At 70.3% G+C, this 54036-nt stretch carries 56 protein-coding genes and 1 riboswitch; of the genes, 30 read left to right on the top strand and 26 right to left on the bottom strand.

Annotation, left to right across the window (positions count from 1 at the left end; genetic code table 11):
• Nucleotides 1-240: 240 nt before the first annotated feature.
• The 4 genes from P1P75_RS08520 to P1P75_RS08505 all read right to left on the bottom strand — a co-directional run bounded on the left by P1P75_RS08520 (nucleotide 241) and on the right by P1P75_RS08505 (nucleotide 3796).
• Nucleotides 241-564: a multidrug efflux SMR transporter gene (locus tag P1P75_RS08520; protein WP_150472677.1), complete on the bottom strand. Its 324-nt coding sequence runs from the start codon at nucleotides 562-564 to the stop codon at nucleotides 241-243.
• 75 nt (nucleotides 565-639) lie between these two features.
• Nucleotides 640-1650 (bottom strand): ribosome small subunit-dependent GTPase A, encoded by a 1011-nt coding sequence (rsgA, locus tag P1P75_RS08515; RefSeq protein ID WP_319253133.1) that lies wholly within the window; start codon nucleotides 1648-1650, stop codon nucleotides 640-642.
• An 11-nt stretch (nucleotides 1651-1661) separates the two neighbouring features.
• Nucleotides 1662-2987 carry a 3-phosphoshikimate 1-carboxyvinyltransferase gene (gene aroA, locus P1P75_RS08510; RefSeq protein WP_319253131.1) on the bottom strand — a complete coding sequence of 442 codons (1326 nt, stop codon included), beginning with the start codon at nucleotides 2985-2987 and terminating at the stop codon, nucleotides 1662-1664.
• 86 nt (nucleotides 2988-3073) lie between these two features.
• A complete protein-coding gene (locus P1P75_RS08505) occupies nucleotides 3074-3796 on the bottom strand; it encodes a M50 family metallopeptidase (RefSeq protein ID WP_319253129.1) in 723 nt (240 codons plus the stop codon).
• A gap of 50 nt (nucleotides 3797-3846) precedes the next feature.
• Here P1P75_RS08505 and P1P75_RS08500 point away from each other — a divergent pair, with 50 nt between their 5' ends.
• From P1P75_RS08500 to P1P75_RS08455, 10 genes are all read left to right on the top strand, one after another.
• Nucleotides 3847-4662, top strand: coding sequence for an SOS response-associated peptidase (locus P1P75_RS08500; protein WP_319253127.1), 816 nt, complete (start codon nucleotides 3847-3849; stop codon nucleotides 4660-4662).
• A 28-nt stretch (nucleotides 4663-4690) separates the two neighbouring features.
• Entirely contained in the window at nucleotides 4691-5356 is a 666-nt protein-coding gene (locus P1P75_RS08495) for an alpha/beta family hydrolase (RefSeq protein WP_319253143.1), read from the top strand.
• Nucleotides 5357-5604: 248 nt separating this feature from the next.
• A complete protein-coding gene (gene sigR / locus P1P75_RS08490; RefSeq protein ID WP_190047056.1) occupies nucleotides 5605-6300 on the top strand; it encodes an RNA polymerase sigma factor SigR in 696 nt (231 codons plus the stop codon).
• A complete protein-coding gene (rsrA, locus tag P1P75_RS08485; protein ID WP_319253125.1) occupies nucleotides 6297-6599 on the top strand; it encodes a mycothiol system anti-sigma-R factor in 303 nt (100 codons plus the stop codon). The genes sigR and rsrA overlap by 4 nt, the downstream gene beginning before the upstream one ends.
• Nucleotides 6600-6747: 148 nt before the next feature.
• On the top strand, nucleotides 6748-8055 hold the full coding sequence (locus P1P75_RS08480) for an HD-GYP domain-containing protein (protein WP_319253123.1): 1308 nt from the start codon (nucleotides 6748-6750) through the stop codon (nucleotides 8053-8055).
• Between the two features lie 86 nt (nucleotides 8056-8141).
• Nucleotides 8142-9353: an HD domain-containing protein gene (locus tag P1P75_RS08475; RefSeq protein ID WP_319253141.1), complete on the top strand. Its 1212-nt coding sequence runs from the start codon at nucleotides 8142-8144 to the stop codon at nucleotides 9351-9353.
• Between the two features lie 105 nt (nucleotides 9354-9458).
• A complete protein-coding gene (locus tag P1P75_RS08470) occupies nucleotides 9459-10439 on the top strand; it encodes a hypothetical protein (RefSeq protein WP_319253121.1) in 981 nt (326 codons plus the stop codon).
• 106 nt (nucleotides 10440-10545) lie between these two features.
• A complete protein-coding gene (gene def, locus P1P75_RS08465) occupies nucleotides 10546-11196 on the top strand; it encodes a peptide deformylase (RefSeq protein ID WP_319253118.1) in 651 nt (216 codons plus the stop codon).
• 328 nt (nucleotides 11197-11524) lie between these two features.
• A complete protein-coding gene (cyc1, locus tag P1P75_RS08460; protein ID WP_319253139.1) occupies nucleotides 11525-12577 on the top strand; it encodes an epi-isozizaene synthase in 1053 nt (350 codons plus the stop codon).
• Nucleotides 12574-13944 (top strand): cytochrome P450, encoded by a 1371-nt coding sequence (locus P1P75_RS08455; protein ID WP_319253116.1) that lies wholly within the window; start codon nucleotides 12574-12576, stop codon nucleotides 13942-13944. Before cyc1 ends, P1P75_RS08455 begins: the two co-directional genes overlap by 4 nt.
• 46 nt (nucleotides 13945-13990) lie before the next feature.
• Here P1P75_RS08455 and P1P75_RS08450 read toward each other — a convergent pair whose 3' ends face one another.
• Nucleotides 13991-14956, bottom strand: a complete 966-nt coding sequence (locus P1P75_RS08450) for a helix-turn-helix domain-containing protein (protein ID WP_319253114.1) — start codon at nucleotides 14954-14956, stop codon at nucleotides 13991-13993.
• A gap of 92 nt (nucleotides 14957-15048) precedes the next feature.
• On the opposite strand from P1P75_RS08450, the gene P1P75_RS08445 reads away from it, so the two are divergent.
• Nucleotides 15049-15285, top strand: a complete 237-nt coding sequence (locus P1P75_RS08445; protein ID WP_319253112.1) for a hypothetical protein — start codon at nucleotides 15049-15051, stop codon at nucleotides 15283-15285.
• Here the strand turns inward: P1P75_RS08445 and P1P75_RS08440 are convergent.
• The 5 genes from P1P75_RS08440 to P1P75_RS08420 all read right to left on the bottom strand — a co-directional run bounded on the left by P1P75_RS08440 (nucleotide 15198) and on the right by P1P75_RS08420 (nucleotide 21876).
• Nucleotides 15198-16211 carry a ribonucleotide-diphosphate reductase subunit beta gene (locus P1P75_RS08440; protein ID WP_319253110.1) on the bottom strand — a complete coding sequence of 338 codons (1014 nt, stop codon included), beginning with the start codon at nucleotides 16209-16211 and terminating at the stop codon, nucleotides 15198-15200. The genes P1P75_RS08445 and P1P75_RS08440 overlap by 88 nt on opposite strands.
• Entirely contained in the window at nucleotides 16211-18565 is a 2355-nt protein-coding gene (locus P1P75_RS08435; protein ID WP_319253108.1) for a ribonucleoside-diphosphate reductase subunit alpha, read from the bottom strand. The genes P1P75_RS08440 and P1P75_RS08435 overlap by 1 nt, the downstream gene beginning before the upstream one ends.
• Nucleotides 18566-18688: 123 nt before the next feature.
• Nucleotides 18689-18860: riboswitch (cobalamin riboswitch) on the bottom strand.
• A 135-nt stretch (nucleotides 18861-18995) separates the two neighbouring features.
• Complete coding sequence (mctP, locus tag P1P75_RS08430; protein ID WP_319253106.1) at nucleotides 18996-20624, bottom strand: monocarboxylate uptake permease MctP; 1629 nt, start codon at nucleotides 20622-20624, stop codon at nucleotides 18996-18998.
• Nucleotides 20621-20887 (bottom strand): DUF3311 domain-containing protein, encoded by a 267-nt coding sequence (locus P1P75_RS08425; protein ID WP_319253104.1) that lies wholly within the window; start codon nucleotides 20885-20887, stop codon nucleotides 20621-20623. The genes mctP and P1P75_RS08425 overlap by 4 nt, the downstream gene beginning before the upstream one ends.
• 224 nt (nucleotides 20888-21111) lie before the next feature.
• Nucleotides 21112-21876, bottom strand: coding sequence for a GntR family transcriptional regulator (locus P1P75_RS08420; RefSeq protein WP_319253103.1), 765 nt, complete (start codon nucleotides 21874-21876; stop codon nucleotides 21112-21114).
• Nucleotides 21877-22300: 424 nt separating this feature from the next.
• Between P1P75_RS08420 and P1P75_RS08415 the strand changes: the two genes are divergently transcribed.
• From P1P75_RS08415 to P1P75_RS08400, 4 genes are all read left to right on the top strand, one after another.
• A complete protein-coding gene (locus tag P1P75_RS08415) occupies nucleotides 22301-23584 on the top strand; it encodes an extracellular solute-binding protein (protein ID WP_319253101.1) in 1284 nt (427 codons plus the stop codon).
• Nucleotides 23585-23706: 122 nt separating this feature from the next.
• On the top strand, nucleotides 23707-24696 hold the full coding sequence (locus P1P75_RS08410) for a sugar ABC transporter permease (protein ID WP_319253099.1): 990 nt from the start codon (nucleotides 23707-23709) through the stop codon (nucleotides 24694-24696).
• On the top strand, nucleotides 24693-25595 hold the full coding sequence (locus P1P75_RS08405) for a carbohydrate ABC transporter permease (protein WP_319253097.1): 903 nt from the start codon (nucleotides 24693-24695) through the stop codon (nucleotides 25593-25595). The genes P1P75_RS08410 and P1P75_RS08405 overlap by 4 nt, the downstream gene beginning before the upstream one ends.
• A gap of 8 nt (nucleotides 25596-25603) precedes the next feature.
• Nucleotides 25604-27091, top strand: a complete 1488-nt coding sequence (locus P1P75_RS08400) for a glycoside hydrolase family 3 protein (RefSeq protein WP_319253095.1) — start codon at nucleotides 25604-25606, stop codon at nucleotides 27089-27091.
• Nucleotides 27092-27174: 83 nt separating this feature from the next.
• On the opposite strand, the gene nagB is transcribed toward P1P75_RS08400, so the two are convergent.
• The gene (gene nagB, locus P1P75_RS08395; RefSeq protein WP_319253093.1) at nucleotides 27175-27960 is read right to left on the bottom strand and encodes a glucosamine-6-phosphate deaminase; all 786 of its coding nucleotides are present in this window, start codon (nucleotides 27958-27960) and stop codon (nucleotides 27175-27177) included.
• Between the two features lie 137 nt (nucleotides 27961-28097).
• Complete coding sequence (locus tag P1P75_RS08390; RefSeq protein ID WP_319253091.1) at nucleotides 28098-28850, bottom strand: SDR family oxidoreductase; 753 nt, start codon at nucleotides 28848-28850, stop codon at nucleotides 28098-28100.
• A 96-nt stretch (nucleotides 28851-28946) separates the two neighbouring features.
• Here P1P75_RS08390 and P1P75_RS08385 point away from each other — a divergent pair, with 96 nt between their 5' ends.
• Nucleotides 28947-29594, top strand: a complete 648-nt coding sequence (locus tag P1P75_RS08385; protein WP_319253089.1) for a TetR/AcrR family transcriptional regulator — start codon at nucleotides 28947-28949, stop codon at nucleotides 29592-29594.
• Between the two features lie 356 nt (nucleotides 29595-29950).
• Entirely contained in the window at nucleotides 29951-31417 is a 1467-nt protein-coding gene (locus P1P75_RS08380; protein ID WP_266468637.1) for a sensor histidine kinase, read from the top strand.
• A 170-nt stretch (nucleotides 31418-31587) separates the two neighbouring features.
• Here P1P75_RS08380 and P1P75_RS08375 read toward each other — a convergent pair whose 3' ends face one another.
• A complete protein-coding gene (locus tag P1P75_RS08375; protein ID WP_006142322.1) occupies nucleotides 31588-31845 on the bottom strand; it encodes a WhiB family transcriptional regulator in 258 nt (85 codons plus the stop codon).
• Nucleotides 31846-32164: 319 nt separating this feature from the next.
• Nucleotides 32165-33133, bottom strand: coding sequence for a diacylglycerol kinase family protein (locus P1P75_RS08370; RefSeq protein ID WP_319253087.1), 969 nt, complete (start codon nucleotides 33131-33133; stop codon nucleotides 32165-32167).
• A 250-nt stretch (nucleotides 33134-33383) separates the two neighbouring features.
• Between P1P75_RS08370 and P1P75_RS08365 the strand changes: the two genes are divergently transcribed.
• Entirely contained in the window at nucleotides 33384-33788 is a 405-nt protein-coding gene (locus tag P1P75_RS08365) for a hypothetical protein (RefSeq protein ID WP_319253137.1), read from the top strand.
• Between the two features lie 30 nt (nucleotides 33789-33818).
• Here P1P75_RS08365 and P1P75_RS08360 read toward each other — a convergent pair whose 3' ends face one another.
• From P1P75_RS08360 to P1P75_RS08350, 3 genes are all read right to left on the bottom strand, one after another.
• Entirely contained in the window at nucleotides 33819-34979 is a 1161-nt protein-coding gene (locus P1P75_RS08360; RefSeq protein ID WP_319253085.1) for an RNA polymerase sigma factor SigF, read from the bottom strand.
• Entirely contained in the window at nucleotides 34976-35389 is a 414-nt protein-coding gene (locus tag P1P75_RS08355) for an anti-sigma regulatory factor (protein WP_019058277.1), read from the bottom strand. Before P1P75_RS08355 ends, P1P75_RS08360 begins: the two co-directional genes overlap by 4 nt.
• A gap of 271 nt (nucleotides 35390-35660) precedes the next feature.
• Entirely contained in the window at nucleotides 35661-35921 is a 261-nt protein-coding gene (locus P1P75_RS08350; RefSeq protein ID WP_073491348.1) for a UBP-type zinc finger domain-containing protein, read from the bottom strand.
• Between the two features lie 60 nt (nucleotides 35922-35981).
• Here P1P75_RS08350 and P1P75_RS08345 point away from each other — a divergent pair, with 60 nt between their 5' ends.
• Complete coding sequence (locus P1P75_RS08345) at nucleotides 35982-37580, top strand: Na+/H+ antiporter (RefSeq protein WP_319253083.1); 1599 nt, start codon at nucleotides 35982-35984, stop codon at nucleotides 37578-37580.
• Between the two features lie 59 nt (nucleotides 37581-37639).
• On the opposite strand, the gene P1P75_RS08340 is transcribed toward P1P75_RS08345, so the two are convergent.
• Entirely contained in the window at nucleotides 37640-38569 is a 930-nt protein-coding gene (locus P1P75_RS08340) for a pyridoxal-phosphate dependent enzyme (RefSeq protein ID WP_319253081.1), read from the bottom strand.
• Nucleotides 38570-38725: 156 nt separating this feature from the next.
• On the opposite strand from P1P75_RS08340, the gene P1P75_RS08335 reads away from it, so the two are divergent.
• The 5 genes from P1P75_RS08335 to P1P75_RS08315 all read left to right on the top strand — a co-directional run bounded on the left by P1P75_RS08335 (nucleotide 38726) and on the right by P1P75_RS08315 (nucleotide 42873).
• Nucleotides 38726-40132 carry a family 2B encapsulin nanocompartment shell protein gene (locus P1P75_RS08335; protein WP_319253079.1) on the top strand — a complete coding sequence of 469 codons (1407 nt, stop codon included), beginning with the start codon at nucleotides 38726-38728 and terminating at the stop codon, nucleotides 40130-40132.
• 112 nt (nucleotides 40133-40244) lie between these two features.
• Nucleotides 40245-41369: a family 2 encapsulin nanocompartment cargo protein polyprenyl transferase gene (locus P1P75_RS08330; RefSeq protein ID WP_319253077.1), complete on the top strand. Its 1125-nt coding sequence runs from the start codon at nucleotides 40245-40247 to the stop codon at nucleotides 41367-41369.
• A 304-nt stretch (nucleotides 41370-41673) separates the two neighbouring features.
• Nucleotides 41674-42258, top strand: coding sequence for a dihydrofolate reductase (locus tag P1P75_RS08325; protein WP_319253075.1), 585 nt, complete (start codon nucleotides 41674-41676; stop codon nucleotides 42256-42258).
• A gap of 18 nt (nucleotides 42259-42276) precedes the next feature.
• The gene (locus P1P75_RS08320; protein WP_319253073.1) at nucleotides 42277-42543 is read left to right on the top strand and encodes a hypothetical protein; all 267 of its coding nucleotides are present in this window, start codon (nucleotides 42277-42279) and stop codon (nucleotides 42541-42543) included.
• Nucleotides 42544-42600: 57 nt separating this feature from the next.
• Nucleotides 42601-42873 (top strand): hypothetical protein, encoded by a 273-nt coding sequence (locus P1P75_RS08315; protein ID WP_319253071.1) that lies wholly within the window; start codon nucleotides 42601-42603, stop codon nucleotides 42871-42873.
• A gap of 168 nt (nucleotides 42874-43041) precedes the next feature.
• Here P1P75_RS08315 and P1P75_RS08310 read toward each other — a convergent pair whose 3' ends face one another.
• The 4 genes from P1P75_RS08310 to sodN form a co-directional block, all read right to left on the bottom strand.
• Nucleotides 43042-43800, bottom strand: a complete 759-nt coding sequence (locus P1P75_RS08310; protein WP_319253069.1) for a VOC family protein — start codon at nucleotides 43798-43800, stop codon at nucleotides 43042-43044.
• Nucleotides 43801-43843: 43 nt separating this feature from the next.
• Complete coding sequence (locus P1P75_RS08305) at nucleotides 43844-44272, bottom strand: VOC family protein (RefSeq protein WP_319253067.1); 429 nt, start codon at nucleotides 44270-44272, stop codon at nucleotides 43844-43846.
• 10 nt (nucleotides 44273-44282) lie between these two features.
• Nucleotides 44283-44675 (bottom strand): helix-turn-helix transcriptional regulator, encoded by a 393-nt coding sequence (locus P1P75_RS08300; protein WP_319253065.1) that lies wholly within the window; start codon nucleotides 44673-44675, stop codon nucleotides 44283-44285.
• A 174-nt stretch (nucleotides 44676-44849) separates the two neighbouring features.
• The gene (gene sodN, locus P1P75_RS08295) at nucleotides 44850-45245 is read right to left on the bottom strand and encodes a superoxide dismutase, Ni (protein ID WP_086771226.1); all 396 of its coding nucleotides are present in this window, start codon (nucleotides 45243-45245) and stop codon (nucleotides 44850-44852) included.
• Nucleotides 45246-45391: 146 nt separating this feature from the next.
• On the opposite strand from sodN, the gene sodX reads away from it, so the two are divergent.
• Nucleotides 45392-45826, top strand: a complete 435-nt coding sequence (sodX, locus tag P1P75_RS08290) for a nickel-type superoxide dismutase maturation protease (RefSeq protein ID WP_319253063.1) — start codon at nucleotides 45392-45394, stop codon at nucleotides 45824-45826.
• On the opposite strand, the gene P1P75_RS08285 is transcribed toward sodX, so the two are convergent.
• Nucleotides 45730-46359, bottom strand: coding sequence for a CGNR zinc finger domain-containing protein (locus tag P1P75_RS08285; RefSeq protein WP_319253061.1), 630 nt, complete (start codon nucleotides 46357-46359; stop codon nucleotides 45730-45732). The genes sodX and P1P75_RS08285 overlap by 97 nt on opposite strands.
• A 100-nt stretch (nucleotides 46360-46459) precedes the next feature.
• On the opposite strand from P1P75_RS08285, the gene P1P75_RS08280 reads away from it, so the two are divergent.
• Entirely contained in the window at nucleotides 46460-47221 is a 762-nt protein-coding gene (locus P1P75_RS08280) for a class I SAM-dependent methyltransferase (RefSeq protein WP_319253059.1), read from the top strand.
• 56 nt (nucleotides 47222-47277) lie between these two features.
• On the opposite strand, the gene P1P75_RS08275 is transcribed toward P1P75_RS08280, so the two are convergent.
• The 3 genes from P1P75_RS08275 to P1P75_RS08265 are packed head-to-tail and all read right to left on the bottom strand — an operon-like array spanning nucleotide 47278 to nucleotide 49993.
• Nucleotides 47278-48030 carry an amino acid ABC transporter ATP-binding protein gene (locus P1P75_RS08275; RefSeq protein ID WP_319253135.1) on the bottom strand — a complete coding sequence of 251 codons (753 nt, stop codon included), beginning with the start codon at nucleotides 48028-48030 and terminating at the stop codon, nucleotides 47278-47280.
• Nucleotides 48031-48047: 17 nt separating this feature from the next.
• Nucleotides 48048-48986 (bottom strand): amino acid ABC transporter permease, encoded by a 939-nt coding sequence (locus tag P1P75_RS08270; RefSeq protein WP_319253057.1) that lies wholly within the window; start codon nucleotides 48984-48986, stop codon nucleotides 48048-48050.
• A gap of 38 nt (nucleotides 48987-49024) precedes the next feature.
• On the bottom strand, nucleotides 49025-49993 hold the full coding sequence (locus P1P75_RS08265) for an ABC transporter substrate-binding protein (protein ID WP_319253055.1): 969 nt from the start codon (nucleotides 49991-49993) through the stop codon (nucleotides 49025-49027).
• Nucleotides 49994-50598: 605 nt separating this feature from the next.
• Between P1P75_RS08265 and P1P75_RS08260 the strand changes: the two genes are divergently transcribed.
• The 4 genes from P1P75_RS08260 (at nucleotide 50599) to P1P75_RS08245 (ending at nucleotide 54011) form a co-directional block, all read left to right on the top strand.
• Entirely contained in the window at nucleotides 50599-51831 is a 1233-nt protein-coding gene (locus P1P75_RS08260) for an NADP-dependent malic enzyme (RefSeq protein ID WP_319253053.1), read from the top strand.
• A gap of 306 nt (nucleotides 51832-52137) precedes the next feature.
• A complete protein-coding gene (locus P1P75_RS08255) occupies nucleotides 52138-53103 on the top strand; it encodes a zinc-binding dehydrogenase (protein ID WP_319253051.1) in 966 nt (321 codons plus the stop codon).
• A gap of 132 nt (nucleotides 53104-53235) precedes the next feature.
• Nucleotides 53236-53445: a helix-turn-helix domain-containing protein gene (locus P1P75_RS08250; protein WP_086771218.1), complete on the top strand. Its 210-nt coding sequence runs from the start codon at nucleotides 53236-53238 to the stop codon at nucleotides 53443-53445.
• Nucleotides 53445-54011 (top strand): Clp protease N-terminal domain-containing protein, encoded by a 567-nt coding sequence (locus P1P75_RS08245; RefSeq protein WP_319253049.1) that lies wholly within the window; start codon nucleotides 53445-53447, stop codon nucleotides 54009-54011. Before P1P75_RS08250 ends, P1P75_RS08245 begins: the two co-directional genes overlap by 1 nt.
• Nucleotides 54012-54036 lie beyond the last annotated feature (25 nt).

The raw sequence follows: 54036 nt of genomic DNA, 5'->3' as shown, positions 1-54036 counted from the left end.
AGTTGGTGCGGGGGGTTCTGTACCGGCACGGGGTGGTGTGAGGGGGATGTTCTCTCCCCCCGCCGCCCCTTCCCGTCTTCCCGTCTTCCCGTCCCGAACCTCGGAGCTGCGTGCCCAGACCCCCGCATCGGCCCTGAACGGGCCTCGTCCTCGAACGCCGGACGGGCTGAAGCGACCCCAGAGGCGCCGGACGGGCTGAATCGGCCCGCGGGCCCGGAGGACCCGAATCGACCCGCGAAGCTACTGGGCCGAGCCTGACAGCTGCAGGCCGATCACTCCGATGATGACCAGGCTGATCGAGATGATCTTCAAGACGGAGACCAGGTCGCCCAGGAAGATCATTCCGTAGATCGCGGTGCCGGCCGCGCCGATGCCGGTCCAGACCGCGTACGCCGGACCCACGTCGAGTTTCTTGAGGGAGAGGGTCAGCAGGCCGAAGCTGCCGAGGGCGAACACACAGAACGCGATCGTCGGCCACAACCTGGTGAAACCGTGTGACAGCTTGAGGCAGACGGCGAAGCCGGTCTCGAGCATTCCCGCGACGATGACCAGCAGCCACGCCATGTGCTGTCCTCCCGTGTAAGCGGCTCGGTGCGATTATGCACTTACCGAACCCCGGCGCACCCAAACACGCGAAGGTCAGTCGCCTTCCGTCCGCTCCCTCGTCGAGAGCAGGCGCCGCAGCGAGTACAGCCGCGCCGGGTCCGCGTGTCCCTCGGCCACCCACGCGTCCAGCGCGCAGTCCCGCTCGTCGTGACTGCACGCGCGCGGACAGCCCTCCGTGCCGGGCACCAGATCGGGGAAGGCGAGGATCACCCGGGCCGGGTCGATGTGGGCCAGCCCGAAGGAACGCAGGCCCGGGGTGTCGATGACCCAGTCGTCGGTGCCGTTCAGGGGCAGGGCGAGGGCCGAGGTGGTGGTATGGCGGCCGCGGCCCGTCACCGCGTTGACGTGGCCCGTCACCCGGCGCCGTTCCTCGGGGACCAGCGCGTTCACCAGGGTCGTCTTGCCGACGCCCGAGTGGCCGACGAACGCCGTGATCCGCCCGGTCAGCTGCTCGCGCACCACGTCCGCCGCCTCGCCGCCGGCCAACTCCTCACGGTTGGTGACGACGTACGGGATGTCGAGGTGGCCGTACAGCTCCAGCAGCTTGTCCGGGGACGCCAGGTCCGACTTGGTCATGACCAGCAGGGGGGTCAGGCCGCCGTCGAACGCCGCGACCAGGCACCGGTCGATCAGCCGCGGGCGCGGCTCGGGGTCGGCCAGGGCGGTCACGATGGCCAGCTGGTCGGCGTTGGCGACCACCACCCGCTCGAACGGGTCGTCGTCGTCCGCGGTACGGCGCAGCACCGAGGTGCGCTCGGCGATGCGCACGATGCGCGCGAGGGTGTCCTTCTCGCCCGACAGGTCACCGACCAGGGCGACCCGGTCGCCGACCACCGCGGCCTTGCGGCCCAGTTCGCGGGCCTTCATCGCCATCACGATGCGGCCGTCGACTAGGCAGGTGAGCCGGCCGCGGTCGACCGTGAGGACCATGCCCTCGGCCGCGCCCTCGTGTTTGGGCCGGATGTGCGTACGCGGCCGGTTGCCCTTGCGGTTCGGGCGGCTGCGGATGTCGTCCTCGTCGGTGTGCTTGCCGTAGCGGCGCATGGTGAAAGTCCCTATACCCCGGACGTCCCGAGCATCGCGGTCCACAGGTCGGGGAAGTCGGGCAGTGTCTTCGCGGTCGTCGCCACGTTCTCGATCTGTACGCCCTCCACCGCCAGGCCGATGATCGCGCCGGCGGTGGCCATGCGGTGGTCGTCGTAGGTGTGGAAGATCCCGCCGTGCAGCCGGCGCGGGCGGATGTGCAGGCCGTCGGCGGTCTCGGTGACGTCGCCGCCCAGTTCGTTGATCTCCTTGGTGAGCGCGGCCAGCCGGTCCGTCTCGTGCAGGCGCAGGTGCGAGACGCCCCGCAGGGTGGAGGGGGAGTCGGCGAGGGCGGCGACCGCCGCGATGCCCGGGGTCAGCTCGCCGACGTCGCCGAGGTCGACGTCGATGCCGTGGATCGCACCCGATCCGGTGAAGACGAGGCCGTACTCGGTGAGTTCGCAGGAACCGCCCATCTCGGTGAAGACCTCCCGCAGCCGGTCCCCCGGTTGGGTGGTCCGGGCCGGCCAGTCGGGGACGACGAGCCGGCCGCCGGTGACCAGTGCCGCCGCCAGGAACGGCTGCGCATTGGACAGGTCCGGCTCGATGGTCAGGTCCCGGCCGAGCAGCGCGCCCGGCGTGACCCGCCACACGTTCGGCTCGCCGCCCGACTCGGGGGTGTCCACCTGGGCGCCCACCGCGCGCAGCATGTCCACGGTCATCCGGATGTGCGGCAGGGAGGGCAGGGTGGCGCCGGTGTGACGGACTTCGACGCCCTGGTTGAAGCGCGGGCCCGACAGCAGCAGGGCGCTCACGAACTGCGACGAGGAGGAGGCGTCGACCTCGACCGGGCCACCGTCCAACGCGCCGCCGCCGTGCACCGTCAGCGGGAGTGCACCCCGGCCGTCGTCGTCGATGCGGGCACCGAGCACGCGCAGGGCGTCGATGACACCGGTCAGGGGACGCTCGTACGAACGCGGGTCGCCGTCGAAGCGGACGGGACCGTCGGCGAGGGCGGCGACCGGTGGCAGGAAGCGCATCACCGTGCCCGCGTTGCCGACGTCGACGGTGGCCGGGCCGCGGAGCCCCGCGGGGAGCACACGCCAGGCCTCGCCGGTCCCGTCGGGCCCCACGCCCTCCTCGATGCCCACACCCATCTCGCGCAGGGCACCCGCCATCAGCAAGGTGTCGCGGGAGCGCAGGGGGCGGCGCAGCCAGCCGGGCTCGGAGGCCAGGGCGGCCAGGACGAGAGCGCGGTTCGTGACCGACTTGGACCCGGGTACGTGGACCGTCGCGTCGACGGCCTCGCTCGCGTGCGGGGCGGGCCAAAGGGCGGTGTGCGTGGGGTTCGGGGCCATAGGCCCACTGTATAAGCAGGGCATGGCCGAGGTGGTCCGGCGTCGGGGCCGGCCGGGGGCCGGCGGTCCGCCCCCGACGGACCCGTTCAGAGGCCCAGCAGCCAGCGCCCGCCGCCCAGCAGCGCGCACAGGCTCACCGCGTGGAAGAGGAACAGCCACAGGCCCGCCGGGACGTGCGTCAGGCGGGACAGCTGGTCCGCGTCCGAGTCGCCGGCGCCGCCACGGGAGCGCTTCGCCTGGAGCTCGAAGGCCGGGCGCACTCCGCCGAGCAGCAGGAACCACACCACCGCGTACGCGAACGCCGCCTGCACCTGCGGGCCGGCCAGCCAGGACACCAGCAGGAAGGCGCCGCCGGTGAGGACCACCGTCAGTACTCCGTACGCGTTGCGGATCATCACCAGCATCGCGACGAGCAGCACCGTCGCCAGCCACAGCAGCAGCGTGATGCGGCCGGCGCCGAGCAGTGCGGCCCCGCCCAGGCCCAGCAGCGGGGGCGCGGTGTAGCCGGAGGCAGCGGTGAGGATCATGCCGAGGCCGTGCGGTTTGCCCCGGCTGAGCGTCAGGCCGCTGGTGTCGGAGTGCAGGCGTATGCCGGTCAGCTGACGGCCGGTGAGCAGGGCGACCAGACCGTGGCCGCCCTCGTGGGCGATCGTGATGGCGTTGCGGGAGAGGCGCCAGAGAGTGTGCGGTACGACCACGGCGAGCGCGGCCGCCATGGTGGCGATCACCACCCACAGATCGGGGTCGGGCTGGGTGCCGACGAGCCGGTCCCAGAGGTCGGGCAGCGCGGTGGCGGCGGTGCTGTCCATGGTTTCCGGTGGCTCCCTCTTGTCCTAAGGAATCTGGCAGTGTGGCACGTATGTGCGGACGGTATGCGGCGAGTCGCCAGCCCGAGGATCTCGCAGGAGTCTTTGAAATCGAGAAGTGGGAGCCCGAGGAGACCCTCGAACCCGACTTCAACGTGGCCCCCACCAAGGAGGTCCATGTGGTCCTGGACCGTCCTTTGAAGGACGTGCCGGACCCGCGCCCGGTTCGCCAGCTGCGCAGACTCAGGTGGGGGCTGGTCCCGTCCTGGTCGAAGACCCCCGAGGGCGCGGCCCGGATGATCAACGCGCGCGCGGAGACCGTCCACGAGAAGCCGTCGTTCCGCCGCGCCTTCGCCACGCGCCGCTGTGTCATCCCCGCCGACGGCTACTACGAGTGGGTCACCGGACAGCAGGAGCGCGAACTGGAGGTCGAGGGGAGGAAGAAGCGGCCCCGCAAGCAGCCGTACTTCGTGCTCCCGGCCGACGGCTCGGTCTTCGCAATGGCCGGGCTGTACGAGTTCTGGCGCGACCGCACGCTGCCGGACGACCATCCGCAGGCCTGGTGGGCGACCTGCTCGGTGCTCACCACCGACGCCGAGACGAGCCCGCTGGCCGGGGCGCCCGCCGAGGGCCCGCGCACGCTGCACGACATCCACCCCCGGATGCCCCTGATGCTCACCCCCGACCGCTGGGACGCCTGGCTGGACCCGTCCCGCACGGAGGTCGAGGACCTGCGTCCGCTGCTCGACCCGCCTCCGCCCGGCCTGATGCGCGCCTACCCGGTGTCCACGGCCGTGAGCAACGTCCGCAACAACGGTCCGGAGCTGCTGAAGGAGCTGGAAGGGCCCGAGGAGGGCACACTCTTCTGATGTGAGCGACGGGACGAATGTGACAGACCTGACTGACAAGTCCGCCGGGACGGCCGGAGCCGTCAAGGCGGTCGAGACCGTCGACACCGACGCCGGACCCGCCCGCATCACCTGGCACCGGGCCGAGCGGCCCCGGCTCGTCCTCGCCGTGAGTCACGGCGCCGGCGGCGGCATCGAGGCGCGGGATCTGCGCGCGCTCGCCGGCGTGCTCCCCGGGCACGGCGTCAGCGTCGCCCTCGTCGAGCAGCCCTGGCGGGTCGCGGGCAGGAAGGTGGCGCCCGCGCCGAAGACACTGGACGTCGGCTGGCGCGGGATCTGGCCGGCCGTCGCGAGGGGCGGCCTCCCGGTGATCTCCGGCGGGCGCAGCGCGGGCGCGCGCGTGGCCTGCCGTACCGCCGGCGAACTCGGCGCGCACGCCGTTCTCGCGCTCAGCTTCCCGCTCCACCCGCCCGGCAGGCCCGAGAAGTCCCGGGCCGCCGAACTGCTGGGCGCCGGGGTGCCCACGCTCGTCGTCCAGGGCGGCAACGACCCCTTCGGGAGGCCCGAGGAGTTCCCCGACGGGTCGTACGACCTCGTCGAGGTGCCGTACGGCGATCACGGGTTCGCCGTGCCCAAGCGGGCCCCGGTCACCCAGGACCAGGCTCTGGAGACGGTCACCGCGGCGGTCCTCCCGTGGGCCGTGTCACTCGGGTGAACAGCGGGGAATGTTGCGGGGCGCACGGCTGTTGAGCGGGGCAGAAGTGCTGAACACGCAGCACCGATGTCGTGGGAGAGGAAGTCCGGCGCATGGGTTCGACCATCTGCCCCAGCCGCACCGACCTGGACTGGACGGTGCTGCACGCGGCCAAGACCGCTCCTATTCGAGCGGCGGGTGGGACGGGTAGTCGTCTATCCTCCGATTCGAGTGGGACCGGTCTCGGTCCTGCCCGCGATCTTGAGGAGGTGGGTCCGGTCACCGGTACCGACGCAGGGACCGACAACGGCCAGGCGGAGCTGCCCGAGGGCCAGGGCACGGACGTGGGGACGCCCGCGGAGTCCACCACGGAGCGCAGCGCGCGCTTCGAGCGGGACGCGCTGGAGTTCCTCGACCAGATGTACTCGGCCGCGCTGCGCATGACGCGCAACCCGGCGGACGCCGAGGACCTGGTGCAGGAGACCTACGCCAAGGCGTACGCGTCCTTCCACCAGTTCCGCGAGGGCACCAATCTCAAGGCCTGGCTGTACCGGATCCTGACCAACACCTTCATCAACTCGTACCGCAAGAAGCAGCGCGAACCCCAGCGCAGTGCGGCCGAGGAGATCGAGGACTGGCAGCTGGCGCGCGCCGAGTCGCACATGTCCACGGGTCTGCGCTCCGCCGAGTCGCAGGCACTGGACCATCTGCCCGACTCGGACGTGAAGGCGGCACTTCAGGCGATCCCCGAGGAGTTCCGCATCGCCGTCTATCTCGCGGACGTAGAGGGCTTTGCGTACAAGGAGATCGCGGACATCATGGGGACACCCATCGGTACGGTGATGTCCCGGCTGCACCGGGGCCGCCGTCAACTGCGCGGAATGCTCGAGGACTACGCCCGTGAGCGCGGGCTGGTCCCGGCCGGCGCCGGAGAGTCGAACGAAGCGAAAGGCTCGGGGTCATGAGCTGTGGAGAGCCGCACGAGACGGACTGCGGTGAGGTCCTCGACCATCTCTACGAGTTTCTCGACAGTGAGATGCCGGACATGGACCGCGACAAGTTCAAGCAGCACTTCAACGAGTGCTCGCCGTGCCTGGAGAAGTACGGGCTGGAAGAGGCCGTCAAGAAGCTGGTCAAGCGCTGCTGCGGCCACGACGACGTGCCGACCGACCTGCGCTCGAAGGTCATGGGCCGGATCGAGTTGATCCGCTCCGGCCAAGGCGTGCCCGACCACGACGTGTCGGTCACCCCACAGGAGTCCTGAGCCCCGTAGAGCTCGGCTCCCCCGACGCCGCGCGGGACGGCGCCGACGTCACCCGAAGGTGCTAATCCGCGGGTGATGAGCCCGCGCCGCCACCCCCCGCCACCCTAGGCTCCGAAACCTGGACCAGGCGTGGCCGGGGGAGGGCGACATGGACGGCATTCCGGTACGGGCGCGGGTGTACGTCTTCTGCGCCGCCGTCGGGGCGCTGTGCTGCCTGCTCCCCCTGTTGACGGACCGCACGCCCTGGTGGCCGGTCCTGCTGCTCGCCGCGCTGTACGCGTGCGGGGAGCGCGTCGACCGCCGCCGGTTCGCCGGCACCCTCTACCCCGTCCTGCTGGCCGGGGCCTTTCTGTTTCCGGCCGCCGCCGCCGCGCTCGTGCCGCTCCCGGGCGCCCTGCTGTCCCGGGTGGACCACGGCCCCGCGCCGCTGCGCCGCGTCTGGCGGGCCGCCCGGCTGGCGCTCGGTGTATGGGCCGCGTCCCGCACACACGAGGCGCTGGGCGGCCGGGAAGCCGTCAGGGCGTCCGACAGCCCCGCCCTCCTCCTGCCCGCCGTGGCAGCCGTCCTGGTCCTGTGCCTGGTGCTCGCCGTCCTGGACGGCGGGATCCTCGCGCCGGCCGAGGGGCTGCCGCCGCGGCGCGGCCGGCACGGGCTGTTCCTGCGCTCCCTGGCACCCGTAGGGGTGCACGGGCTCGCCGGGCTGATGATGGCCGTCCTGTGGCACAGCCCCTACGGGCCGGTCGCCGCGCTGCTCGTGCTGTTCCCGATGGGCGTGTCCTGGTGGGTGTTCGCCCAGTACCACCGGGAGCGCGCCGCCCACCAGGCGACGATCCGCGCGCTGGTGCAGGCCGTCGACATCAAGGACGGCTACACGCGTGGGCACAGCGAACGCGTCGGCCAGGCCTCCATGCTGATCGCCCGTGAGCTGGGCATGGACGAGGACCGGGTCGAGGTGATCCGCTTCGCCGGGATTCTGCACGACGTCGGCAAGCTCGGCGTGCCCACCCGTCTGCTCCGCAAGAACGGACCGCTGACGCCCGGGGAACGGCGGGTGATCGAGCTGCACCCCGAGTACGGGCACGAGATCACCCGGGGCATCTCCTTCCTCGGCGAGGCCCGCTCGGCGATCCTCCACCACCACGAGCGGCTGGACGGCAGCGGCTACCCCTACGGGCTGGTCGGCAGTCAGATCCCGGAACCCGCGCGCGTGGTGGCGGTCGCCGACGCCTTCGACGCGATGACCTCGACCCGCTCCTACAGCCGGGCCCGCCCCGTACCGGTGGCACTGGAGGAACTGCGGCGGTGCGCGGGGGACCACTTCGACCCCCGTATGGTCACCGCGCTGACCCGCGTCATCGCACGGGAAGGCTGGCACCCCATCGTCACCGCCGACGAGCCCCACCTGCCGGCGCAGTCCCCGGCCTCGGCTCCCGAGCGGCCGGGGGCCCGGCGGTGAGCCGCTGCGGGAGGACGGCGCGGGCGGGCCGGTTCCTGAGCGACGGCCGGGGCAGGGCCGCGCGGGCGGGCGGGCTCCTGAGCCTCCTGCGGGCCGCCGCCGGAGTCCTCGTCGTCGTGTCGCTGCTCGCCGTGCTCCGCTCGGGACTGGAGGAGCGGTCCGTGGCACTCGCCTTCGGGGTGCTCATGGCCGTCGGCGAGCTGACCCGGTGGAGCGGGCCGGGACTGCGCGAGGCCGCGCCGCTCGGTTCGGCCGCCGCACTGTCGTACGCGCTGCTCGGGGAGCACGCCGGGCACGCGACGCATCACGGAGTCGCCCAGGTCGTCTCCGTCGTCGTGGCCGCCTCGCTGCTCGGCAGCGTGCCGCACCTCGCGCGCGGGCAGGGGCCCGTCCTGGACCACCTGGTCCGGCGCGTGCTGGCGGTCGGGTTCGCCGCCGTCTGCTTCCAGCCCCTCTACAACCACGGGGTGTTCGACCGCTGGACCGGCCCCGCCTACGCGCTGCTGCTGCTCGCGCTGCTCGTCCTGACCGCCCTGTGCGACGCCGTCGTGGCCGCCGCGCTCGCGCACTCCCGCACCGGCTGGCCGTTCGCCCCTCTCCTCCGTGACGAGCTGCGGTCCCTCCCCGGAATAGGGTCGGCGGTGGCCGCGACGGGCGCGGTGATGGCGCTGGCGGTGGCCGTCGTCGGCCTGTGGGCGCTGCCGGTGTTCTCGGTGCCGCTGCTGCTCACCCAGCTGTCCCTGCGCCGCTACGCCGCCGTCCGCGCCACCTACCGCCAGACCATCGCCTCCCTGGCCCGCGCCACCGAGATCGCCGGATACACGCCGGCCGGGCATGCCCGCCGGGTGGCCGCGCTCAGCGAGGCGGTCGGCCGGGACCTGGGCCTGACGGAGCCGGAGCTGACCGTGCTGGAGTACGCGGCCCTGATGCACGACATCGGGCAGCTCAGCCTCGTCGACCCGGTCCCCGCCGGGGCCACGGCCCAGCTGCCGGCGGGCGAGCAGCGGCGCATCGCCCTGCTCGGCGGGGCCGTGGTCCGCCAGACCGGGGCGAGCGCGCAGGTCGCCGCGGTGGTGGAGTGCCAGGCCGACCCCTATCCGGAGCAGCCGACGGCCGCGCGGATCGTGCGGGTGGTCAACGCCTACGAGGAGAAGGTGCGCGACGCCGGCCCCGGCGGGCCGCTCACGGCACTGGAGGAACTACGGCTGGGCACGGGCGGGGAGTACGCCCCCGAAGTGGTGGAAGCCCTGGCCAGGGTGCTGTCGCGGGACTGTCCGACCCTGCCCGCGGGTGGGTAACCCATGGGTAATGAGCGCCCTTCCAGCCACACGTGGTTGGATGCGAGGGAGAGAGTGTCCGGGGGCACTGGCCAGCCCACAGTACGGAACTGGCAGGCGGGAATCGTGAGGATCTTCGGCAAGGGACGGCACCGGCCCTCCGCCTCCTGGCGGCAGGCCACCGATCGCGCGTTCACGCTGATCGGCGACGGCCGGTACGAGGACGCGGGCGCGCTGCTGACCCGTGCCGCCGATCTCGAGCCCTGGCTGTCGGAGTCCTGGTTCAACCTCGCCCTGTTGCACAAGTTCCGGCACGACTGGGAGCAGGCCCGCACCGCCGGACTCCGCGCGGTCGCCCTGCTCGACCGGGAGAGCGGCGCGCCCGACTGGTGGAACGTGGGCATCGCCGCCACCGCCCTGCAGGACTGGCCGCTGGCCCGGCGCTCCTGGCAGGCCTACGGGCTGCACGTTCCGGGCGGCCCCACCGCCGCCGGTGAGCCCCTCGGCATGGACCTGGGCAGCGCGGCCGTACGGCTGTCGCCCGAGGGCGAGGCCGAGGTGGTGTGGGGGAGGCGGCTGGACCCCGCGCGGATAGAGGTGCTGTCGATCCCGCTGCCGTCGTCCGGGCGGCGCTGGGGCGAGGTCGTCCTGCACGACGGGGTGCCGCACGGCGAGCGGACCACCTCGGTGGGGCACTCCTACCCCGTCTTCGACGAGATCGAGCTGTGGGCGCCCTCGCCGGTGCCGACCTGGGTGGTCCTGCTGGAGGCGGCCACGGAGGCGGACCGCGACGCGCTGGAGCAGCTGGCCGCCGACGCCGGCTTCGCCGCCGAGGACTGGTCGTCCTCCGTACGGCTGCTGTGCCGGATGTGCTCCGAGTCGCGGATGCCGTCCGACGAGGGCGACGGCGAGCATCTCGACCCGCACGACCACAGTGAGCCCGGCCACCCCGGACCGCTCGGTCACCGCACCGACGGGCAGCTGTGGGTGCCCGAGCGGGAGTGCGGGGTGGCCGCGCCGGCTTCGCTGGTGAGGGGGCTGCTGGACGGATGGGTCGCGGACAGTCCGGACTCGCGGGACTGGCGGGATCTGGAAGAGGTCTGCTGAGACCCGAGGGCGGCTCCCTTTAGGCTGTACTCGCAGGTTCGCAAGTTCTTCAGGCTGCGGTCTCCGGGTTCGCAGTCTCCAGGTTGCAGGAAGGCATACGTCGGTCATGGCGCAGCAGGACACCGATCAGCAGCACGCGGGAGTGCTCCCCGTGGACGACGAGGGCTTCGTCATCGACACCGGGGAGACGGAGGAGCGCGAGCTGGCCTGGCGTCGGGCCGGGACCGCGCGGCCCATCACCGTCGTGGGGAACCCGGTGCTGCACAAGGAGTGCGGGGACGTCACCGAGTTCGGCGAGGAGCTCCAGAAGCTGGTCGCGGACATGTTCGCCTCGCAGCACGCCGCCGAGGGCGTGGGCCTGGCCGCCAACCAGATCGGGGTCGATCTGAAGGTGTTCGTCTACGACTGCCCCGATGACGAGGGTGCCCGGCACACCGGTGTGGTCTGCAACCCCAAGCTGGTGGAGCTGCCCGCGGACAGGCGTCGGCTGGACGACAGCAACGAGGGCTGTCTGTCGGTGCCCACCGCGTACGCGCCGCTGGCCCGCCCGGACTACGCCGAGGTGACCGGCCAGGACGAGAAGGGCAACCCGGTCAAGGTGCGCGGCACGGGCTACTTCGCTCGGTGTTTGCAGCACGAGACGGATCACCTCTACGGGTACCTCTACATCGACCGCCTCTCCAAGCGTGAACGCAAGGAAGCCCTGCGGCAGATGGCCGAGAACGAACCGCGTTACGCCGTGGTCCCCAACGACTGAGCCACCCCGCCTCCCCAGACGCCCGGCCGCGATCACCAGCGGCCGGGCGTCGTTCGTGCGTCCGACGCACGTTCGATCGCTTATGCACATCCGCTGATCCATATCCAGTCACGCAAGGGGGGATCTCGGTGTGTTGGGGTAGTGAATGAAGCAAATCCGTTCCCAGAACGGTCAGTTGTGGTGCTGAATGGGAAGTGCGGGGATACGCAACGGCGCACGCCCGGCACGGCGGGAGGGGCGTGTGTCAACTGGCGGCTGAGAGGGGTTGTTCGTGCCAGCTTTCCCATACAGCACCACATACCGCACCACATACCGCACCGCGGGGACCGTGACCGCGGTCGCGGTTCCGCCATCGCTCTCTCTTCCGGTCATCGAGGCGGTGTTTCCCCGGCAACTGCATCCGTATTGGCCTCGGCTGCAGGAGAACACTCGCTCGTGGCTGCTGGAAAAGCGGCTCATGCCGCCGGACAAGGTAGCGGAATATGCCGACGGCCTGTGCTACACCGACCTGATGGCGGGTTACTACCTCGGCGCACCCGACGAGGTCATGCAGGCCATCGCCGACTACAGCGCGTGGTTCTTCGTCTGGGACGACCGGCACGACCGTGACGTCGTGCACGGCCGGGCCGCCGCCTGGCGGCAGTTGAGGCGCCGACTGCACGCGGCCCTCGACTTCCCGGCGGAGCACCTGCGACACGAGGATCCGCTGGTCGCCGGACTCGCGGACAGCGTGGGCCGGCTGTACTCCTTCCTCCCCGAGACGTGGAACGCGCGGTTCGCCCGCCACTTCCACGAGGTGATCGAGGCGTACGACCGGGAATTCCACAACCGGGCGGAAGGGCGCGTCCCGGGCGTCGACGAGTATCTGGCCCTGCGCCGGCTCACCTTCGCGCACTGGATCTGGACGGATCTGCTGGAACCGAGTGCGGGATGCGAACTCCCGGACACCGTACGGAAACACCCGGCCTATCGGCGTGCGGCTCTGCTGAGTCAGGAATTCGCCGCCTGGTACAACGACCTCTGTTCACTCCCGAAGGAAATCGCGGGCGACGAGGTGCACAATCTCGGCATCAGTCTCATCACTCATGAGGGACTGACACTCGAAGAGGCGGTCGAGGAAGTCAGGCGGCGCGTCGAGGAATCCATATCAGAATTCCTCGTCGTCGAGAAGGACGTCTTACGGCTGGCCGACCGGCTCGCCGACGGGACGGTCCACGGAAAAGAACTCGGCGCCGCCGTACGGGCCTGTCTCGCGAATATGCGGAACTGGTTCAGTTCCGTCTACTGGTTCCACCACGAGTCCGGCCGCTACATGGTCGACAGCTGGGACGACCGGTCCACGCCCCCGTACGTCAACAACGAAGCGGCAGGTGAGAAATGACCGTCGAGTCCGTCAAACCCGTGACACCCGAGGCATCCGGACTGCGTGAGCCGCCACTGGCCGGCGGCGGGGTTCCGCTTCTCGGCCACGGCTGGAAGCTCGCCCGTGACCCGCTGGCCTTCATGAGCCAGCTGCGCGACCACGGCGACGTCGTCCGCATCAAGCTCGGACCGAAGACGGTGTACGCCGTCACCACGCCGGCCCTCACCGGGGCGATGGCCCTCAGCCCCGACTACATCATCGCCGGACCGCTGTGGGAGTCCCTGGAGGGACTGCTCGGCAAGGAGGGCGTGGCCACCGCCAACGGTCCGCTCCACCGCCGTCAGCGGCGCACGATCCAGCCCGCGTTCCGGCTCGACGCCATCCCCGCCTACGGGCCCATCATGGAGGAGGAGACGCGCGCGCTCGTCGAGCGGTGGAAGGGCGGCGAGACGATCGACTGCACCTCGGAGTCGTTCCGGATAGCGGTGCGGGTGGCGGCCCGCTGCCTGCTGCGCGGGCAGTTCATGGACGAGCGGGCCGAGCGCCTGTGCATCGCGCTCGCCAGCGTCTTCCAGGGGATGTACCACCGCATGGTGGTACCGCTCGGACCGCTCTACAGGCTGCCGCTCCCGGCCAACCGCGAATTCAACCGGGCCCTGGCCGATTTGCATCTCCTGGTCGACGAGATCGTCGCCGAACGCCGGGCATCCGGTCAAAAGCCGGACGATTTGCTGACGGCATTGCTGGAGGCGAAGGACGACAATGGCGACCCGATCGGGGAACAGGAGATCCACGACCAGGTCGTCGCGATCCTCACCCCCGGCAGCGAAACCATCGCTTCCACGATCATGTCCCTGTTGCTGGTTCTCGCGGACCACCCGGAACAGGCGGAGAAAGTGTGCGCCGAGGTGCGCGAGGTCACAGGAGGGCGACCCGTCGCATTCGACGACGTCCGCAGGCTCACGCACACGAACAACGTCGTCATCGAGGCCATGCGTTTGCGTCCCGCCGTATGGATATTGACGCGGCGGGCGGTCACCGAGACCGAACTCGGTGGCTATCGCATTCCGGCCGGTGCCGACATCGTGTACAGCCCGTACGCGATCCAGCGCGACCCGCGGTCCTACGAGCGGCACCTCGACTTCGACCCCGACCGCTGGCTCCCGGAGCGGTCGAAGGACATCCCGAAGTACGCGATGCGGCCGTTCAGCGTGGGCAACCGCAAGTGCCCGAGCGACCACTTCTCGATGGCCCTGCTCACGCTGGTCACGGCGGTGCTCGCGGACGGCTACCGCTTCGAGCAGGTCCCCGGCTCGGTCGACGCGACCCGGGTGGGCATCACGCTGCGTCCGCAACGACTGCGGCTCAAGCCCGTCCCACGGTGAGAGCCTGTGACACAGGCTCTGGGACCGTCCCCCTGCCGGCGTGCGTTCAGGCGGCCTCCGGGCCCCGGAACGTACGCCGGTAGGCGTTCGGGGTGGTGCCCAGCGCCCGGACGAACTGGTGCCGCAGCGCGCCCGCCGTGCCGAAGCCGGTCCGCCAGGCGATCGCGTCCACCGTCTCGTCGGACGCCTCCAGGAGATGCTGGGCGAGCAGCACCCGCTGGCGCAGGATCCAGCGGTAGGGCGTCGTGCCGGTCTCCTGCTGGAAGCGGCGGGCGAAGGTGCGCGGCGCCATGTGGGCGCGGGCGGCGAGCTGCTCGACGGTGACCTCCTGGTCGAGGTGCTGCTCCATCCAGGCGAGCACCTCGCCCACGGTGTCGCAGGTCGAGCGTGGCAGCGGCCGCTGGATGTACTGCGCCTGGCCGCCGTCCCGGTGCGGCGGTACGACCATCCGGCGGGCGATGCCGTTGGCGACCTCGGGGCCCTGCTCCTTGCGCACGAGGTGCAGGCAGGCGTCGATGCCGGCGGCCGTGCCGGCCGAGGTGATCACCGGGTCCTCGTCGACGTAGAGCACGTCTGGTTCGACGGTCGTGCGCGGGTACTCGCGGGCGAGCTGTTGCGCGTGCCGCCAGTGCACCGCGCAGCGCCGCCCGTCCAGGAGTCCCGCCGCGGCCAGCACGAACACCCCGGAGCACACGCTCAGCACCCGGGTTCCGCGGTCCACGGCCCGGCGCAGCGCGTCGAGCAGCTCGGGCGGGAACTCCCGTGCCGTGTACGTGTCCCCGGCAGGCACGGCGATCAGGTCGGCGCTCTCCAGCCGTTCGAGGCCGTGAGAGGTGCTCATCGTGAAGCCGGCGTGCGGGGTGGACAGGGTCGGCCCCTCGGCCGAGGCGATGGCGAAGTCGTAGACGGGCAGCCCCTCGTCGCTGCGGTCGATGCCGAACACCTCGCAGACGACTCCGAGTTCGAAGGGGTGCACGCCGTCGAGGAGGATCGCGGCCACGTTCTTCAGCATGCGGCCAGTGTGCACCCGTAGTGGCAGGAATTTGAAGGTGTACGGCAGTCCTGCCACTGTCAGGAGTGTCATGAGAGCACGATGCTTACCTCATGAACGCACTCACCGAAGCCCTCACCGTCCTGGTCCTCTTCCTCCTCCTCGCGGGCCCGGCGCTCGTGGGGCTGGCCCACGAACGCCGGGTCGACCGCCAACTGCGCGAGGCGCGGACCCGGGCCGCCCGGTCTCGGACCGCCCGGTCTCAGAAGTCCTCGTCCAGGTCGACCGTGCCCTCCACCGCGACCTGGTACGCCGACGGCCGACGCTCGAAGAAGTTGGTCAGCTCCTGAACACCCTGCAGCTCCATGAAGGAGAACGGGTTCTCCGAGCCGTACACCGGGGCGAAGCCGAGGCGGCTCAGCCGCTGGTCGGCGACGCACTCCAGGTACTGGCGCATCGAGTCGGTGTTCATACCCGGCAGGCCGTCCCCGCACAGGTCGCGCGCGAACTGCAGCTCGGCCTCGACGGCCTCCCGCAGCATGTCGGTGACCTGCTCCTGGAGCCGGTCGTCGAACAGCTCCGGCTCCTCCTTGCGGACGGTGTCGACGACCTCGAACGCGAAGGACATGTGCATGGTCTCGTCACGGAACACCCAGTTGGTGCCGGTGGCGAGGCCGTGCAGCAGACCCCGGCTGCGGAACCAGTAGACGTAGGCGAAGGCGCCGTAGAAGAACAGGCCCTCGATGCACGCGGCGAAGCAGATCAGGTTGAGCAGGAAACGGCGGCGGTCGGACACCGACTCCAGCCGGTCCAGCTTCTCCACCGAGTCCATCCAGCGGAAGCAGAACTCGGCCTTCTCGCGGATGGAGGGGATGCTCTCGACCGCGTCGAAGGCGGCGGCGCGGTCCTCCGGGTCGGGGAGGTAGGTGTCCAGCAGGGTCAGGTAGAACTGGACGTGCACGGCCTCCTCGAACAGCTGCCGGCTCAGGTAGAGCCGTGCCTCGGGGGAGTTGATGTGCTTGTAGAGCGTGAGCACCAGGTTGTTCGAGACGATCGAGTCGCCCGTCGCGAAGAACGCGACCAGCCGGCCGATCAGGTGCTGCTCGGCGGGCGTCAGCTTCGCGAGGTCGGTGACGTCCGAGTGGAGGTCGACCTCCTCGACGGTCCAGGTGTTCTTGATGGCGTCCCGGTAGCGCTCGTAGAAGTCGGGGTAGCGCATGGGACGCAGGGTCAGTTCGAAGCCCGGGTCGAGCAGGTTCTTCTGGTTGTCTCGCATTACTGGCAGGCCTCGCAGGACTCGGGGTTCTCAAGGGAGCAGGCGACGGCCTCTTCGGGGGCCGGCTGCTGCACGGGGATGGGGGCCTGCGCCTGGGCGGCGCGGGCGATGCGGGTCGCCGGGCGCGAGCGCAGGTAGTACGTCGTCTTCAGCCCCGACTTCCAGGCGTACGCGTACATCGAGGAGAGCTTGCCGATGGTCGGCGTCTCGAGGAACAGGTTCAGGGACTGCGCCTGGTCCAGGTACGGGGTGCGCGCGGCGGCCATGTCGATCAGACCGCGCTGCGGGATCTCCCACGCCGTGCGGTACAAGGCCCGCACGTCCTCGGGGATCCAGGTGAACCCCTGGACCGAGCCGCTCGCCTCGCGCAGCGCCTCGCGGGTGCGGGCGTCCCAGACACCCAGCTCCTTGAGCTCCCGCACCAGGTAGGAGTTGACCTGGAGGAACTCGCCGGACAGCGTCTCGCGCTTGAACAGGTTGGAGACCTGCGGCTCGATGCACTCGTACACACCGGCGATCGAGGCGATGGTGGCGGTCGGAGCGATGGCCAGGAGCAGCGAGTTGCGCATGCCGGTCACCGCGATCCGCTCCCGCAGCGCCGCCCAGCGCTCCGGCCAGCTGAACTCGACGCCGTAGTGGTCGGGGTGCAGCACTCCCCGCGCGGTGCGGGTCTTCTCCCAGGCGGGCAGCGGGCCGTTGCGCTCGGCGAGGTCGGCGGAGGCCTCGTACGCGGCGAGCATGATGCGCTCGGCGATCCGGGTGGAGAGGGCCCTGGCCTCGGGCGAGTCGAAGGGCAGCCGCAGCTTGAAGAAGACGTCCTGGAGGCCCATCGCGCCCAGACCGACCGGACGCCAGCGGGAGTTGGAGCGGCCCGCCTGCTCGGTCGGATAGAAGTTGATGTCGACGACGCGGTCCAGGAAGGTGACGGCGGTGCGGACGGTCTCGTCCAGCCGCTCCCAGTCGAGGTCGTGGCCGACCACGAACGCGCCCAGGTTCACCGAGCCCAGGTTGCAGACCGCCGTCTCCCCGTCGTCGGTGACCTCCAGGATCTCCGTGCACAGGTTCGAGGAGTGGACGACATGACCCGGCTCGGCGGTCTGGTTGGCGGTGCGGTTGGCGGCGTCCTTGAACGTCATCCAGCCGTTGCCGGTCTGCGCGAGGGTGCGCATCATGCGGCCGTACAGGTCACGTGCAGGGATGGTCTTCCGCGACAGCCCCCGGGCCTCCGCCGCGCGGTAGGCCGCGTCGAACTCCGCGCCCCACAGGTCGACCAGCTCGGGCACGTCGGCCGGGGAGAACAGGGACCACTGACCGTCGGCGTCGACCCGGCGCATGAACTCGTCGGGGATCCAGTGCGCGAGGTTGAGGTTGTGCGTACGGCGGGCGTCCTCACCGGTGTTGTCGCGCAGCTCCAGGAACTCCTCGATGTCGGAGTGCCAGGTCTCCAGGTAGACCGCGGCGGCGCCCTTGCGCCGGCCGCCCTGGTTCACGGCGGCGACCGAGGCGTCCAGGGTCTTCAGGAACGGCACGATGCCGTTGGAGTGCCCGTTGGTGCCGCGGATGAGCGACCCGCGGGAACGGACGCGGCTGTACGACAGACCGATGCCGCCGGCGTGCTTGGAGAGGCGGGCGACCTGGTGGTAGCGGTCGTAGATGGAGTCCAGCTCGTCCAGCGGGGAGTCGAGGAGGTAGCAGGACGACATCTGGGGGTGCCGGGTGCCGGAGTTGAACAGGGTGGGGGAGGACGGCAGATAGTCCAGGCGGCTCATCAGCGTGTAGAGCGCGGAGACCTCGTCGACGGACCTCGCCGTGTCGTCCTCGGCCAGGCCGCTCGCCACCCGCAGCAGGAAGTACTGGGGCGTCTCGACCACCTTGCGGGTGATCGGGTGGCGCAGCAGGTAGCGGCCGTACAGGGTGCGCAGGCCGAAGTAGCCGAAGCGGTCGTCGGCGCCCGTGTCCACCAGCGCGTCGAGCCGGGCCGCGTGCAGCCGGACGAACTCGGCGGTGCGGTCGGCGATCAGGCCCTCGCGGTGGCCGACGGCCACGGACTCGGTGAAGGAGGTGACGCCCTGCGAGGCGGCCTCGGCGCGGATGCCGATCGTCAGCAGCCGGGCGGCCAGCCGGGAGTAGGCGGGATCCTCGGAGATCAGACCGGCGGCCGCCTCCGTGGCCAGCTCGCGCAGCTCCGGCTCGTCCGCCCGCGCGGACCGGCCCCGCAGTGCGGCGGCGGCGACCCGGCCGGGGTCGGCGTCGGGAAGGTCGGCGGTCAGCTCGGTCAGCGTCCGCAGCAATGAGGCTCCGGGACCGTCGGTCTCCAGGGCTGCTGAAACCGGTTCGGCTGGCGCGATGGTCACGTGGGGCTCTCCCTCGCTCGGCGAGGGCCTTGCGCAGGGCAGGGGGCAGCACACGAGCGCGGGGGCGCGTCGCGTCCACCGGCCCATTCCGCGAGGCCCGGACGTCAGGGCACCCGAGCCGGACGGACCGGGTGCGCTGCCGGCAGGTGCTCGGACTGACCATGCGTGCGCAAATGCAGAGGTACGCACGCAAGTACACCGTTGCGGGACAGTTCCGGATTCGCACCGGATTCCCCTGCGGCGACAGCGAGCATGAGCATACATCTTGTGCCGGGCCGCCGTGCGACCCCCAGATGTTGTGTCGGGCTGGCTTCGCAGCGTCAACTCATAGGTGCGCTTCGGCGGGAGCGCACCGTACGACAACGGGCCGCCGAGGCGACTTGCCTTCGGCGGCCCGCTGCGGGATGCGTACGAGGGGTGCTCCCTCCCGCTAGTGCCCTGCCCCCGCCGTGGCCGGGGGCAGCTCCGCCTTGACGCCCGGGTCCCCGGCGTCCGCCGTGTAGTCCGAAGGGGACGTCTCGTCGACGCCCTCCGGGGCCTTCAGCGCCTTCAAGACGAAGGTGAGCACCACCGTCACCACCACGTTCAGCACGAACGCCGTGAGGCCGATGTAGCCGATCTCACCGATTCCGGGGATCTCCTTCGACGAACCGCCGAAGTGCTTCTGGGAGGGGGAGGCGACGCCGTACGCCGCGACCGTGCCGTAGACCATGCCGACCGCCCAGCCGGCCAGCAGCGCCCAGCGGTGGAACCATCGGGTGAACAGGCCGCCGACCAGGGCCGGGAAGGTCTGCAGGATCCAGATGCCGCCCAGGAGCTGGAAGTTGATGGCGACCGTCTTGTCCATGGTGAGGACGAAGACCAGCGCGCCCACCTTCACCAGGAGCGAGACCAGCTTGGAGACACGGGTCTCCTCCCTGGGTGTGGCGTCCGGCTTGATGAAGTCCTTGTAGATGTTGCGGGTGAAGAGGTTCGCCGCCGCGATGGACATGATCGCCGCCGGCACCAGCGCGCCGATGCCGATCGCCGCGAACGCCACGCCCGCGAACCAGTCCGGGAACATGTCCTCGAACAACTGCGGGATCGCCAGCTGCCCGTTCTTGACCTTCACCCCGGCCGCGATCGCCATGAAGCCCAGCAGGGCGAGCAGACCCAGCATGAGCGAGTACAGCGGCAGGATGGTGGTGTTGCGGCGGATCACCTCACGGCTGCGCGAGGACAGCGTCGCGGTGATCGAGTGCGGGTACATGAACAGCGCCAGCGCGGAGCCCAACGCCAGCGTCGCGTACGTCCACTGGCCCGCGTCGCCCGGCACCAGCGCACCGCGCGGCGCGCCCGTCGCCGGGTTGGGCTGCGCGAAGGCGTCGCTCGCCTTGGCGAAGATGTCGTCGAACCCGCCCAGCTTGATCGGGATGTAGATGATCGCCACCGCGATGACGATGTAGATCAGCGTGTCCTTCACGAACGCGATCAGCGCGGGAGCCCGCAGGCCCGAGGAGTAGGTGTACGCCGCGAGCACGCCGAAGGCGATCAGCAGCGGCAGGTCCTTGACGAACCAGTTGGTGTCCTCGCCGCCGCCGACGCCCATCACGTCCAGTACGGCCTGGATGCCGACCAGTTGGAGCGCGATGTACGGCATGGTGGCCAGGATGCCCGTGACGGCCACGGCCAGGGACAGCCCCTTGGAGCCGAACCGGCCGCGCACGAAGTCCGAGGTCGTCACGTACCCGTGCTTGTGCGAGACCGACCACAGGCGCGGCAGGAACGTGAAGATCAGCGGGTAGACGAGGATCGTGTACGGCACCGCGAAGAAGCCCGCCGCGCCGGCCGCGTAGATCGCCGCCGGGACCGCCACGAACGTATAGGCCGTGTACAGGTCGCCGCCGAGCAGGAACCAGGTGACCCAGGTACCGAAGGACCGGCCGCCCAAGCCCCATTCGTCGAGGCTGTGCTCGTCGTCGGCCCTGCGCCAGCGGGCCGCCAGGAAACCCATGACGGTGACGGCCAGGAAGAAGAAGATGAAGACGGCGAGTGCCACGCCGTTCACGCCGTCGTTCACTTCGCCGCACCTCCGCCCTGGTTCCTGCGGCCGCGCTGGTCGAACTGCCACAGCTTGTACGCGGTCACCGTGAGCAGGGTGGAGAGCAGCACCCACAGCATCTGGTACCAGTAGAAGAAGGGGATGCCGATGAACGTGGGGTCGGTCTTCGCATACGAGCCGACCCACAGCATCGCCACGAAGGGTGCGAACAGACAGAGGACGATGGCGACGCGCAAAGGCGTGACCACCGGCCCTCTGTTCACTTCTGGGGCTTCTGACATCGGGCGGCTCCGTCCCCTAGCAGATCATGTGCAACGCGCACGAAATGTAGGTGACGGATAAAGCCAAGCGGAAGACCTCGTCCGCATATCGGTCCCGATACTCCACGCTGTGCTGTCCCGGGGGATCACCCCGGACTCCCAGCCGTCCCGCCGAACCGCCCGTCCAGTCCACCGCTCGTCCAGTCCACCGGCCGCTGGTCCACCGGCCGCTGGCCCACAGACCGCTAGTCCACAGGCCGCTTGAGTCGCGCCACGAACTTGTACCGGTCCCCCCGGTACACCGAGCGCACCCACTCCACCGGCAGGCCCTCCCTGTCCACGGAGTGGCGGGACAGCATCAGCATCGGCAGACCGACGTCCGTGCCGAGCAGGCCCGCCTCGCGCGGGGTGGCCAGGGAGGTCTCGATGGTCTCCTCGGCCTCGGCGAGGTGGACGCCGTAGACCTCGGCGAGCGCCGTGTAGAGGGACGTGTACTTCACCAGAGACCTGCGCAGGGCCGGGAATCGCTTGGCCGAGAGGTGGGTGGTCTCGATGGCCATCGGTTCGCCGTTGGCCATGCGCAGCCGCTCGATGCGCAGCACACGGCCGCCCGTGGTGATGTCGAGCAGCTCGGCGAGGCGGTCGTCGGCCGTGATGTAGCCGATGTCCAGCAGCTGCGAGGTGGGTTCGAGACCCTGGGCGCGCATGTCCTCGGTGTACGAGGTGAGTTGGAGCGACTGGGACACCTTCGGCTTGGCCACGAAGGTGCCCTTGCCCTGGATGCGCTCCAGCCGGCCCTCGACGACCAGCTCCTGGAGCGCCTGGCGCACGGTGGTGCGCGAGGTGTCGAATTCGGCCGCCAGTGTGCGCTCGGGCGGCACCGGGGTGCCGGGCGACTGCGTCTCCGTCATGTCGAGGAGATGCTTCTTCAGCCGGTAGTACTTGGGCACGCGCGCGGTACGGACGGTCGCCCCACCCTCGTTCTCCGCACTGCTGACGTCGGTGCTCATGTCCTGCCTTCCCGGCTCCGGGTGCCGAAGCGGCCGACAAACCCGTCGGCCGCGGCTCACATCGTGGCACGGGTTTGCCGGCGGGGTGTCCAGTGCGGTGACCTCGCGAGCTCCGTGATCTCTTCTGTATACCCCTGGGGACCCTGTTGGTCTAGTCCAGCAGGTCGCGCGGGGCCGATTGGTCCAGTCCCCCGAAAGGGGGCGATGCGCCGCCCTTGAATTGAAAAGTCCCTGCATATCGCGGTCCCGTAACGGACGACTCAACCCAGGTTGAACACCCTTGACAGCCCAATTGGTCTGAGCCAAGCTCCGGCTTACTGGTCTACACCATTGGTCCAGGTCCTGGTCCCACGGACGGTACGCGTTGACGCTCGACCGCGGCGGGGAGGCAGGGGGGTTTGTGGCATCCCTGAGGAGGGTTGGCGTGAAGCGCAAGCTGATAGCCGCGATCGGTATCGCGGGCATGATGGTCTCCATCGCGGCGTGCGGGGACGACAAGGACAGCGGTGGCTCGGACAAGGGCACCGACGCCAAGGAACTGACGGTCTGGCTGACCGTCGACGCCCAGAACAACTGGCCCGAGCTGGTCAAGGCCGCCGACGCGGCGGTGCAGAAGAAGCACCCCGGCGTGAAGATCAACCACGAGTACTACGGCTGGCCCGACAAGAACGCCAAGCTCGACGCGGTTCTCGCCACCGACAAGGTGCCCGACGTGGTCGAGATGGGCAACACCGAGATGCTCGGCTACATGGTCAAGGGCGCCTTCGCCCCCCTCGACGCCGGCAAGTTCGACAACTCCTCCGCCTGGCTGGACGGCCTCAAGGCCTCGGTGACGTACGAGGACAAGACCTACGGCGTGCCGTACTACGCGGGTGGCCGCGTCGGCAACTGGCGCAAGGACCTCTTCGCCTCCGCCGGAGTCAAGGCGGCCCCCAAGACCTACGCGGAGCTGACCGCCGCCCTGGACAAGGTCCAGAAGAAGGAGGGCGACAAGTTCAGCTCCTGGTACCAGCCCACCCGTGACTGGTACGCGGCCATGTCCTTCGTCTACGACGCCGGCGGCTCCATCGCGAAGGAGGAGGGCGGCCAGTGGAAGGGCAACCTCTCCTCCCCGGAGTCCCTCAAGGGCCTGGGTGAATACAAGAACGTCGTCGACACGTACATGCACGGCGACAAGACCAAGGACGAGTCCGACCGTTACATCGTCTACGGCCAGGGCAAGTCCGGCATGATCTTCGGCGCGGCCTGGGAGGGCGCGACCGCCGAGGCCCCCGAGAACGACAAGAGCGGCAAGCTCAAGGGCAACCTCGAGAACTTCGTGATGCCCGGCCCGTCCGGCAAGAACCTCCCGGTCTTCCTGGGCGGCTCCGACCTCGCCGTCCCGGTCAAGTCGGACGCACAGGAACTCGCCGCCGAGTGGATCAACGCGTTCACCGGTCCGGCCGGCCAGAAGGGCCTGATGGCCAAGGGCAACCTGCCCAACAACAAGACCGACCTCGCGACCCTGAAGAACGACCCCAAGACGGTCGTCCCGGCCACCGCGGCCGAGTCCAACTGGTTCGTCCCGATGGCGCCCGGCTGGGGCCAGGTCGAGAAGGCCCAGGTCCTGCAGACCATGCTCCAGTCCATCGGCACCGGCAAGAAGACCGTCGAGGAGGCCGCCAAGGAGGCGGACGCCAAGATCGACAAGGTCATCAACACCAAGTAGTGACGCGAGACGGGGCTCCGCTGCGGCGGAGCCCCGCCGTCCGTACGACCGAGAGGGCCCCGCCTCCGTACTCCACGGGGCTTCGCCTTCGTACGACCTGAGGGACCGCTGAGGAGCGCGCGATGAGTGCCGCAGACACGACCACCCCTGCCAAGGTGCCGCCGCCGCGGCCGGCACCGCCACCGCCGTCCGCGCCACGGCGGCCCCGCCCCAAGGCGGCCTCCGCCGGAGCCGGCACCCCCTGGCTGCTGCTCGCGCCCTGCCTGCTGATCCTCGTGCTCGTGATGGGCTATCCGCTCGTCCGCCTGGTCACCCTCTCCTTCCAGAAGTTCGGCCAGTCCCAGCTGTGGGGCTTCCAGCCGGCCGAGTCGGTCGGGTTCGACAACTTCACCAACGTCCTGAGCGACAGCGAGTTCTGGTCGGTCGTCGTGCGCACGATCGTCTTCGCGGCCGGCTGCGTGATCTTCACGATGGTCCTCGGCATGCTGATCGCGCTGCTGCTCCAGCGGGTCTCCGGCTGGGTGAAGACGCTCATCAACATCGCGCTGGTGGCCAGCTGGGGCATGCCGATCATCGTGGCCACCACGGTCTTCAAGTGGCTGTTCGACGCTGACTACGGCATCCTCAACGCGGTCCTGAGCAGGCTGCCCGGCGTCGACATGATCGGCCACAACTGGTTCGCGAGCGGGCCGCAGGGTCTGGCCGTGATCATGCTGCTGGTGATCTGGGGAGCCGTCCCGTTCGTCGTGATCACCCTCAGCGCCGGTCTCACGCAGGTCCCCAAGGAACTGGAGGAGGCCGCCCGCCTCGACGGCGCCGGCTCCTGGGGCGTCTTCCGGTACGTCACCCTGCCCATCCTCAAGCCGATCATCGTGATGCTCACGACCCTGTCGGTCATCTGGGACATGGGCGTCTTCCCGCAGGTCTTCGTGATGCGGGGCGGCCACCCCGAAGCCGAGTTCCAGCTGCTGACGACGTACTCCTACGACCGCGCATTCGTCGTCAACGACTACGGCCAGGGCTCGGCGATCGCCCTGATCACCGTGCTGCTGCTGCTCGGTGTGGTCGCCGTGTACATGCGCCAGATGCTGAAGATCGGAGAGGTCGAATGAGTGCCATCGCCACGGCGAGGAGCGGCTCCGGCGAAAGCGCCGTCGCACCGGCCAGGAGCGGCTCCGGCAGCGGCTCGGGCCGCCGGAAGCCCAAGCTCGGATGGAACCTCCTCGGCCTCCTCGTGTTCGTCGTCATCGGCTTCCCCGTCTACTGGATGCTCAACACGGCGTTCAAACCGGCGAAGGACGCCATCGACCCGGACCCGAGCCTGCTGCCCACCGCGCTGACCTTCTCCAACTTCGGCCGCGCGATGGACATCGCCGACTTCTGGGGACCGGTCGCCCGCAGCCTTCTCGTCTCGCTCGCGGTCGTCCTGATCGGCATCGTCGTCGGCATGCTGGCCGCGCTCGCCATCTCCCGGTTCGCCTTCCGCGGCCGCAAGATCGTGATCGTCGGCATCCTCGCCGTCCAGATGGTCCCGCTGGTCGCCATGATCATCCCGGTCTTCCTGCTCCTGAACGACCTGGGCCAGTACGACCGCCTGACCGGCCTGATCATCACCTACCTGACCTTCATCCTGCCCTTCACGGTGTGGACCCTGCGCGGCTTCATCGTCAACATCCCGAAGGAGCTGGAGGAGGCCGCGATGGTCGACGGCTGCTCCCGCACAGGCGCCTTCATGCGCGTCGTCTTCCCACTGCTCGCCCCCGGCATGGTCGCCACCTCGGTCTACGGCTTCATCCAGGCCTGGAACGAGTACCTCTACGCCCTCATGCTGCTCAGCCAGAAGAACCAGACCGCGACCGTCTGGCTCGGCAACTTCACCACCAAGCACGGCACCGAGTACGCCCCGATGATGGCCGGCGCCACCCTGATGGCCGTCCCGATCGTCGTGCTGTTCCTCCTCGTCCAGCGCAAGATGGCCGCGGGTCTCACCGCGGGCGCCGTGAAGGGATAACGCCCCCGATGACGACACTCGCCAGCGGCACCGACACTCTGACGCGTGACGCCCTGACGGTCCTCCAGCCCGGCTTCGCCGGCACCAGCGCCCCCGACTGGCTGCTGCGCCGGCTCGGCGAAGGCCTGGCCTCGGTCGGACTGTTCGGCCGCAACATCGCCTCCCCCGAGCAACTCGCCGCGCTCACAACCCAGTTGCGCACCGAGCGTGACGACGTGCTCGTCGCGATCGACGAGGAGGGCGGCGACGTCACCCGCCTGGAGGTGCGCAACGGCTCCAGCTTCCCCGGCAACCACGCCCTCGGCGCGGTCGACGACACCGACCTCACCAGGCAGGTCGCCTTCGAACTGGGCCGCCGCCTGGCGGCCTGCGGCGTCGACTTCAACTGGGCCCCCTCGGCCGACGTGAACTCCAACCCGGGCAACCCGGTCATCGGCGTACGCTCCTTCGGCGCCGACCCCGACCTGGTCGCCCGGCACACCGCGGCCTATGTCGGCGGCCTCCAGGCAGCGGGCGTGGCCGCCTGCACCAAGCACTTCCCGGGCCACGGCGACACGGCCGTCGACTCCCACCTCGCCCTGCCCCGCATCGCCGTGGACCCCGCCGTGCTGGCCGAGCGCGAACTGGCCCCGTTCCGCGCGGCCATCGCCGCTGGCAGCCGGGCCGTGATGAGCGCCCACATCCTGGTCCCCGCCCTGGACCCGGAGCACCCGGCGACCTTGTCCCGCCGCATCCTGACGGACCTCCTGCGCGGTGAACTCGGCTACGACGGCCTGATCGTCACCGACGGCATGGAGATGCAGGCGATCGCCGGCACCTACGGCATCGAGCACGGCAGCGTCCTCGCCATCGCGGCCGGCGCCGACGCCATCTGCGTGGGCGGCGGCCTCGCCGACGACGAGACGGTACGGCGCCTGCGCGACGCCCTGGTCGCCGCGGTCCGGGCCGGTGACCTCCCGGAGGAACGCCTCGCCGACGCGGCGCAGCGGGTCCGCGCCCTGGCCCGCTGGACGGCCTCGGCAGCGGCCTGCGCCGACCGGACCGGCGCGCCCACCGACGTCGGCCTCGTCGCCGCCCGCCGCGCGCTGCGCCGCACCGCGGACGCCCCCTTCACCCCGCTCACCGACGCCCCGTACGTCGCCGCCCTCACCCCGGTCGCCAACATCGCCGTCGGCGACGAGACCCCCTGGGGTGTGGCCGCGGAACTGGCCCGGCTGCTGCCCGGCACCGAGACGGGCAGCTTCGCCGGCGAGGACGCGGGACGAGCTGCCCTGATCGCGGCGGGGGAGCGGCGGATCGTGGCCGTGGTCCGCGACGAGCACCGCCACCCGTGGATGACGGCGGCCCTGGACACCCTCCTCGCCGCCCGCCCCGACACGGTCGTCGTCGAGATGGGCGTCCCGCAGGCCCCGCCCCGCGGCGCCCTCCACCTCGCCACCCACGGCGCGGCCCGCGTCTGCGGACGAGCGGCGGCAGAGGTCATCGCCGGCGCGTAGAGGCTCCTACGACGCGAAGGGCGCCGGCTCCCTCGAAGGGACCGGCGCCCTTCGCGTCGTAGCGGGCGTGGTGGGGGACGTGCTCAGATCCCCTGCCACTCCGGCTTGTTGGCGTAGGTGTGCCGGAAGTAGTCCGCGAGCTTGAGCTTGGAGGCGGCACCCTCGTCGACCACGACGGTCGCGTGCGGATGCAGCTGGAGCGCCGAGGCGGGGCAGATCGCCGCCACCGGTCCCTCGACGGTCGCGGCGACCGCGTCCGCCTTGCCCTCGCCCGTGGCGAGCAGCACCAGGTGCCGCGCCTCCAGAATGGTGCCGATGCCCTGCGTGATCACGTGGTGCGGGACCTGTTCGATGTCCCCGTCGAAGAACCGCGCGTTGTCGATCCGGGTCTGCTCGGTGAGCGTCTTGATCCTCGTCCGGGAGGCGAGCGAGGAGCAGGGCTCGTTGAACCCGATGTGCCCGTCGGTCCCGATCCCCAGCAGCTGGAGGTCGACGCCGCCGGCCGAGGCCAGCGCCCGGTCGTAGGCCTCGCAGGCGGCCTGGACGTCCTCGGCGGTGCCGTCCGGCCCCAGGAAGGCGTCCATGCCGATGCCGAGCGGCTCCAGCACCTCCCGGCGCAGCACCGAGCGGTAGGACTCGGGGTGCTCGGCGTCGAGGCCCACGTACTCGTCGAGCTGGGCGATCCGCGCCCGTGAGGTGTCCACGGCACCGGAGCGCACCTGGGCCGTCAACGCCTGGTAGACCGGCAGCGGGGTGGAACCCGTGGCCACGCCGAGCAGGGCGTCGGCCTTGCGCCGCAGGAGCTGGGCGATGGCCCGGGCGATCAGCTCGCCGCCCGACCTGGCGTCCGCAACGATGACAACTTCCACGCTGGCCTGCCGTTCTGATGAGGGGCTCGAGTGGGGCCCGGAAGGGCTATGTGGTTTAGACCAATCTAACAGAGGTGGCCCGGCCGGCCCAGGTGGGAGAAGCGAACCCGAGGGGGAAATGCTCCCTTTTCGTCGACTCAGGTCAGCGAACCCCCCGTCGCGTCCAGCCAGTGCCCCGTCACCCATCGTCCGTCCGGTGAGGCGAGGAACGCCACCACGTCGCCGATGTCCGCGGGGGTGCCCACGCGCCCGAGCGCCGAGTAGGCGGCGGCTCCCCGCCACGCCTCCTCGCTCGCGCGCAGCCAGTCGGCGTTGACGTCGGTGTCGACGATGCCTGGCGCGACGGAGTTCACGGTGATTCCCCGGGGGCCGAGCACCTTCGCCAGGTCCCGGGTGAAGACGTCGAGCGCGCCCTTCGTCATCGCGTAGGCCATGAGCTGCGGCATCGCCGCGGTGCGGGCGAGACCGGAGGATATGTTGACGATCCGTCCGCCGTCCCGCAGCCGCTCCGCCCCGAGCTGGGTGATGAAGTGGGGGGCCTTCACGTTCACCGCGAAGAGCCGGCCGTACTCCTCCTCGCCGATCTCGCCGAACGGCCGGGACGTCCCGATCCCCGCGTTGTTCACCAGGATGTCCAGGCCGTCCGCGTGCCGGTCGAACTCCCGCCACAGGGCCTCCGCGTCACCCGGCACCCCGAGCCGCGCCCGGATCGCGAACGCGGAACCGCCCGCCTCCTCGATCGCCGCAACGGTCTCCTTCGCCGTCGTATCCCGGCTGCCGTAGTGCACCGCCACCCGCGCCCCGTCGCGGGCCAGCCGCTCGGCGATCCCACGCCCGATCCCCCTGCCGGCCCCGGTGACGAGCGCCGTCCGACCCGTGAGCACACCCATGCCACACCCCTTCCGCAATTCCGTAGCGGTCGCTACAGAAAAGACCGTACAGCAGGCCGCCGACATTTCTCTAGCGGGCGCTATAAAATGCACTCCATGGTGAACCAGCAGAAGGCTCAACCGCAGGTGGGGTCAGGGGGCAAATCCCGTGGCCGCCCCCGTTCCTTCGATCGTGCGACCGCGCTGGAGAAGGCGGTCATGGCGTTCTGGGAGCACGGCTACGAGGCCACCTCGGTCTCCGACCTCACCCGGGTCATGGGCATCGGAGCCCCGAGTCTGTACGCCGCCTTCGGTGACAAGCGCTCGCTGTTCGAGGAGGCCGTGCGGGTCTACGGCGGGACGTACGGCTCGTTCTCGGGGCGGGCCCTGGAGGAGGGTCCGACCGCTCGTGCCGCGGTCGGGCGACTGCTGCGCGAGGCCGCCGCGGAGTTCACCGACCCCGGCCATCCGTACGGCTGCCTGGTGATCCACGCGGCCACCAACTGCACGACCCCCGAGGTGGAGGACGCCCTGCGCCGGCAGCGCAACGCGAACATCTCCGCCATCGAGAGCCGCGTCCGCGCGGACGTCGCCGTCGGCGAACTGCCGCCGGACACCGACGCCGTCGCACTCGCCCGCCATGCCGCCGCCGTCTTCCAGGGGATGTCGCAACAGGCGCGGGACGGGGCGAGCCGGGAGGAACTGGAGGGCGTCGCGGAAATTGCCATGGCCGTCTGGCCCCGCGCGGGAACCCACGCGGGCTAGGCTGCGTTGTGAATGCTGGGGCCTCCGAATACCTGCCCCGGCAAAAACGCACAAGCTCCCGCACATGGACAACCCAAACTGGTCTAGTCCACAATGCTGGGGTATGCAGCAGACTTCCGCCTTCCCCGCACAGGAAGGCGGACCGAGGACCCGGAGCTCTCTGCCCTGACTGCCCCGGATCCTCACCTCGGCCGACGGGACCGCACACCCCGTGGCCGATATTGCTCCGGGCTGCGGTGCCGGGAGGGCTGAGGGTCCCTCTCAGGCGCCGCGGCCCGCGGGTGTCTCCGGGCGGGTGTCTCCGCCCGTTTTAGGCCCCGCACATACCCCCAGGTACGCTCGCAGACGTGCCCTCCATGAACGAACTCGTACGCCAGCACACCGCACTCGGGGACTCCGACCTCGAGTGGCTGCACCTGCTGGTCTCGGAGTGGCAGTTGCTCTCCGACCTCTCCTTCGCCGACCTGGTCCTGTGGGTCCCCACCCGCGACGGCACCCGTTACGTCTCCGTCGCCCAGATGCGCCCCAACACCGGGCCCACCTCCTACCAGGACGACATGGTCGGCCACCTGGTCCCGCGCGGCCGCCGTCCCCTGCTGGACGCCGCCCTCGACGAGGGCCGGATCGTGCGCGAGGGCGACCCGGAGTGGCGCGAGGAGGTCCCCGTCCGGGTCGAGTCGATCCCCGTACGGCGTGAGGGCCGTGTCCTCGGCGTCATCGCCCGCAACACCAATCTGCTCACCGTGCGCACCCCGAGCCGCCTGGAGCTGACCTACCTCCAGAGCGCCTCCGACCTCGCGCAGATGATCGCGGCCGGCTCCTTCCCGTTCCCCGACCAGCAGATGGACATGGACGCCGCCCCGCGCGTCGGCGACGGCCTGATCCGCCTGGACGCCGACGGGGTCGTCCAGTACGCCTCCCCGAACGCGCTCTCCGCCTATCACCGCATGGGCCTCGCCTCCGACCTGGTCGGCCACAACCTCGGGCTGACCACCGCCGAACTCGCCCCCACCCGGGGTCCGGTGGACGAGGCGCTCGCCAAGGTCGCCAGCGGCTGGGCACCCCGGGAGTTCGAGGTGGAGGCGCGCGACGGCGTCATCCAGTTCCGGGCGATCCCGCTCAAGCCCAAGGGCACCCGCATCGGTTCCCTCGTCCTGCTCCGGGACGTCACCGAACTGCGACGCCGCGAGCGTGAGTTGATCACCAAGGACGCGACCATCCGGGAGATCCACCACCGGGTGAAGAACAACCTCCAGACCGTGGCGGCCCTGTTGCGGCTCCAGGCCCGCCGGATCGAGTCCGAGCGGGGCAGGGAGGCCCTGGAGGAGGCGGTCCGGCGCGTCGGCTCGATCGCCATCGTCCATGAGACGCTGTCCCAGAATCTGGACGAGCGGGTGGAGTTCGACGAGATCGCCGACCGGGTCCTGGCGATGGTCGCGGAGATCTCGCCGGGCAAGGTGGTCGGCCGGCGCACCGGACGCTTCGGCATCCTGGACGCGGAGGTCGCCACCCCGCTGTCCATGGTGCTCACCGAAATCCTGCAGAACGCGCTCGAACACGGATTCCGCGAGGGCGACATCGGCACGGTCGAGGTCTCGGCGGTCCGCGGCGGCACCACCAAGGAGGGCCGCCTGCTGGTCACCGTCCAGGACGACGGCGTCGGCCTGCCCGACGGATTCGACCCGCACACCTCGGGCAACCTCGGCCTCCAGATCGTACGGACGCTGGTGGAGGGCGAGTTGGGAGGATCGTTCGACATGGTCCCGGCGCCCGAGCGCGGCACACAGGTGATCCTGGACATCCCGGTGCGGGCACAGAAGTAGCTCGCATCGGCGGGGACAGCAAGAAGCCCCGGACCGTTCAGGGGTCCGGGGCTCAAATGCTCGTTGCCAGCGTGAGCTGGGCATCGGGGTACTGCGCGCTGCGGCTCGGGGCGGGAGATGCGTACTCGCTGTACGCGCCGCCAAGCGTCAGGCTTATGGGGCGGGTGTTGTCAGGCGGAGGCCTGACGGGCCCGGTTGCGGGCGGCGCGGCGCTTCATTGCGCGGCGCTCGTCCTCGCTGAGGCCACCCCAGACGCCGGAGTCCTGGCCGGACTCGAGCGCCCACTGCAGACACTGATCCATAACGGGGCAGCGACGGCAGACGGCCTTGGCTTCCTCGATCTGCAGCAGCGCAGGACCGGTGTTGCCGATAGGGAAGAAGAGCTCGGGGTCTTCCTCGCGGCAAACGGCGTTGTGACGCCAGTCCATGGCTGCTACCTCTCCTTGGTATTACATGCAAGTTGCTTGTGAATGTGAACGCTTTCACGAATCCCTCAACAAGTGAAGGGCCACCAGCCAGGTTCCCTGGCGCGGTCCTGTGGATTGAAGAGGGGTTCTGGTGATCAGTGGAGGCTGGTCCTGCGGGCCGTCCCGATCGCCAGATAGAGACTCGCAAACCTCGGCGGCGGATACAACCCCTTCCGGAAAGTTTTTTTTGATTCCTCGGTGTCGACTAGGTCACAGCCGTACTTCCATGGGGTGGACCCTGGTCTAAACGTTCGAGTGAAAGGACTTCAGCCCTTTCTGCTCACACAATCACACGCAGTGCACGGCGTACGCCTGTGAACGTCACGCTGGTTCGCAGCCCCAGGTGGTCACCGTCCATCTGGAGGGGCAGCGGGACCTTCGAATGCAAGGTGAACTGGTCCAGATCGTGCAAGGACACGGCGCGCTTGCCATGAGGTCCCCGCTCGGGGGACGAAGTGAGCAACTGGGTCCCATACCGGACAACGGAGGCTGTGGACAGCCGGCTGAGACCGAGTACGTCGAGCCCGGTATCGAACGAGGCCTTAGGTGAGGCGTACACCGGGCGATTGCCCAGATAGGTCCACGGAGCGGTGTTGCAGACGATGGACAGCACCAGATCGGTCACCGGGTCCGCGCCCGGCCGCTCCAGTGTGATCGAACCGTGCCGGCGCTGCGGCTCACCGAGGAGCTGGCGCACGGCCTGGCGGACGTAGAGCGCGTGGGTGGATCTCCGGCCGCGCTCGCGCTGCTGTTCGACCCGGCCGACGACGCCGGCGTCGAAGCCGAGCCCCGCGTTGAAGGTGAACCAGCGCGCCGGCACCGCCTCGTCCTCCGTGCCCGGCGTACCGGAGGTCAGCCCCAGTCCCACCGTGCGCTCCCGTCCCTCGCGCAGGGCGTCCAGCAGGGCGCCGGTCGCCTCGACGGGATCGTTGGGCAGGCCCAGGGCGCGGGCGAAGACATTGGTGGAGCCGCCGGGGACCACGGCGATGCCGGGCAGGTTCTCGGGGTCGGGGCCGGCGTGCAGCAGGCCGTTCACCACTTCGTTGATGGTGCCGTCGCCGCCCAGGGCGACGACCATGTCTATGTCCTCGCTCTGCGCCGCCTGCCGCCCCAGGTCCCGGGCGTGCCCGCGGTACTCGGTGGTGACCGCCTCCAGCTTCATCTCACTGGCGAGCGCGTGGATGAGGACGTCACGCGTCCGTGCACTCGTAGTGGTTGCTGCCGGATTGACCACGAGAAGTGCACGCATGGATGGCAGCGTACCTACTGGGTGGTACCGAGGCACAAGGCCGAACGGGGATCGGCCGGGACCCCACGGCGTGAACCGTGACACGAGAGGGCGTCCTGGGCCGGAGGGGGACAGGGGCGGGCCGGGGAGTGGCGGCTACCCTTCTGGGGTGAGCAGCGAGCAGAACCCCGCCACCCCGAAAAGCACGGGAAACGCCGGAAACACAGGGGCCGGCGAAGACACCGAGCACACGGGTCCCCGCCCGCGCCGCCTGACGTACGCCGCGGCGCTCGTCGGTCTGGAGGGACTCGCGCTGGTCGTCGGCGGCCTCTGGATCCTCGTCCTCGGCGTCACCGGTGACCCGGACGACCGGCAGCAGGCCGTCACCGGCGGGGTGACCCTGGTGGTCCTCGCACTGCTGCCCCTGCTCGCCGCCCGCGGACTGCTGGGCCGCCGGAGCTGGAGCCGGGGGCCGGCGGTCATCACGCAGATCATGGCGCTGCCCGTCGCCTACAACCTGCTCCAGGCCGACAGCATGGCGATCCCCGCGGGCATCGCGCTCGCCGCCGCAGCCGTCGCCGCGCTGATCCTGATCGTCAACGGCGAGACGACTCGGGCCCTCGGGATCCGGGGGCCCGGCAACGCCGGAGACGCCGACAGCGGCGTACGGAAGTAGCGGCCCTGCCGGCCACTGTCGGGGGTGGGGTCACTCCTCGACGAGGAGCTTCTCCCGCAGCTGGGCCAGGGTGCGCGCCAGCAGCCGGGAGACGTGCATCTGGGAGATGCCGACCTCCTGCGCGATCTGCGACTGCGTCATGTTGCCGAAGAAGCGCAGCAGCAGAATCCGCTTCTCCCGTGGCGGAAGGTCTTCGAGGAGCGGCTTGAGCGACTCCCGGTACTCGACGCCCTCCAGCGCCTCGTCCTCCGCTCCGAGGGTGTCGGCGACCGCCGGGGACTCGTCGTCGGTGTCGGGGACGTCCAGCGACAGCGTGGAGTAGGCGTTGGCCGACTCCAGGCCCTCCAGGACCTCCTCCTCCGAGATCGCCAGCTTCTCGGCCAGCTCGTGCACCGTCGGCGAGCGGCCGTGCAACTGGGACAGTTCGGCCGTGGCCGTCGTCAGCGACAGCCGCAGCTCCTGGAGCCTGCGCGGCACCCGCACCGCCCAGCCCTTGTCGCGGAAGTGCCGCTTGATCTCACCGACGACCGTCGGCGTCGCGTACGTCGAGAACTCGACGCCTCGGTCCGGGTCGAATCGGTCGACCGACTTGATCAGGCCGATGGTGGCGACCTGGGTGAGGTCGTCCAGCGGCTCCCCGCGGTTGCGGAAGCGGCGCGCGAGGTGCTCGACGAGCGGCAGGTGCATGCGGACCAGCTGGTTGCGCAGCTCCGCGTACTCCGGGCTGCCCGAGTCCAGCGCGCGCAGTTCGACGAACTTCGCACGTGCCCCACTGCGGTCCTCGCGCGCGTGGAGCACCGGCTGGTGCTGTACGGCCTGCTGCGGCACCGGCTGCTGGGGCGCGGGCTGGTCAGGCTCGTGCCGCGTGCCCGGCACGCCCTGTTCGTCGTCTCGCTCGTGCTCGCTCATCGTCCCGCCCGTCGCCCTCTGTCGAGCCTCTTCCTCGGCCCGGCCGGGGGTGCCCCCGATCCGCCTCTCCCGAGGCGACTCCTGCTCGGCACTCCCCGGGAGGCCGGTCCCGACGGAGGCCGGTTCGTCCTCCGGATGGGGCCGGGCCTGCTCGGGAATGCCGTCGATGCCGTCCGCCATGCGTCGGGAACCGTCCGCATCGAGCGCCGTCCCAGCGCTCTCGGCAGGCAGCTCCCGTGTGCCGCGCTCTTCGTCCCGCACCGGCCCGTCCCCGTTCCTCACGCCGGCCCGGGTCCGGCGCCGCGCTGTTTGTAGAGGCTGATCGAAACGGTTTTGTCCTCATCCACGGCGGAGGAGACCTTGCCCGCCAGGGCGGACAGCACGGTCCAGGCGAAGGTGTCGCGCGCGGGGGCGTGCCCGTCGGTGGTCGGCGCCGAGACGGTGACCTCCAGCGAGTCGTCGACCAGGCGGAAGACACAACTGAGCACCGAACCGGGCACGGCCTGCTGGAGCAGGATCGCGCAGGCCTCGTCCACCGCGATGCGGAGGTCTTCGATCTCGTCCAGGGTGAAGTCCAAACGGGCCGCGAGGCCGGCCGTGGCCGTCCGCAGCACCGACAGGTAGGCACCCGCAGCCGGCAGCCGGACTTCCACGAAGTCCTGGGTCGCGGGCTCGCCTGCGATCTGGGACACCCTCACCTCCAAGGTGGTACAAGCTTTTCGGGGCCGAGGGTCGCCCCCCGGGGGTAACGCGTGGGTGGTTCAGCGGTGACGCTATCGCGCTCTCATCCGTCCTGTCCCCGGGACCCCAACCCCCTGGCGTCACTCACAGTAAAGCTGCGAACACGCTCCGTGTCTAGGGGTCTGTCGGTCCAAAAGGGAAGAGGGCGCGCCGGGTTGACGTACCCAGGCGCCAGATGCTCGAACCGTACCCGGTCGACGGACCGGCCGTTCCCGGTGCGGCTCACACGAGGACGTGGTCGACGAAGCACCAGCGCCAGTTCTCGCCCGGTTCGAACGTCCGCATGATCGGATGACCCGAGTCCTTGTGGTGTTCTGTGGCGTGCCGGCCCGGCGACGAGTCGCAGCACCCGACGTGCCCGCATGTCAGACACAGCCGTAGTTGTACCGGATGGGTGCCGTCCCGCAGGCACTCCGGACACGTCTCGCCGAGCGGGACGGGTTCGGGGTGCGGCAGCGCGTCGGCGTGCGTGCACTGTTTCATGATTGCCAGATTACGACGGTCGTGCGGACGACCGCGCGGAAAAACGAGGGCGGGCGAAACATGGACGTGATGCCGCTGCTGTTGCTGGTGGCGGGCAGCGCGGCGATCGCCGCGGCGGCCCGGCGCACACCGGTGCCGGCGCCGCTGCTGCTGGTCGCCGTCGGCCTGGCCGTCTCGTACGTCCCCGGAGTCCCGGACTACACCCTCGACCCCGACGTCGTCCTGCCGCTCCTGCTGCCCCCACTGCTGTACACCTCCGCCACCGAAAGCTCCTACCTCGACCTGCGGGCCCAGCTGCGGCCCGTGGCGCTGCTGTCGGTCGGCTACGTCCTCTTCGCGACGCTCGTCGTCGGCTGGGCCGCCTACCTGATCGTCCCGGGACTGCCGCTGACCGCGGCGCTGGTGCTGGGCGCGGTCGTGGCGCCGCCCGACGCCGTCGCGGCGACGGCGGTGGCGCGCAAGGTCGGCCTGCCGTCGAAGGTGACCACGATCCTCCAGGGCGAGTCCCTGCTGAACGACGCCACCGCGATCACCGCCTACAAGGTGGCCCTCGCTGTCGTCGTCGGAGAGGGCGCGTCCTGGGCCGGCGGGATCGAGGAGTTCCTGGTGGCGGCGGTCGGCGGCACCGCCGTCGGCCTGATCCTGATGGCCCCGCTGCACTGGCTGCGGACCCGTTTGCAGGAGCCGCTCCTCAAGAACACCCTCTCCCTCCTCATCCCGTTCGTCGCGTACGCCACCGCCGAGCAGTTCCACGCCTCCGGCGTCATCGCCGTGGTCGTGGTCGCCCTCTACCTCGGCCATCGCGCGTGGGAGGTCGACTTCGCCACGCGGCTCCAGGAGGAGGCGGTGTGGAAGATGGTCGCCTTCGTCCTGGAGTCGGCGGTCTTCGCCCTCATCGGCCTGCAACTCCAGATCGTCCTGAAGGGACTCGGTGACTACGAGGGCCTGGACGCCGCCTGGTACGCCGTCGCCCTTTTCCTCGTGGTCGTCGTGGTCCGCTTTCTGTGGGTGTATCCGGCGACCTTCCTGCCCCGGCTGCTGTCGGCGCGCATCCGCGCGCGTGAGGAGAACCCCACCTGGCGGGGGCCCATCGTCATCGGCTGGGCGGGAATGCGCGGAGTCGTCTCGCTGGCCATCGCGTTCTCCATCCCGGTCACCGTGGACCATGGAGGGGGGCCCTTCCCGCACCGCAACCTGATCCTCTTCCTGACGTTCACCACGGTCATCGGCACCCTGGTCGTGCAGGGCCTGACCCTGCCCCCGCTGATCCGCCTGCTGAAGTTCCCCGAGGCCGACCCGCAGGCCGCGACCCTCGCCGAGGCCAACGCGCAGGCGCAGGCCTCCCGGGCCGCCGAGCACCGGCTGGAGGAACTGCTCTCCGACGAGCGCAACACCCTGCCCGCGCCGCTGGCCGACCGCCTGCGCAACGTCCTCGAACGCCGCCGCAACGCCGTCTGGGAACGCCTCGGCCAGGTCAACCCGGTCACCGGCGAGACCGCCGACGACACCTACCGCCGCCTGTCCCGCGAGATGATCAGCGCCGAGCGTGAGGTCTTCGTGCGTCTGCGCGACGGCCGCTACATCGACGACGAGATGCTGCGGACGCTGCTGCGCAGACTGGACCTGGAGGAGGCCGCGGCCTACCGGGAGGCCGACTAGCGAGGCCTCTTCGCCGCCTGAGCCAGGCAGGCGCCCGGGGCGCGCGGTCAGGCAGGGGCTCAGGGGCTGAACGGCGCTCCCGTCACCACCGCGGCGAGGCGTGTCCCGCGCGCGAACGCACCCTCCTCGGCCAGGGCGACAAGTGCGTACAGCGACTTGGCGACATAGAGACGCTCGACCGGGAGGCCGTGCCGTTCCTCGAAGTCCTGGGCGAAGTCTTCGAGGGCGGGCGTGGTGCGGGCGTACCCGCCGAAGTGGAAGCGCTCGTCCAGCTGCCAGTCGCCCACCGGGCCACCGAAGGCCTCCGTCTGCAGCGCTCGTATGCCGTCCCCGAGAAAGCCGCCCTTGAGGACCGGTACGCCGAGGGCTCGCCGGCCGGGGCCCAGGCCGGCGGCGAGGCCCGCGAGGGTGCCGCCGGTGCCGCAGGCGACGGCCACCACGTCGGTGTGCTCGCGCAGCTCCTCGCCGAGGGCCAGACAGCCGCGGACCGCCGCCGCGTTGCTGCCGCCCTCGGGCACCACGTACGCGTCCTCGGCGTCCACGGCGCTCAGGATCGCCGCCAGGGTGTCGGGGTCGGTCTTGTGGCGGTAGGCCGCCCGGTCGACGAAGCGCAGCCGCATCCCGTCGGCCGCGCAGCGGGCCAGGGAGGGGTTCAGCGGGCGGTCCGCCAGTTCGTCGCCGCGCACCACCCCGACCGTGGGGAGGCCCAGCAGACGGCCGGCGGCGGCCGTGGCCCGCAGATGGTTGGAGTAGGCGCCCCCGAACGTCACGACCGGCCGTCCGGCCGCCGCCTCCAGGTTCGGCACGAGCTTGCGCCACTTGTTGCCGACCAGTTCCGGGTGTATCAGGTCGTCCCGCTTGAGCAGCAGTCGTACGCCGTGCCGCGCGAACCGCTCGTCGGCCACCTCCTGCAGGGGCGAGGGCAGCCGGGGGCGCAGGGCCTCGGAGTCGAACGGAACAGGGCGGATCACCCCGTCATTGTCGAACATCGTTCGTGCGACGACTCACCGTGCCCAAACCGGCGTTGATCCATTCCCGCTCTTTCGGGTAATGGCACGAACACACTGAGTGATGGAAGGCTTGTCCGTGAGAACAGTGCAGCGGCGCAGAACGGCGCCGGTGCATCACCGGGAGGGCATTTCTCTATGTCGGTAGGCGAAGAAGTCCGCGCTGAGCAGGGCAAGCCGCAGCAGAGCCTTGGCACCGCGGCCGCGCGGAACCTGGCCACCACCACCAAGTCCGTACCGCAGATGCAGGAGATCAGCTCTCGCTGGCTGCTGCGGAATCTGCCCTGGATCGACGTGCAGGGCGGCACATACCGAGTGAACCGGCGACTGACGTACGCCGTCGGCGACGGCCGCATCACCTTCATCAAGACCGGCGACCGCGTCGAAGTCATCCCCGCGGAGCTGAGCGAACTGCCCGCACTGCGGTCGTACGAGGACGAGGACGTGCTCTCGGAGCTGGCCTCCCGCTGTCGGCAGCGGGAGTACGCGCCGGGTGAACTGGTCGCCTCCTTCGGCAGCCAGACCGACGAGGTCTACCTCCTCGCGCACGGCAGGGTCGAGAAGGTCGGCACCGGTCCCTACGGCGACGACCAGGTCCTCGGAGTCCTCGCCGACGGCGCCTACCTCGGTGACCAGGCGCTGCTCGACCCGGACGCCATCTGGGAGTACAACGCCCGCGCGGTGACCGCCTGCACCGTGCTGATCCTGTCCCGACAGGACTTCGAGCAGGTCGCCGAGCGCGCCGACTCACTGACCGAGCACCTGCGGGGTCTGCGCTCGATCCCGGAGCAGCAGACCAACCGCTACGGCGAGAAGGCCGTCGACCTGGCCGCGGGCCACGCCGGCGAGCCGGACATCCCGCACACCTTCGTGGACTACGACGCCCGTCCGCGCGAGTACGAACTGAGCATCGCCCAGACCGTCCTGCGCATCCACTCGCGCGTGGCCGACCTGTACAACCAGCCGATGAACCAGACCGAGCAGCAGCTGCGGTTGACGGTCGAGGCGTTGAAGGAGCGTCAGGAGCACGAACTGGTCAACAACCGCGAGTTCGGTCTGCTCCACAACTGCGAGTACGACCAGCGGATCCAGCCGCACGACGGTGTCCCCGGCCCCGACGACCTGGACGAGCTGCTCAGCCGCCGCCGCGGCACCAAGATGCTTCTCGCCCACCCGCGCGCGATCGCCGCGATCGGCCGCGAACTCAACAGGCGGGGACTCGTCCCCGAGACGATCGACGTCGCGGGCAATCGGATCCCCACCTGGCGGGGGGTTCCGATCTACCCGTGCAACAAGATCCCGGTGAGCGAGGCCCGCACCAGCTCGATCATCGCGCTGCGTCTGGGCCAGGAGGACCAGGGCGTCATCGGCCTGCGCCAGTCCGGGATCCCGGACGAGATCGAGCCGAGCCTGTCCGTGCGATTCATGGGCATCAACGAACAGGCCATCATCAAGTACCTGGTCACGGCCTACTATTCGGCGGCGGTGCTGGTCCCGGACGCGCTGGGCGTGCTGGAGAACGTCGAGATCGGCCGCTGGCAGTGACCTCACCCGTGCGGACGCCGTGTCTCCGCCCACCCGGGCGGGTACACCCAGGGCGTACACGCCCGGTGGCCGCGCATCCGCCGCCGTACGCGGACCCGGCGAGGGGGACTCGATGACCGAGTACGTGACGCGGACCAGGCCGCACCCCGGTGAGGCGCGGGCCGGGGGATGGGGCATCCCGAGCCAGACCGACGGCGGCACCGGGGCCTTCGACGGGCACGAGGCGGCGGCGATCCTGGAGGAGACCCGGGGGACCGTCGACCCGGCGCTGCAGGCGGCGCTCGACTCGCTGCCCGGCTCGATGCGGCGGATCTCGCGCTACCACTTCGGCTGGGAGCACGCGGACGGCACCCCGGCAGCCGGCAACGCGGGCAAGGCGATCCGGCCCGCGCTGGTGCTCGCCGCTGCCGCCGCGCTCGGTGGCCCGGCGGCCGCGGCGGCGGCCCTCCCGGCCGCCGCCGCGGTCGAACTGATCCACAACTTCACGTTGTTGCACGACGACGTGATGGACCGGGACACCACCCGACGGCACCGCCTCACCGCCTGGACGGTGTTCGGCGACGCCGACGCCATCCTCGCCGGGGACGCCCTCCAGGCACTCGCCCTGGGGATGCTCGCCGCCGACCCGCATCCGGCGTCCGCGGCGGCCGCCGCCCGACTCGCGGGCTGCGTGGTGGAGCTGTGCGCCGGCCAGCACTCGGACACCGCCATGGAGAAGCGCGGCCCGTCCGAGGTCACCCTCGACGAGGTGCTCGCGATGGCCGAGGCCAAGACGGGCGCGCTGCTCGGCTGCGCCTGCGCCCTCGGCGCGCTGTACGCGGGGGCACAGGAGGAGGACGTCGAGGCGCTGGACGCGTTCGGCCGCGAGGCCGGGCTCGCCTTCCAGCTCATCGACGACGTGATCGGCATATGGGGGGACCCGCGGCACACCGGCAAACCGGCCGGTGCCGACCTGGTCGCCCGCAAGAAGTCCCTGCCGGTCGTCGCCGCGCTCGCCTCCGGCACCCCGGCCGCCACGGAACTGGCCGAGCTTTACGCGCTCCCTCACGAGCAGGGGGACGACATTGAGCGCATGACGCTGGCCGTCGAGCGGGCGGGCGGCCGGGAGTGGGCCCAGGAGCAGGCCGCCGACCGCATGGCCCGTGCGATGTCCGAACTGGCCCGCGCCATCCCGGATCCCGAATCGGCGGGTGGCCTGCTGTCCCTCGCGGAGTTCGTGACGCGACGCACCACCTGAGGAGGGGCTGCCGGTCAGGACCGGCAGCCCGGCCCTCGAAAGTCCCCGGACCTCCGGGACCGTGCGGCTCCTGACTCCGCACGGCCCCGAGGGGACCGGCCGGCGGGCCCCGCGCATCCCCACGGCGTGCGGGACCCGCCTCTTCGCGTTCGTGGAAGTCCAGTCCAGTGGATCCCCGGCCATGCGGAAGCAGTCCTCCCACTTACCCCGGTTCTTCAGAAAACCCGGTCATCACCTTGCAATCACTACATCCGAAGTACTACAACTGGAGTTGTTCGAAACCAGCCTACGAAAAGAGACCGGCTTGCGAAAGCTCACGTACTACGTCGCCTGCTCCATCGACGGCTTCATCGGTGATCCCCAGGGCGACGCCTCGTCGATGTTCGCGTTCCTGGATGAGGAGTTCCTCGGCCACCTCGCCTCCACGTATCCCGACACCATCCCGGCCCAGGGCCGCGAGTCGATGGGCCTGAAGGACGTCGAGAACCCGAACTTCGACAGCGTGATCCAGGGCCGGGGCAGCTACCAGCTCGCCCTCGACGCCGGCATCACCAGCCCCTACGGCCACCTGCGCGAGTTCGTCGCCTCCCGCACCCTCGGTGCCTCGCCCGACCCGAACGTCGAGGTCATCGACGGTGACCTGGTCGCCCGGGTACGCCGGCTCAAGGCCGAGGACAGCAAGCTCGGCATCTGGCTGTGCGGCGGCTCGCGCGTCGCAGGCGAACTGCTCGACGAGATCGACGAACTCGTCATCAAGACCTATCCGCAGGTCTACGGCTCCGGCATACCGATGTTCGGCGCGGACTTCTCGGTGACCGACTTCAGCCTGGAGTCCGTGCGCACCTTCACCAACGGAGTCCTCGTCCGTACCTACGCACGGAAGCGCTGACCGGCCTACCCTGAGGACATGGACAGGGAAAAGCACGTCTGTCCCGTCTGTGGACAGACCGTGGACACGGTGGTCCAGCGCCACAAGACGCTGGGCGCATGGGTACCGCGCTGGGTCGCGGGCCCGTGCCACAACCCCGACTGCGAGGCGTACGTCGAACCCGGCGGCGAACAGCACGGTCACACCGAGCGCTCCAGGGACACCGAACACCCCGAACAGCACGGCCGCGCCGAGTCCCCGGAGCACGCCGACGAGCGCGGCACCCCCGCACCCCCGGCCTCCTGACGCCCGCCCGGCCCGCCGGGCTAGCGTGGCCCCCTGGCCGAACGGGGAGGGGCGGACATGACGGATGTCCGAGGGCGTCGTCGCAGGGGCCGACGGTGGGCTTTCGCCCTATGGGCGCTGACGGCCGTCGTCGGGGGCGGGCTGACGCTGTGGTTGCAGGACGCGGCCAAGCCGTCCCAGCCGCCCGCCTGGCACAGGGACGAGAACCCCGCGCCGTTGCTGGAGATGGACGCGGACGACGTCCGAGGGTGCCCGACGCCGACACCCGCGGCCGACGACCCCGGTGTGACGGACGTCCAGTGCGTGTACGTCGAAGTCGTGACCCCCTAGGCCTGTCTGACGATTTCCGTCTGCCGCGCGACGCCCTGCACGCTCGCCGCACCGGGCGCAGACCCAAGGACGTCCAGTACGAGGGTCCACGCCCGCCGCACCGGGCGCACGCACCTGACGCCGTGAGACCGCCCTCCGGGCGACGACGGCAATCGTCGGACAGGACACCTAGCCCCGCGGCAGCCCGCCCGTCTCCGCGTCGCGGCCCGTCAGGCAGTACAGGCCGCCCGCAGGGTCGCGCAGTACCGTCCAGTGGGGGTGGGCGGCCACGAACCGTGCGCCGAGCCGCTCGTGCCGGGCACGCACCGCGTCGATGTCCGGGCCCGCCGCCAGGTCGAGGTGGGCCGAGACGGGCCGCTCCTCGCCGAGGCGCTGGAGCAGGAGCCGCATGGGCAGTCCGGGCGGCGGCGCCAGCACGTGGAACTCCGGAAGCGAGCCCGGCCGGGACGTCCAGTCGGGCAGGAGGCCGCTCCAGAAGGTGACTTCGGCCTCGTACGCGGACGACGGGATGTCGATGCTGACCTGGTCGAGGCGGCTGCCGGCCACCACGGGCGGGCGTACGGACTCGCCGTGCCAGGGCACCGCGCAGAACAACTGACCGGCGGGGGAACGCAGTACGGCCCACCCGTCGTGGGCGGAGACCGTGTGCGCGCCCAAGGCCAGCGCCGCCGCGAGGAACCGCTCGACGTCCTCGACGCAGAAGTCCGGATGCGCGCCGCCCGCCCCGTCGCCGACGGCCTGCACCTTCACGCAGGCGTCGGTCCCCCGCGGCAGCAGGGTGGCGAACTCGTCCTTGTCCCCACGCGGTTCGGACACGACCGTGTCCGTGACGGCGGCCCAGAAGGCACAGGCCCGCGCGAAGTGCTCGGCGGGCCGGTCGACGAAGGCGTACGTCCAGCGGACATGGGCAAGTAGGGGTTGGCTCATGCGGCGATCGTAGGCCGGGGAGAGTGCCGGACCGCCACGGTTCTCAGGCGCCCGCGCTGTCGTGCGGGCGTTCCATGAACCGCAGCAGATTCCCCGCCGGATCCCTGAACGCGCAGTCCCGCACGCCGTACGGCTGGTTCGTCGGCTCCTGGAGGACCTCGGCGCCGGCCTCGCGCACGCGCTCGTGCAGCGCGTCGCAGTCGGCCGTGGTGAAGATGACCCCGCGCAGCATGCCCTTGGCCAGCAGCCGGGCCATCAACTCCCGGTCGGCGGGGGAGGCGTCCGGGCTCGCGCCCGGCGGCTCCAGCACGATCTCCACGTCCGGCTGGAGCGGCGAGCCGACCGTCAGCCACCGCATCCCCTCGAACGAGACGTCGTTGCGGACCTCCAGGCCGAGGATGTCCCGGTAGAAGTACAGCGCCTTGTCGTGGTCGTCGACGGCCAGGAAGCACTGGCGGAGCTTGAGATCCATGGCGATCACCCTACGTACGTCGGGGGCGTGTGTACGTCCGTGCGAAGCACGGCGGGATCACCGCGCCCGCCTCGTGCGAACGCGCCCGGTAGGCACTCGGCGTCTCGCCCACCAGCGCCGTGAACCGGGCGCTGAACGAGCCGAGCGAGGTACAGCCGACCTCCATGCAGACCTCCGTGACCGTGAGGTCGCCGCGCCGCAGCAGGGCCTTGGCCCGCTCGACCCGGCGGGTCATGAGATAGCCGTACGGCGTCTCGCCATAGGCCTCGCGGAAGCTGCGCTGGAAGTGGCCGGGGGACATCAGGGCCGTTCGGGCGAGCGCGGCGATGTCGAGGCGCTCGGCGTACTCACGGTCCATCCGGTCACGCGCCTGCCGCAGCCGGACCAGATCCTCCAGGGTCACAGGCCCAGCATCGCACGCGGGTCACCCGGCCGTGGGGCGGTGCCGCGGGGCCGCGGTGCCCCGCCTCCGAGCATGCCGGAGGGGCCCGGTCGTGATGCCGACCGAGCCCCTCTCGGAAAGTCCCTCGTCCCGCGGTGGTGCACCGACCGCCGGTGTCGGGAACGGCCCGTGGTGTCAGGCCTTCTTCGTCTCCCAGAAGATCCGGTCGATCTCGGCGATGAGTTCCAGCGCCTTCTCGCCCGTCTTCGGGTCGGTCGACGCCTTCGCGGCCGACAGGGCCTTGAGGGTGTCGTTGACCAGCTGGTGCAGCTGGGGGTACTTCTCGAAGTGCGGGGGCTTGAAGTAGTCGCTCCACAGCACGGAAACGTGGTGCTTCGCGAGCTCGGCGCGCTGCTCCTTGATGACGGTGGCGCGCGCCTGGAAATGCGCGTCGTCGTTGGCGGCCATCTTCTCCTGCACGGCCTTCACCGACTCCGCCTCGATGCGGGCCTGGGCCGGGTCGTACACACCGCAGGGCAGGTCGCAGTGCGCGCTGACCGTCACCTTGGGGGCAAACAGGCGGGAAAGCATGGAGCGTTCCTTCCTCGTGATCGTCTTCTCAGGTGGGACATTACTCCCTGAGGGAACGGTTTTCGCGAGTGCCCCCATGGGCTTAGGACAAAAGTCCGGGGTCAGACTGAGACTGGTGGAGAGACGGACCAGGGGAGGTGTCGCCGATGCCGGAGCCGTCGCAGGACGTCGAGCGAGGGAGGGCCGCCGTGCCGTTCGGACTGGCCGAGGTGACCGGCCCGTCCATGGTGCCCACGCTGCACCACGGTGATCAGCTGGTGGTGCGGTACGGGGCCAGGGTGCGGCCGGGGGACGTGATCGTGCTGCGGCACCCCTTCCAGCAGGACCTGCTCGTCGTCAAACGCGCCGTGGAACGCCGCGAGGGCGGCTGGTGGGTGCTCGGGGACAACGCGTACGCGGGCGGCGACAGCACCGACTACGGCACCGTGCCCGACGAGTTGGTCCTCGGGACGGTGCGGTTCCGATACCGGCCCCGCAGACGGGATCAGCGTTCGCCGCTGGCGGCGCTGCGCTGGGCGCTCTCGGCGGCCAGGCCCGTGCTTGCCGACCGGTCCGCCTCCAGGCGCTTGCGGGCGCGGTAGGCGGCCACGTTGGCGCGGGTGGCACAGCGGTCGGAGCAGTAGCGCCGGGAGCGGTTCGTGGAGGTGTCCAGGTAGGCGTTGCGGCACGGGCTCGCCTCGCACAGGCCCAGCCGGTCGACCCCGTACTCCGTCAGGTGGAAGGCCAGGCCCATCGCGGCGATGGCCGCGTAGCCGGCGGTCGCGTTGGACGGGTGGTCGGCGAGGTGCATGTGCCACAGCGGGCGGCCGTCGTCGTCGCGGTGATCGTGCCCGGAGATCTGGGGGCTGACCGGGAACTCCAGCAGGAGTGAGTTCAGCAGGTCGACGGCGAGGGTCTCGTCGCCGCCGTCGGCAGCCTCGAAGACCGCGCGCAGGCGGCCGCGGACCGAGCGGAACCGTGTGACGTCGGCGTCGGTGGCGCGGCGGCCCGCCGAGGCGTTGTCGCCGAACAGGCCGCGGACGGCCTCGACCGAGGTCAGCGAGTCCTTGCCCCGGGCCGGTTCCTCGCTGTTGACGAGGCGGACGGCGTAGTCCGAGTAATAGGCCAGTTCCACTTGTAGTCCTTACGGAGGGGCTCTATGGTCGTCGATGCGGTCGGGTAACGGCTGATCGTGCTTCCAGGGTATTACGCGGGCGACGGAGAAGAGGGCTCCCATGACCACGACGAGTACCGGGACGGACTGGCAGGCCTGGCAGGAGAGCTGGGACCGGCAGCAGGAGTGGTACATGCCCGACCGGGAGGAACGCTTCCGGATCATGCTCGACATGGTCGAGTCGCTCGTCGGCCCCACGCCCCGCGTCCTCGACCTAGCCTGCGGCACCGGCACCATCACCGCCCGGCTGCTCGCACGCCTGCCCGGCGCCACCAGCACCGGCGTCGACCTCGACTCCGCGCTCCTCGCCATCGCCGGCGGTACCTTCGCGGGCGACGAGCGGGTCACCCTCGTGAGCGCCGACCTCAAGGACCCCGACTGGCGTGCCGGGCTGCCGCACGACTCGTACGACGCGGTGCTGACCGCCACGGCCTTGCACTGGCTGCACAGCGAACCCCTCGCGGCCCTCTACGGTCAGGTCGCGGAGCTGGTCCGCGACGGCGGTGTCTTCATGAACGCGGACCATATGATCGACGACTCGACGCCCCGGATCAACGCGGCCGAACGCACCCTGCGCCACGCCCGCATGGATCAGGCCAAAGCCGGCGGCGTCCTCGACTGGGCGCAGTGGTGGCAGCTCGCCGCCCAGGACCCCGTCCTCGCCGGTCCGACGGCCCGCCGCTTCGAGATCTACGGCGAGCACGCCGACGGCGACATGCCCTCCCCGTCCTGGCACGCGCGCGTGCTGCGCGAGCAGGGGTTCGGGGAGGCGAGGCCGGTGTGGTGCTCGCCTTCGGACACGCTGCTGCTGGCGCTGAAGTGACGCGAGGGGCGGTACGGAGAACTCCGTACCGCCCCTTCACCGTGCCTGGTGTCCGGTCAGAGGACCTTGGACAGGAACGCCTGCGTCCGCTCGTGCTGCGGGTTCGTCAGGACCTCGCGCGGGTTGCCGGACTCGACGACCACACCGTCGTCCATGAAGACCAGGCTGTCGCCGACCTCGCGGGCGAAGCCCATCTCGTGCGTGACGACGACCATCGTCATGCCGGACTCCGCCAGGTCGCGCATGACGTCGAGGACGTCACCGACCAGCTCCGGGTCCAGCGCCGAGGTCGGCTCGTCGAACAGCATCAGCTTCGGGTCCATGGCCAGGGCACGGGCGATCGCGACGCGCTGCTGCTGGCCGCCGGAGAGCTGCGTGGGGTAGTTCCCGGCCTTGTCGCCGAGCCCGACCCGCTCCAGCAGCTCCCTGGCACGCTCCCTGGCCTGGCCCCTGTTCTGGCCCTTGACCTGGACCGGAGCCTCCATGACGTTCTCGACCGCGGTCATGTGCGGGAAGAGGTTGAACCGCTGGAACACCATGCCGATGTCCCGGCGCTTCAGCGCGACCTCGCTGTCCTTCAGCTCGTACAGCTTGTCGCCCTTCTGGCGGTAGCCGACCAGCTCGCCGTCGACGTACAGACGGCCGGCGTTGATCTTCTCCAGGTGGTTGATGCACCTCAGGAAGGTCGACTTGCCGGAGCCTGACGGGCCGATCAGGCAGAAGACCTCGCCGGAGTTCACCTGAAGGTCGATGCCCTTGAGGACCTCGACGGAGCCGAAGGACTTGTGGACGCCCTCGGCCTTCACCATGGGGTGGGAGGGCTGCGTCATGCCGATGCTCCCTTCGGGCGGCGCGCGGGCAGGACGGCGGCCTTGACGCGCTGGAGCGGCGTCGGCGGCAGGCTGCGGCTCGAGCCACGGGCGTAGTACCGCTCGACGTAGTACTGCCCGACGCTCAGGATCGAGGTCATGATCAGGTACCAGGCGGCGGCGAGGAAGTACATCTCCACCGTCGAGCCCGCGTTCTGACCGATGTCCTGCGCCTCCTTGAAGAGGTCGGCGAACTGCACCGCCGAGACGAGCGAGGTCGTCTTCAGCATGTTGATGACTTCGTTGCCCGTCGGCGGCACGATCACCCGCATCGCCTGCGGGATGACGATCCGACGGAGCGTCTTGGGGTGGCTCATGCCGAGCGCGTGCGACGCCTCGGTCTGCCCCTCGTCGACCGAGAGCAGACCGGCACGGCAGATCTCGGCCATGTACGCGGCCTCGTTGAGACCCAGGCCGAGCAGCGCCGTGAGCAGCGGCGTCATGAACGACGACCAGTAGTCCTTGTAGATCGGACCCAGGTTGATGTACTCGAAGACCAGGCCCAGGTTGAACCAGACGAACAGCTGGACCAGGACCGGGGTGCCGCGGAAGAACCAGATGTAGAACCATGCGATCGACGAGGTCACGGGGTTCTTCGACAGGCGCATCACGGCCAGCAGGATGCCGCCGGCGATACCGATCACCATGGAGAGCACGGTGAGCAGCAGGGTGTTCCAGACACCGTGCAGGATTCGGTCGTCGAAGAAGTAGTCGGGGATCGCGTCCCAGTTGATATTGCCTTGCGCGAAGGCATAGACGACCGACCCCAGCAGGGCCAGCGCGACGGCCGCCGAAACGTATCGCCCGGGGTGCCGGACCGGGATGGCCTTGATGGCCTCCGGCCCGGCGGGGGGCGTCGCGTCGGGACCGTCCGTCTTGTTGACGTCAACAGTCACGGGTGGAGCCTTTCAGAGCCGAGTCGAACGGTGGCGGGTCAGGAGCCGCCGTTGATCTTGGACTCGGTGATCGCGCCGTCGGCGACGCCCCACTTCTCGACGATCTTCTTGTACTCACCGTTGTCGATGATCGCCTGGACCGCCGCCTGCAGCGCGTCACGCAGCTCGGTGTTGTCCTTGGCGACGGCGATTCCGTACGGACCGGCCTCGACCTGGTCGCCGACGATCTCGAAGTACTTGCCGCCGCCCGCGTTCTTCACGGAGTACGCGGCGATCGGGAAGTCGGCAGAGACGACGTCGGCGCCCTTGGAACGCATCCGGGTCTCGGCCTCGGGGTTGGTCGCGAAGTCCTCGATCTTGAGGGCGGCCTTGCCGTCCTTCTTGCACTTCGCCGCCTGGTCCTTGGCGAGGTCGTGGGAGAAGGTGTTGCGCTGCACGGCCATCGTCTTGCCGCAGAGGTCGTCCCAGGTCTTGATGCCCTGGGGGTCGCCCGCGTTGGTGTAGAGGGAGACACCGGCGGTGAAGTAGTCGACGAAGTCGACGCCCGCGCCGACCTTCTTGCCGGTGTCGCCGTCGATGCCTTCCTGGCGGTCCTTGGTGTCGGTCATGGCCGACATCGCGATGTCGTAGCGCTTGGACGCCAGACCACCGACGAGGGTGTCGAACGTGGCGTTCTGGAACTCGAACTTCACGCCGAGCTGCTCGCCCATGGCGGCCGCGATGTCGGGGTCGATGCCGGCCGTCTTGCCGGAGCTGTCCTTGAACTCGACCGGCGCGTACGCGATGTCTGAACCGACCTTGATGACGCCCTTGTCACGGATCGCCTTGGGCAGCTTGTCGGCCAGCGGGGCCGCACTCGTCGAGGCGGTGTCGGTGCTCCCGGAGTCCTTGTCCTTGGTCTGGTCACCACAGGCGGTGAGCAGCAGGGCGCCCGTGACCGCGAGGGTTCCTACCGCGGCGAGCCGGGTGCGCGCGGCGGTGGTACGGCGGATGGAGCGTGCGGTCATGGTGGGTGCCTCCGGCGGATGGAATGGAGATGCCGATGGGTCGACGAGAACACACACCATCGGGTGTCGCGACCTCGTGTGATGACGGCATCTTGCCATTCGGACTACGCCATTCAGGGGGCCAGCTATGTCAAAATCGGATAACGGGCGACACCCGAATCCCATCAGTCCGGTACATCACGACCGGACCAGGCCGCATCATCTGCGGGAATCCCTGCTTCCGGCCGGAAGATCTCCGGCCCATCTCGCCATGTGGATGAACACGCTCCGTCATGGCCGAGGGCCTCGGCTCGTTGTCAAGGGTTTCACCCCGACCTGTCCGGGCTGCACGCATGAGTCATCTCACTGCGGCATGACGGCGTCGGTGAGGTGTGGGAGTCCTGCAAACGGCGGCATGTGACCTTGCACCGAATGGACTCGTCGTCGGTGGTGTCCGTCCGGTAAGAAGGTTCTTTACACCCCTCACCCGGGGCTCAGGGCGCGTGTGCGGCGCGCCCGACGCGCAGTGCCCGTACGTATCACCGCTGGGTCCTGCGCGGTGCCCGCCCACTTCTCAACCAGGAGTGGCCACCCTCATCGACAAAAGACCTAAGGGGTAAGACACAGTGGCAGCGGAGATCGTCAATCCTCGCAGCGAGAGCGAAGCGGACGGAACGGGCCAGGAGGGCGGTGCGGAGCCCCTCGACGCGTTCGACCCGGTGTTCGCGCTGCACCGGGGCGGAAAGATGGCCGTGCAGGCCACCGTTCCGATCCGCGACAAGGACGACCTGTCCCTCGCCTACACGCCCGGCGTCGCGCGGGTGTGCACCGCGATCGCGGAACAGCCGGACCTGGTGAACGACTACACGTGGAAGTCGTCCGTCGTCGCCGTCGTGACCGACGGTACGGCCGTTCTCGGCCTCGGGGACATCGGGCCCGAGGCCTCCCTTCCGGTGATGGAAGGCAAGGCCATCCTCTTCAAGCAGTTCGGCGGGGTCGACGCGGTGCCTATCGCGCTCGCCTGCACGGACGTGGACGAGATCATCGAGACCGTGGTGCGCATGGCTCCCTCGTTCGGCGGTGTGAACCTGGAGGACATCTCGGCGCCGCGGTGCTTCGAGATCGAGCGCCGGCTCCAGGAGCGGCTCGACATCCCGGTCTTCCACGACGACCAGCACGGTACGGCGATCGTGACGCTGGCGGCGCTGCGCAACGCGGCCCGGCTGAGCGGACGCTCGATCGCGGAACTGCGGGCCGTCATCTCGGGCGCCGGCGCGGCCGGTGTCGCCATCGCCAGGATGCTTGTCGAGGCCGGCATCGGAGACGTCGCGGTCAGTGACCGCAAGGGCGTCGTCTCCGCGGACCGCGAGGACCTGACCGACGTCAAGCGCGAGCTGGCCGGGTTCACCAACAAGGCCGGCCTCAGCGGCTCCCTCGAGTCCGCTCTGGCCGGCGCGGACGTCTTCATCGGCGTCTCCGGCGGTACGGTCGCGGAGGCCGCGGTCGCCTCCATGGCGAAGGGTGCCTTCGTGTTCGCGATGGCCAACCCCGAGCCGGAGATCCACCCCGAGGTCGCCCACAAGTACGCGGCGGTCGTCGCGACCGGGCGGTCGGACTTCCCCAACCAGATCAACAACGTGCTGGCGTTCCCGGGCATCTTCGCCGGTGCGCTCCAGGTGCGGGCGTCCCGGATCACCGAGGGCATGAAGCTGGCGGCGGCCGAGGCGCTCGCGGGCGTCGTGGGCGACGATCTCGCGGCGGACTACGTCATTCCCTCGCCGTTCGACGAGCGGGTCGCTCCGGCGGTCACCGCGGCGGTCGCCGCGGCGGCCCGTGCCGAAGGGGTCGCCCGTCGCTGACGTGCGGCAGAGATGGCCTCGCCGGTTGCTCCTCCGGCGGGGCCGTTTTTTTACCCGTCCACCCGTCCACCCGTCCACCCGTCCACCCGTCCACCCGTCCGCCCGTCCAGTCGGGTGGATCGAGGGCTGGGTCTCGTCTCCGGGGCTGGGATCGCCCGCCCGCCGTGGGCCGTCCGGGCCGGGTGCGCGGTTCCTGCGGCCGCTCCGGCGACTGCGGCCCACCCCTGTCGACCGGTCGCGCAAGAGGGCGTGTCTCACAGTGCCCTCCGGTTTCGCCGGGCGGCGCGGGACCCTATCGTCGGGGACATGTTCGCCGTCTACGCCGCTCGAATCGACCGCGACCAGCCGCTCTCCGGACTGGAGTTGGGGGAGCGCCCAGCTCCCGGCGCCCGTCCCGGCTGGAGCACCGTCACCGTCCGGGCCGCCTCCCTCAACCATCACGACCTCTGGTCCCTGCGGGGCGTCGGCCTCGCGGAGGACAAGCTGCCGATGATCCTCGGCTGTGATGCCGCGGGCGTCGACGAGGACGGCAACGAGGTCGTCCTGCACTCCGTCATCGGCCAGACCGGTCACGGGGTCGGTCCCCGCGAGCCCCGGTCCATCCTCACCGAGCGCTACCAGGGCACCTTCGCCGAGCAGGTCACCGTGCCGACCTGGAACCTCCTGCCGAAGCCGAAGGAGCTGTCCTTCGAGGAGGCCGCCTGCCTGCCCACCGCCTGGCTGACGGCCTACCGCATGCTGTTCACCAACGCGGGGGTGCGGCCCGGTGACTCGGTGCTCGTGCAGGGCGCCGGAGGTGGTGTCGCCACGGCCGCGATCGTGCTCGGCAAGGCGGCGGGGCTGCGGGTCTTCGCGACCAGCCGGGACGAGGCCAAGCGGAAGCGGGCCGTGGAACTGGGGGCCGTCGAGGCCGTCGAACCGGGGGCGCGACTGCCCCGGCGGGTGGACGCCGTCATCGAGACCGTGGGCGCCGCCACCTGGTCCCACTCGGTGAAGTCGCTGCGGCCCGGCGGCACGCTCGTCATCTCCGGCGCGACCAGCGGCGACCGTCCTTCCCATGCCGAACTGACCCGGATCTTCTTCCTCGAACTGAAGGTCGTCGGCTCCACCATGGGCACGAAGGACGAACTGGAGGACCTGCTCGCCTTCTGCGCGGCGACCGGGGTCCGGCCCGTCATCGACGAGGTGCTGCCGCTGGACAGGGCCCGGGAGGGCTTCGAACGGCTCGCGTCCGGGGACCAGTTCGGCAAGATCGTCCTCACGAACTCCTGACGAGGTCACGCATTCCTGACGGGTTCACGAAGCACTGAAGCCGAGGCGGGTCCGGGTTCCGGGCCCGCCTTTCGCACACCTCCGGCGTCAACGGAGGTTGACATGCGTCGAGTGTCAACGTAAGTTGACATCATGACCGAAGCAACGGATCTCGCCGAGCGCGCGGGCGACCGTGATCCACGGATCGGACTGCGCGCGGTCGCCGCTCTGCGCAGGCTGCTGGAGCAGCTGGAGGCGGTGCAGGTGCGCAGTGCGCGCCATCAGGGATGGTCGTGGCAGGAGATCGCCGCGGAACTCGGGGTCAGCAGGCAGGCCGTCCACAAGAAGCACGGGAGGCAGTGATGTTCGAGCGGTTCACGAAGGACGCCCGGGAGGTGGTGCGCGGCGCCGTCGCGTCCTGCCAGGAGGCGGGCGGGGGGACCGTGGGCCCCGAGCATCTGCTGCTCGCCCTGCTGGACCGCGAGGCGAGCCGCGGCTCGTTCGCGCTGGCCGCTCTCGGGCTCCCGGTGGAGAACCGGGAGCCGGTCCGGGAGGGACTGGACGAGGCGCGCCGGCGGGCGGGCCTGTCCCGGGCGGACGCCGATGCACTGGCCGAGCTCGGTATCGACGTCACGGCGATCGTCTCCCGGGTCGAGGAGGCGCACGGGGTCGGCGTGATGTCCGGCGACCGGCCGGTGAAGGGGTGGCGGATGGGCCGCCCAGCCTTCGGACGGGACGCGAAGTCCGTCCTGGAGACGTCCCTGCGCATCGCCCTGGCCCACCGCGACCGGCACATCGGCGACGAGCACCTCCTGCTCGCGCTGACCGCCCGTCCGGGTCCGCCCGCCGAAGTCCTCGCCGACCACGGCGTCACCCACACCTCCCTGACCCGCGTCCTGTACTCCGGGGGAGAGGCCCGAGCGGGCTGAGACGCGGGGGTGCCGGGGTATCGGG

This window comes from Streptomyces sp. ID05-39B (assembly GCF_033794725.1).
Taxonomy (GTDB): Bacteria; Actinomycetota; Actinomycetes; order Streptomycetales; family Streptomycetaceae; genus Streptomyces; species Streptomyces bobili.
This window is presented reverse-complemented; position numbering and strand designations above follow the sequence as displayed.

Coding starts and splice junctions, on each gene's coding strand:
- P1P75_RS08425 (WP_319253104.1), bottom strand. CDS start 20,887: ATGTCAGAAGCCCCAGAAGTGAACAGAGGGCCGGTGGTCACGCCTTTG.
- P1P75_RS08520 (WP_150472677.1), bottom strand. CDS start 564: ATGGCGTGGCTGCTGGTCATCGTCGCGGGAATGCTCGAGACCGGCTTC.
- sodX (WP_319253063.1), top strand. CDS start 45,392: ATGCCGGAGCCGTCGCAGGACGTCGAGCGAGGGAGGGCCGCCGTGCCG.
- P1P75_RS08380 (WP_266468637.1), top strand. CDS start 29,951: ATGAACGAACTCGTACGCCAGCACACCGCACTCGGGGACTCCGACCTC.
- P1P75_RS08375 (WP_006142322.1), bottom strand. CDS start 31,845: ATGGACTGGCGTCACAACGCCGTTTGCCGCGAGGAAGACCCCGAGCTC.
- P1P75_RS08390 (WP_319253091.1), bottom strand. CDS start 28,850: ATGGGTGTGCTCACGGGTCGGACGGCGCTCGTCACCGGGGCCGGCAGG.
- P1P75_RS08280 (WP_319253059.1), top strand. CDS start 46,460: ATGACCACGACGAGTACCGGGACGGACTGGCAGGCCTGGCAGGAGAGC.
- P1P75_RS08455 (WP_319253116.1), top strand. CDS start 12,574: ATGACCGTCGAGTCCGTCAAACCCGTGACACCCGAGGCATCCGGACTG.
- P1P75_RS08400 (WP_319253095.1), top strand. CDS start 25,604: ATGACGACACTCGCCAGCGGCACCGACACTCTGACGCGTGACGCCCTG.
- P1P75_RS08310 (WP_319253069.1), bottom strand. CDS start 43,800: ATGAGCCAACCCCTACTTGCCCATGTCCGCTGGACGTACGCCTTCGTC.
- P1P75_RS08370 (WP_319253087.1), bottom strand. CDS start 33,133: ATGCGTGCACTTCTCGTGGTCAATCCGGCAGCAACCACTACGAGTGCA.
- P1P75_RS08440 (WP_319253110.1), bottom strand. CDS start 16,211: ATGCGAGACAACCAGAAGAACCTGCTCGACCCGGGCTTCGAACTGACC.
- P1P75_RS08350 (WP_073491348.1), bottom strand. CDS start 35,921: ATGAAACAGTGCACGCACGCCGACGCGCTGCCGCACCCCGAACCCGTC.
- P1P75_RS08275 (WP_319253135.1), bottom strand. CDS start 48,030: ATGGTGAAGGCCGAGGGCGTCCACAAGTCCTTCGGCTCCGTCGAGGTC.
- P1P75_RS08500 (WP_319253127.1), top strand. CDS start 3,847: ATGTGCGGACGGTATGCGGCGAGTCGCCAGCCCGAGGATCTCGCAGGA.
- P1P75_RS08305 (WP_319253067.1), bottom strand. CDS start 44,272: ATGGATCTCAAGCTCCGCCAGTGCTTCCTGGCCGTCGACGACCACGAC.
- P1P75_RS08345 (WP_319253083.1), top strand. CDS start 35,982: ATGGACGTGATGCCGCTGCTGTTGCTGGTGGCGGGCAGCGCGGCGATC.
- P1P75_RS08410 (WP_319253099.1), top strand. CDS start 23,707: ATGAGTGCCGCAGACACGACCACCCCTGCCAAGGTGCCGCCGCCGCGG.
- P1P75_RS08315 (WP_319253071.1), top strand. CDS start 42,601: ATGACGGATGTCCGAGGGCGTCGTCGCAGGGGCCGACGGTGGGCTTTC.
- P1P75_RS08405 (WP_319253097.1), top strand. CDS start 24,693: ATGAGTGCCATCGCCACGGCGAGGAGCGGCTCCGGCGAAAGCGCCGTC.
- rsgA (WP_319253133.1), bottom strand. CDS start 1,650: ATGCGCCGCTACGGCAAGCACACCGACGAGGACGACATCCGCAGCCGC.
- P1P75_RS08445 (WP_319253112.1), top strand. CDS start 15,049: ATGAACGCACTCACCGAAGCCCTCACCGTCCTGGTCCTCTTCCTCCTC.
- P1P75_RS08480 (WP_319253123.1), top strand. CDS start 6,748: ATGGACGGCATTCCGGTACGGGCGCGGGTGTACGTCTTCTGCGCCGCC.
- sodN (WP_086771226.1), bottom strand. CDS start 45,245: ATGCTTTCCCGCCTGTTTGCCCCCAAGGTGACGGTCAGCGCGCACTGC.
- rsrA (WP_319253125.1), top strand. CDS start 6,297: ATGAGCTGTGGAGAGCCGCACGAGACGGACTGCGGTGAGGTCCTCGAC.
- P1P75_RS08255 (WP_319253051.1), top strand. CDS start 52,138: ATGTTCGCCGTCTACGCCGCTCGAATCGACCGCGACCAGCCGCTCTCC.
- P1P75_RS08385 (WP_319253089.1), top strand. CDS start 28,947: ATGGTGAACCAGCAGAAGGCTCAACCGCAGGTGGGGTCAGGGGGCAAA.
- P1P75_RS08330 (WP_319253077.1), top strand. CDS start 40,245: ATGACCGAGTACGTGACGCGGACCAGGCCGCACCCCGGTGAGGCGCGG.
- P1P75_RS08420 (WP_319253103.1), bottom strand. CDS start 21,876: ATGAGCACCGACGTCAGCAGTGCGGAGAACGAGGGTGGGGCGACCGTC.
- def (WP_319253118.1), top strand. CDS start 10,546: ATGGCGCAGCAGGACACCGATCAGCAGCACGCGGGAGTGCTCCCCGTG.
- P1P75_RS08505 (WP_319253129.1), bottom strand. CDS start 3,796: ATGGACAGCACCGCCGCCACCGCGCTGCCCGACCTCTGGGACCGGCTC.
- P1P75_RS08450 (WP_319253114.1), bottom strand. CDS start 14,956: ATGCTGAAGAACGTGGCCGCGATCCTCCTCGACGGCGTGCACCCCTTC.
- P1P75_RS08265 (WP_319253055.1), bottom strand. CDS start 49,993: ATGACCGCACGCTCCATCCGCCGTACCACCGCCGCGCGCACCCGGCTC.
- P1P75_RS08250 (WP_086771218.1), top strand. CDS start 53,236: ATGACCGAAGCAACGGATCTCGCCGAGCGCGCGGGCGACCGTGATCCA.
- P1P75_RS08320 (WP_319253073.1), top strand. CDS start 42,277: ATGGACAGGGAAAAGCACGTCTGTCCCGTCTGTGGACAGACCGTGGAC.
- aroA (WP_319253131.1), bottom strand. CDS start 2,987: ATGGCCCCGAACCCCACGCACACCGCCCTTTGGCCCGCCCCGCACGCG.
- P1P75_RS08340 (WP_319253081.1), bottom strand. CDS start 38,569: ATGTTCGACAATGACGGGGTGATCCGCCCTGTTCCGTTCGACTCCGAG.
- P1P75_RS08335 (WP_319253079.1), top strand. CDS start 38,726: ATGTCGGTAGGCGAAGAAGTCCGCGCTGAGCAGGGCAAGCCGCAGCAG.
- P1P75_RS08245 (WP_319253049.1), top strand. CDS start 53,445: ATGTTCGAGCGGTTCACGAAGGACGCCCGGGAGGTGGTGCGCGGCGCC.